At 69.3% G+C, this 56208-nt stretch carries 58 protein-coding genes and 3 pseudogenes (3 of these 61 only partly in view); 32 read left to right on the forward strand and 29 right to left on the reverse strand.

The genetic code is table 11. The features are described 5' to 3' along the window. Both I2501_RS13470 and I2501_RS13475 read left to right on the forward strand, forming a co-directional pair. Positions 1-284 carry the 3' portion of a LacI family DNA-binding transcriptional regulator gene (locus tag I2501_RS13470; RefSeq protein WP_196194213.1) on the forward strand. 790 nt of this gene lie to the left of the window's left edge, so 284 of the gene's 1074 nt are visible here — the last part of the coding sequence; its start codon lies beyond the left edge, outside the window; its stop codon occupies positions 282-284. Positions 285-430: 146 nt separating this feature from the next. After that, the gene (locus I2501_RS13475; protein WP_196194214.1) at positions 431-826 is read left to right on the forward strand and encodes a nuclear transport factor 2 family protein; all 396 of its coding nucleotides are present in this window, start codon (positions 431-433) and stop codon (positions 824-826) included. Positions 827-931: 105 nt separating this feature from the next. Here the strand turns inward: I2501_RS13475 and I2501_RS13480 are convergent, their stop codons facing one another. Beyond that, a complete protein-coding gene (locus I2501_RS13480; RefSeq protein ID WP_196194215.1) occupies positions 932-1162 on the reverse strand; it encodes a hypothetical protein in 231 nt (76 codons plus the stop codon). Here I2501_RS13480 and I2501_RS13485 point away from each other — a divergent pair. Further along, on the forward strand, positions 1155-1298 hold the full coding sequence (locus tag I2501_RS13485; RefSeq protein WP_196194216.1) for a nuclear transport factor 2 family protein: 144 nt from the start codon (positions 1155-1157) through the stop codon (positions 1296-1298). The two genes, I2501_RS13480 and I2501_RS13485, sit on opposite strands and share 8 nt — an antisense overlap. Before the next feature lie 168 nt (positions 1299-1466). On the opposite strand, the gene I2501_RS13490 is transcribed toward I2501_RS13485, so the two are convergent. The 5 genes from I2501_RS13490 to I2501_RS13510 form a co-directional block, all read right to left on the reverse strand. After that, positions 1467-2246: an SDR family NAD(P)-dependent oxidoreductase gene (locus tag I2501_RS13490; protein ID WP_196194217.1), complete on the reverse strand. Its 780-nt coding sequence runs from the start codon at positions 2244-2246 to the stop codon at positions 1467-1469. A gap of 316 nt (positions 2247-2562) precedes the next feature. Continuing rightward, positions 2563-4002 carry a sulfatase-like hydrolase/transferase gene (locus I2501_RS13495; protein WP_196194218.1) on the reverse strand — a complete coding sequence of 480 codons (1440 nt, stop codon included), beginning with the start codon at positions 4000-4002 and terminating at the stop codon, positions 2563-2565. A 61-nt stretch (positions 4003-4063) separates the two neighbouring features. Then, a complete protein-coding gene (locus I2501_RS13500; RefSeq protein WP_196194219.1) occupies positions 4064-4828 on the reverse strand; it encodes an alpha/beta hydrolase in 765 nt (254 codons plus the stop codon). After that, the gene (locus tag I2501_RS13505; protein ID WP_196194220.1) at positions 4825-6174 is read right to left on the reverse strand and encodes an MFS transporter; all 1350 of its coding nucleotides are present in this window, start codon (positions 6172-6174) and stop codon (positions 4825-4827) included. Before I2501_RS13505 ends, I2501_RS13500 begins: the two co-directional genes overlap by 4 nt. Before the next feature lie 50 nt (positions 6175-6224). Continuing rightward, a complete protein-coding gene (locus tag I2501_RS13510; RefSeq protein ID WP_196194221.1) occupies positions 6225-7793 on the reverse strand; it encodes a sulfatase family protein in 1569 nt (522 codons plus the stop codon). Between the two features lie 218 nt (positions 7794-8011). On the opposite strand from I2501_RS13510, the gene I2501_RS13515 reads away from it, so the two are divergent. From I2501_RS13515 to I2501_RS13525, 3 genes are read left to right on the forward strand one after another with little or no spacing between them, the layout of a single operon-like run. After that, complete coding sequence (locus I2501_RS13515) at positions 8012-9805, forward strand: sulfatase (RefSeq protein WP_196194222.1); 1794 nt, start codon at positions 8012-8014, stop codon at positions 9803-9805. Between the two features lie 10 nt (positions 9806-9815). Then, the gene (locus tag I2501_RS13520) at positions 9816-10853 is read left to right on the forward strand and encodes a formylglycine-generating enzyme family protein (RefSeq protein WP_408022731.1); all 1038 of its coding nucleotides are present in this window, start codon (positions 9816-9818) and stop codon (positions 10851-10853) included. Positions 10854-10875: 22 nt separating this feature from the next. After that, positions 10876-11493 (forward strand): PadR family transcriptional regulator, encoded by a 618-nt coding sequence (locus I2501_RS13525; protein WP_196194223.1) that lies wholly within the window; start codon positions 10876-10878, stop codon positions 11491-11493. Between the two features lie 29 nt (positions 11494-11522). Here I2501_RS13525 and I2501_RS13530 read toward each other — a convergent pair whose 3' ends face one another. Next, the gene (locus tag I2501_RS13530) at positions 11523-12146 is read right to left on the reverse strand and encodes a TetR/AcrR family transcriptional regulator (RefSeq protein WP_196194224.1); all 624 of its coding nucleotides are present in this window, start codon (positions 12144-12146) and stop codon (positions 11523-11525) included. A 36-nt stretch (positions 12147-12182) separates the two neighbouring features. After that, positions 12183-14438 (reverse strand): beta-glucosidase family protein, encoded by a 2256-nt coding sequence (locus I2501_RS13535; protein ID WP_196194225.1) that lies wholly within the window; start codon positions 14436-14438, stop codon positions 12183-12185. A 193-nt stretch (positions 14439-14631) separates the two neighbouring features. Here I2501_RS13535 and I2501_RS13540 point away from each other — a divergent pair, with 193 nt between their 5' ends. Next, positions 14632-15240, forward strand: coding sequence for a TetR/AcrR family transcriptional regulator (locus I2501_RS13540; protein WP_196194226.1), 609 nt, complete (start codon positions 14632-14634; stop codon positions 15238-15240). A 48-nt stretch (positions 15241-15288) separates the two neighbouring features. Next, positions 15289-15504, forward strand: coding sequence for a hypothetical protein (locus I2501_RS13545; protein WP_196194227.1), 216 nt, complete (start codon positions 15289-15291; stop codon positions 15502-15504). On the opposite strand, the gene I2501_RS39275 is transcribed toward I2501_RS13545, so the two are convergent. Next, entirely contained in the window at positions 15491-17431 is a 1941-nt protein-coding gene (locus I2501_RS39275) for a putative Ig domain-containing protein (protein WP_236046317.1), read from the reverse strand. The genes I2501_RS13545 and I2501_RS39275 overlap by 14 nt on opposite strands. Positions 17432-17931: 500 nt before the next feature. Here I2501_RS39275 and I2501_RS13555 point away from each other — a divergent pair, with 500 nt between their 5' ends. Continuing rightward, positions 17932-18882: a helix-turn-helix domain-containing protein gene (locus I2501_RS13555; protein WP_196194228.1), complete on the forward strand. Its 951-nt coding sequence runs from the start codon at positions 17932-17934 to the stop codon at positions 18880-18882. 453 nt (positions 18883-19335) lie between these two features. On the opposite strand, the gene I2501_RS13560 is transcribed toward I2501_RS13555, so the two are convergent. The 5 genes from I2501_RS13560 to I2501_RS13580 form a co-directional block, all read right to left on the reverse strand. Continuing rightward, positions 19336-21414 carry a UvrD-helicase domain-containing protein gene (locus I2501_RS13560; protein WP_196194229.1) on the reverse strand — a complete coding sequence of 693 codons (2079 nt, stop codon included), beginning with the start codon at positions 21412-21414 and terminating at the stop codon, positions 19336-19338. A gap of 374 nt (positions 21415-21788) precedes the next feature. Then, positions 21789-22805, reverse strand: coding sequence for a TIGR03842 family LLM class F420-dependent oxidoreductase (locus I2501_RS13565; RefSeq protein ID WP_196194230.1), 1017 nt, complete (start codon positions 22803-22805; stop codon positions 21789-21791). A 34-nt stretch (positions 22806-22839) separates the two neighbouring features. Then, positions 22840-24246, reverse strand: a complete 1407-nt coding sequence (hydA, locus tag I2501_RS13570; protein ID WP_196194231.1) for a dihydropyrimidinase — start codon at positions 24244-24246, stop codon at positions 22840-22842. Next, positions 24243-25646, reverse strand: a complete 1404-nt coding sequence (locus I2501_RS13575) for an aspartate aminotransferase family protein (protein ID WP_196194624.1) — start codon at positions 25644-25646, stop codon at positions 24243-24245. The genes hydA and I2501_RS13575 overlap by 4 nt, the downstream gene beginning before the upstream one ends. Positions 25647-25652: 6 nt before the next feature. Beyond that, positions 25653-26543, reverse strand: a complete 891-nt coding sequence (locus tag I2501_RS13580; protein ID WP_196194232.1) for a nitrilase-related carbon-nitrogen hydrolase — start codon at positions 26541-26543, stop codon at positions 25653-25655. A 347-nt stretch (positions 26544-26890) separates the two neighbouring features. On the opposite strand from I2501_RS13580, the gene I2501_RS13585 reads away from it, so the two are divergent. The 3 genes from I2501_RS13585 to I2501_RS13590 all read left to right on the forward strand — a co-directional run bounded on the left by I2501_RS13585 (position 26891) and on the right by I2501_RS13590 (position 28724). Next, positions 26891-27736, forward strand: a complete 846-nt coding sequence (locus I2501_RS13585; RefSeq protein WP_236046319.1) for a tyrosine-type recombinase/integrase — start codon at positions 26891-26893, stop codon at positions 27734-27736. Further along, positions 27691-27900: a tyrosine-type recombinase/integrase gene (locus tag I2501_RS39280; protein ID WP_236046321.1), complete on the forward strand. Its 210-nt coding sequence runs from the start codon at positions 27691-27693 to the stop codon at positions 27898-27900. Before I2501_RS13585 ends, I2501_RS39280 begins: the two co-directional genes overlap by 46 nt. Before the next feature lie 227 nt (positions 27901-28127). Then, positions 28128-28724, forward strand: a complete 597-nt coding sequence (locus I2501_RS13590; protein ID WP_196194233.1) for a hypothetical protein — start codon at positions 28128-28130, stop codon at positions 28722-28724. A 133-nt stretch (positions 28725-28857) separates the two neighbouring features. Here I2501_RS13590 and I2501_RS13595 read toward each other — a convergent pair. Continuing rightward, positions 28858-29508, reverse strand: a pseudogene (locus I2501_RS13595) (IS701 family transposase); the annotation flags it as partial. Between the two features lie 275 nt (positions 29509-29783). Between I2501_RS13595 and I2501_RS13600 the strand changes: the two are divergent. The 5 genes from I2501_RS13600 to I2501_RS13620 are packed head-to-tail and all read left to right on the forward strand — an operon-like array spanning position 29784 to position 35455. Continuing rightward, on the forward strand, positions 29784-31028 hold the full coding sequence (locus I2501_RS13600; RefSeq protein WP_196194234.1) for an MFS transporter: 1245 nt from the start codon (positions 29784-29786) through the stop codon (positions 31026-31028). Then, positions 31025-32212, forward strand: a complete 1188-nt coding sequence (locus tag I2501_RS13605) for a glycoside hydrolase family 1 protein (RefSeq protein WP_236046323.1) — start codon at positions 31025-31027, stop codon at positions 32210-32212. The genes I2501_RS13600 and I2501_RS13605 overlap by 4 nt, the downstream gene beginning before the upstream one ends. Continuing rightward, positions 32209-33441: a serine hydrolase domain-containing protein gene (locus tag I2501_RS13610; RefSeq protein ID WP_196194235.1), complete on the forward strand. Its 1233-nt coding sequence runs from the start codon at positions 32209-32211 to the stop codon at positions 33439-33441. Before I2501_RS13605 ends, I2501_RS13610 begins: the two co-directional genes overlap by 4 nt. A gap of 11 nt (positions 33442-33452) precedes the next feature. Then, positions 33453-34445 carry a glycoside hydrolase family 130 protein gene (locus I2501_RS13615; protein WP_196194236.1) on the forward strand — a complete coding sequence of 331 codons (993 nt, stop codon included), beginning with the start codon at positions 33453-33455 and terminating at the stop codon, positions 34443-34445. A gap of 53 nt (positions 34446-34498) precedes the next feature. Next, on the forward strand, positions 34499-35455 hold the full coding sequence (locus I2501_RS13620; protein WP_196194237.1) for an alpha/beta hydrolase: 957 nt from the start codon (positions 34499-34501) through the stop codon (positions 35453-35455). 65 nt (positions 35456-35520) lie between these two features. Here I2501_RS13620 and I2501_RS13625 read toward each other — a convergent pair whose 3' ends face one another. Beyond that, positions 35521-36072, reverse strand: a complete 552-nt coding sequence (locus I2501_RS13625; protein WP_196194238.1) for a TetR/AcrR family transcriptional regulator — start codon at positions 36070-36072, stop codon at positions 35521-35523. A 173-nt stretch (positions 36073-36245) separates the two neighbouring features. Between I2501_RS13625 and I2501_RS13630 the strand changes: the two genes are divergently transcribed. Next, positions 36246-36395, forward strand: coding sequence for a hypothetical protein (locus I2501_RS13630; RefSeq protein WP_196194239.1), 150 nt, complete (start codon positions 36246-36248; stop codon positions 36393-36395). Between the two features lie 157 nt (positions 36396-36552). On the opposite strand, the gene I2501_RS39285 is transcribed toward I2501_RS13630, so the two are convergent. Then, on the reverse strand, positions 36553-36843 hold the full coding sequence (locus tag I2501_RS39285) for a BRCT domain-containing protein (RefSeq protein WP_328806356.1): 291 nt from the start codon (positions 36841-36843) through the stop codon (positions 36553-36555). 99 nt (positions 36844-36942) lie between these two features. Here I2501_RS39285 and I2501_RS39290 point away from each other — a divergent pair, with 99 nt between their 5' ends. After that, a complete protein-coding gene (locus I2501_RS39290; RefSeq protein WP_236046325.1) occupies positions 36943-37125 on the forward strand; it encodes a TroA family protein in 183 nt (60 codons plus the stop codon). A gap of 563 nt (positions 37126-37688) precedes the next feature. Here the strand turns inward: I2501_RS39290 and I2501_RS13640 are convergent. Next, entirely contained in the window at positions 37689-37940 is a 252-nt protein-coding gene (locus tag I2501_RS13640) for a hypothetical protein (protein ID WP_196194240.1), read from the reverse strand. A gap of 666 nt (positions 37941-38606) precedes the next feature. Between I2501_RS13640 and I2501_RS13645 the strand changes: the two genes are divergently transcribed. From I2501_RS13645 to I2501_RS13665, 5 genes are all read left to right on the forward strand, one after another. Further along, positions 38607-39122 (forward strand): hypothetical protein, encoded by a 516-nt coding sequence (locus I2501_RS13645; RefSeq protein ID WP_196194241.1) that lies wholly within the window; start codon positions 38607-38609, stop codon positions 39120-39122. Positions 39123-39698: 576 nt separating this feature from the next. Further along, positions 39699-40091 carry a hypothetical protein gene (locus tag I2501_RS13650; protein WP_196194242.1) on the forward strand — a complete coding sequence of 131 codons (393 nt, stop codon included), beginning with the start codon at positions 39699-39701 and terminating at the stop codon, positions 40089-40091. Next, positions 40081-40884, forward strand: coding sequence for an ADP-ribosylglycohydrolase family protein (locus tag I2501_RS13655; protein WP_196194627.1), 804 nt, complete (start codon positions 40081-40083; stop codon positions 40882-40884). The genes I2501_RS13650 and I2501_RS13655 overlap by 11 nt, the downstream gene beginning before the upstream one ends. A 55-nt stretch (positions 40885-40939) precedes the next feature. Continuing rightward, positions 40940-41116 (forward strand): hypothetical protein, encoded by a 177-nt coding sequence (locus I2501_RS13660; protein ID WP_196194243.1) that lies wholly within the window; start codon positions 40940-40942, stop codon positions 41114-41116. 7 nt (positions 41117-41123) lie between these two features. Then, complete coding sequence (locus I2501_RS13665) at positions 41124-41279, forward strand: hypothetical protein (protein ID WP_196194244.1); 156 nt, start codon at positions 41124-41126, stop codon at positions 41277-41279. A gap of 193 nt (positions 41280-41472) precedes the next feature. On the opposite strand, the pseudogene I2501_RS13670 reads toward I2501_RS13665, so the two are convergent. The 7 genes and pseudogenes from I2501_RS13670 to I2501_RS13700 all read right to left on the reverse strand — a co-directional run. Then, a pseudogene (locus I2501_RS13670) lies at positions 41473-41679 on the reverse strand (IS256 family transposase); the annotation flags it as partial. A 23-nt stretch (positions 41680-41702) separates the two neighbouring features. Continuing rightward, a complete protein-coding gene (locus I2501_RS13675) occupies positions 41703-42146 on the reverse strand; it encodes a hypothetical protein (RefSeq protein ID WP_196194246.1) in 444 nt (147 codons plus the stop codon). A 230-nt stretch (positions 42147-42376) separates the two neighbouring features. Continuing rightward, the gene (locus I2501_RS13680; RefSeq protein WP_196194247.1) at positions 42377-42808 is read right to left on the reverse strand and encodes a hypothetical protein; all 432 of its coding nucleotides are present in this window, start codon (positions 42806-42808) and stop codon (positions 42377-42379) included. 246 nt (positions 42809-43054) lie between these two features. Then, the gene (locus tag I2501_RS13685) at positions 43055-43765 is read right to left on the reverse strand and encodes a hypothetical protein (protein WP_196194248.1); all 711 of its coding nucleotides are present in this window, start codon (positions 43763-43765) and stop codon (positions 43055-43057) included. Between the two features lie 361 nt (positions 43766-44126). Beyond that, positions 44127-44534 carry a peptidoglycan-binding domain-containing protein gene (locus I2501_RS13690; protein ID WP_196194249.1) on the reverse strand — a complete coding sequence of 136 codons (408 nt, stop codon included), beginning with the start codon at positions 44532-44534 and terminating at the stop codon, positions 44127-44129. A 125-nt stretch (positions 44535-44659) separates the two neighbouring features. Continuing rightward, a complete protein-coding gene (locus I2501_RS13695; RefSeq protein ID WP_196194250.1) occupies positions 44660-45076 on the reverse strand; it encodes a hypothetical protein in 417 nt (138 codons plus the stop codon). Positions 45077-45227: 151 nt separating this feature from the next. Continuing rightward, entirely contained in the window at positions 45228-46898 is a 1671-nt protein-coding gene (locus I2501_RS13700) for a C40 family peptidase (RefSeq protein ID WP_196194251.1), read from the reverse strand. A gap of 1218 nt (positions 46899-48116) precedes the next feature. Here I2501_RS13700 and I2501_RS39295 point away from each other — a divergent pair. The 3 genes and pseudogenes from I2501_RS39295 to I2501_RS13715 all read left to right on the forward strand — a co-directional run bounded on the left by I2501_RS39295 (position 48117) and on the right by I2501_RS13715 (position 50159). Then, a complete protein-coding gene (locus I2501_RS39295; protein ID WP_196194252.1) occupies positions 48117-48548 on the forward strand; it encodes a hypothetical protein in 432 nt (143 codons plus the stop codon). 143 nt (positions 48549-48691) lie between these two features. Then, the gene (locus tag I2501_RS39300) at positions 48692-49093 is read left to right on the forward strand and encodes a peptidoglycan-binding domain-containing protein (protein ID WP_328806357.1); all 402 of its coding nucleotides are present in this window, start codon (positions 48692-48694) and stop codon (positions 49091-49093) included. A gap of 185 nt (positions 49094-49278) precedes the next feature. After that, a pseudogene (locus I2501_RS13715) lies at positions 49279-50159 on the forward strand (IS5 family transposase). A gap of 13 nt (positions 50160-50172) precedes the next feature. Here the strand turns inward: I2501_RS13715 and I2501_RS13720 are convergent. The 4 genes from I2501_RS13720 to I2501_RS13735 form a co-directional block, all read right to left on the reverse strand. After that, complete coding sequence (locus tag I2501_RS13720) at positions 50173-50517, reverse strand: hypothetical protein (protein ID WP_196194253.1); 345 nt, start codon at positions 50515-50517, stop codon at positions 50173-50175. A 150-nt stretch (positions 50518-50667) separates the two neighbouring features. Beyond that, positions 50668-51261, reverse strand: a complete 594-nt coding sequence (locus tag I2501_RS13725) for a S8 family serine peptidase (protein WP_215909620.1) — start codon at positions 51259-51261, stop codon at positions 50668-50670. A 459-nt stretch (positions 51262-51720) separates the two neighbouring features. Next, a complete protein-coding gene (locus I2501_RS13730) occupies positions 51721-52278 on the reverse strand; it encodes a GNAT family N-acetyltransferase (protein WP_196194255.1) in 558 nt (185 codons plus the stop codon). Further along, a complete protein-coding gene (locus I2501_RS13735) occupies positions 52275-53183 on the reverse strand; it encodes a hypothetical protein (RefSeq protein WP_236046328.1) in 909 nt (302 codons plus the stop codon). The genes I2501_RS13730 and I2501_RS13735 overlap by 4 nt, the downstream gene beginning before the upstream one ends. Before the next feature lie 580 nt (positions 53184-53763). On the opposite strand from I2501_RS13735, the gene I2501_RS13740 reads away from it, so the two are divergent. After that, positions 53764-53979 carry a hypothetical protein gene (locus I2501_RS13740; RefSeq protein ID WP_196194256.1) on the forward strand — a complete coding sequence of 72 codons (216 nt, stop codon included), beginning with the start codon at positions 53764-53766 and terminating at the stop codon, positions 53977-53979. Next, entirely contained in the window at positions 53976-54143 is a 168-nt protein-coding gene (locus I2501_RS13745) for a hypothetical protein (RefSeq protein WP_196194257.1), read from the forward strand. Before I2501_RS13740 ends, I2501_RS13745 begins: the two co-directional genes overlap by 4 nt. A gap of 725 nt (positions 54144-54868) precedes the next feature. Then, a complete protein-coding gene (locus I2501_RS13750) occupies positions 54869-55342 on the forward strand; it encodes a hypothetical protein (protein ID WP_236046330.1) in 474 nt (157 codons plus the stop codon). Positions 55343-55362: 20 nt separating this feature from the next. Beyond that, positions 55363-56208, forward strand: partial view of a protein kinase domain-containing protein gene (locus I2501_RS13755; protein WP_196194259.1) — the 5' portion only. Its footprint extends 3 nt past the window's final position; 846 of the gene's 849 nt are visible here — the first part of the coding sequence; the start codon lies at positions 55363-55365; the stop codon falls past the right edge of the window. Then, a protein-coding gene (locus I2501_RS13760; RefSeq protein WP_328806358.1) for a GNAT family N-acetyltransferase crosses the window boundary here: on the forward strand, position 56208 shows a 1-nt sliver of it. Its footprint extends 506 nt past the window's final position; a 1-nt sliver of its 507-nt coding sequence is all that appears in the window; the start codon is cut by the window's right edge — 1 of its three bases falls inside, at position 56208; its stop codon lies off the right edge, out of view. Before I2501_RS13755 ends, I2501_RS13760 begins: the two co-directional genes overlap by 4 nt.

The raw sequence follows: 56208 nt of genomic DNA on the forward strand, positions 1-56208 counted from the left end.
TCGTCGCCAACGACCAGATGGCGCTGGGCGTGTTGCGTGCGCTGCGCGAGGCCGGCTTGTCGGTTCCCGACGACGTGGCCGTGGTCGGCTTCGACGACATCCCTGAGGCGGAGTTCTTCCTGCCGCCGCTGACCACGATCCGGCAGAACTTCACCGCCGTGGGCCAGGCCAGCATCGGCCTGCTGGTCAGCCTGCTCGACACCAACGCGACTCGACCCGGTGAGCGTGTGGTGATCCCTCCCAGCCTGATCATCCGCGCCAGCAGCGTCCCCGCCGCGCGCTGAGCCTCTTACACGCGCTCGCGGGTTCGGCCGTACGTCTACGGGGCGGACCGCAGGAGCCACGCGAACCCCGATGGCGGACACAGAACGCCAGTGGCAGGCTGAAAAACATCAGCCACCCCGGCAACGCACGAAAGGCGGCGAACGCCATGGCTGAACACCCGCACGCCGCACTGATCCGCCGCGGCTACGAAGCATTCTCGGCAGGCGACCTGGACGCGCTCGCCGATCTGATGACCTCCGACGTCACCCACCACGTCCCCGGCACCCACCCGCTCTCCGGCGACCACAAGGGCATCAAGGCGGTGCTCGACTACTACGTGCAACTGGCCGTCCAGACCAACGGCACACTCCGCGTGGAGCTCCAGAATCTGCTCGTCGACGGCCGTGGCCACGTGGTCTCCGTGACCCGGGTCTCCGCCGAACGCGGGGGCCGGAAGCTCGACCAGATGGACAGCATCGTCTTCCGGATCGTCGGGGACAAGGTCACCGACCTTGACGAATGCGTCGAAGACATCGACGCCACCAACGAGTTCTTCGCCTGATCCACCGGCCTAAGGGCCCGGCCGATCGTTCGGCCGGGCCCTCGTCGTATGGGATTGCCGCGTTGGCAGGTGCGCGGACTCGACCCGTCTCGCGGCGATGCCGGGTCAGCCTTTCAGGGCGGGGATGATGTGCTCGCCGTAGGCGTCGATGGTCGACTCGACGGCGTCGTGCATGGCGTAGATCGCGCGTGCAGGGGCGTCGCCCCGGCGCGCAAGCTGTTCGACGACACCTTCGCCAACTTCGAGTCCTGCAACGTCGAGATCCTCGAACTGGACGCGAAGGTCAACGGGGACGTGGGCATCGTCTGCACGGCAGAGCACGAGCATCGTGTTCAAGAACGGCTCCGCCAAGCACGTCATGGCCCGGCAGACCGACTGCTTCGAACGGCGTGAGAACGGCTGGGAACTGATCCACCAGCACGCCTCCGTCCCGGCCGGCGGCGAATGGGACGGCAAGATCACCACCGTGTAGGGGCCGATCTGCGACGCGACCGGACTCCCTGCCGAACGGATCCCCTCGGCGACGGCGGCGGCCACGACGACATGCGCGAGCACGACGACCGCGAACAGTTCCTCGTCGGCGTGGACATCTTCCTGACCGGCATCGCAGCCCTGCCATAGACACGGCGCAGCGCCGGGATCACCAGGTCGGCACGAGACCGCCGTCGATGCGGAAGTCGCTGCCGGCGATGTTGGCTGCTCGGTCGCTCGCCAGGAACACCACCAGCTCGGCGATCTCCGCGGGACGGGAGAAGCGGCCCGTCACCGTGGCGGAGGCAGTCTGGGCCATCACCTCTTCAGGGCGCAGCCCTGCGGCGGCGGAGACGGTGTCGGCGACACCGCCGCCTCCCAGCCACAGGTCGGTCTCCACCGGTCCGGGGCTGACGCTGTTCACACGGATGCCGCGAGGCCCGAACTCCTTCGACAGGGCCTTGGTGAAGTTCACCAGGGCGGCCTTGGCGGCGCTGTAGTCGATGACCGTCGGGTCGGGGAGTTCGGCGTTCACCGACCCGATGGTGACGATCGCGCCGCGAGCGGCCTCCAGCATGCGCGGCAGTACCGCTCGGGTCACCGAGACGGCGGCGAACAGGTTCAGGTCGACCGTACGCCGCCATTGCTCGTCCGTGACGCTGAGGAACCCGCCCGGCCTGGCCGGGGCCGAGCCCACGTTGTTGACCAGGATGTCGATCCGCCCGCCCGTCGCCGCCACCAACTGCTCGGCGCTGCCCGCCGCGGTGAGGTCCACCGGGACCCAGCGCGCCGCGCCGGACTTCACCAGCACCTCCAGCCCAGGAGAGCTGGTGCGTGCGGCGGCCACCACCTCGGCACCCGCCCCGACCAGCGCCTCGGCCACGGCCAGGCCGATGCCCTTGCTCGCGCCGGTGACCACGGCGGTCCTGCCCGAAAGCTCCCCAGCCATGCCTGCTCCGTAAAGTGTTGGGGCGGATGCCACGCCAGCCCGGTTCACCGGATGTCCGCGCACCTGATGCTCCCCGTCCCAGGAACAAGCCGCCACCATCCACACCGCAGTACCCCCTACAGCCCGGCCATACGGAGCAGCGCCGGCACCCCAGGTGAGGCGTGCCCGCGGCTGGCGACGAGTGTTCGCCCGGCCGGGTATCGATCCTGTTGGGCAAGACGGAGGGAAAGAATGGGCAGGTCGGCCGTTTCAACTGCCGATGTGACGCGAGCTCGCTTGCATCGAGCTGACCCCGGGCGCTACAGGCCAGGAGGGTTCAGCCACCGGCGGCGGGCACCGGGAGGTCCACGTGCGGGAGCCTCGGGTCGGCCTCCGTCGGGATGACGTCGGAGGTAGCGACGAGCCAGTGCAGCATCGCCTCGTGCATCCGCTGCTGGACGTCCGCGTGCTCGGGCCGTCCGGCGAGGTTGACGCGCTCGTGCGGATCGTCGTGGCGATGGTAGAGCTCCGCCGGCTCGTAGAGGCGCCAGACGTAGGTCCAGTCCCGGTCGCGGACGGCGACGGCGCGGCCGACCAGCGTCGGGTCCTCGTGCTGGAGCGCGCCCTTGCGGTCGTAGGGGAAGTCCGGGCGCTCCAGCTGCGACTCCTCCTCCACGGTGAAGCCACCCTCGGTGAACGCGTACCGCCGGTGCTCGGCGGACGGGTCCTTCAGCAGCGGGACCAGGCTGCGGCCGAAGTGACGATGCGGAGCCTCGACACCCGCCAGCTCCAGCACGGTCGGCAGGACGTCGACCAGTTCCACCATCGACGCGCAGGTGCCGCCCTCCCCCATGCCCGGTCCGCTGATGACGAGCGGGTCGCGGGTGATGCAGTCGTGCATCGCGGAGGGCCACTTCTCGATCAGGCCGTGGTCGCCGAGGTACTCGCCGTGGTCGGCGAAGAACAGGGTGACGGTGTTGTCAGCGGCTCCGGCGCGGTCCACCGCGGCCATCACGCGGCCGAGTTGGTCGTCCAGGCGCGAGACCATGCCGTAGTAGGTGGCGGCCACCTCGCGCCACTGCTCCTCGGTGACCTCGCCGATCTCGTACGCCTCCCGGATCGCGGCCATGAAGGCGGGCTGGTGCCCGTCCCCGCCCACCGACGCGGGGGCCGGGAGGGAGTCCCGGTCGTGCATCGAGTACCAGGGCTCCTCGACCTGGAACGGGCAGTGCGGTGCGACCAGCGGCAGGAAGAGCACCCACGGCTCCTCGGGCGGGCTCCCCAGCCACCGCTCGGCGGTGCGCACGGCCGCCTCGTCCGGGTCGACCCGGCCGTCGTCGGGGACCAGGCCCCGGTAGAACAGCCGGGACCACACCCCCTCCGGATAGTCGCCGCCGTAGGCGACGGTGGGCCAGGTCGAGAACCCGTACGCGTCGACGCTGGCCTCGGTCGCGCCGGGGGCGAAAGTGTCGCCCCGCATCCCCGCCCAGGTGACGTGGTACCCGGCGTCCTTGAGGATGCGCAGCAGGTTGGGCTCGTGCGGTTTGAGGAGGTTGGTGAGGGTGCGGTGCCCGGCGGTGTGCGGGTACCAGCCGGTGAGCAGCGACGCCCGGCTGGGCGAGCAGACCGGATGCTGCACGAAGGCGTTGGTGAAGGTCGTGCCGCGCGCGGCGAGCGCGTCGATGTGCGGGGTGCGCGCGTGCGGGTTACCGAAGGCGCCGACGGCGTCGGCGCACAGTTGGTCGGGCATGAAGACGACGAAGTTGGGACGGGTCACGGGTGTGCTTCCTTAGGGGCTTTGAGGTCTTTCGGGCCGACGGGCCGACGGCCCGACGGGGTCAGCGCGGGTCGGCCATGCGCTCCAGCACGAACCCGACGGCCTCCTCCGTGCTGTCGCTGGCCCAACTCGCGTTCTCCGTACCCGGGTTGAAGAAGCCATGCGGCGCGTCCGGGTACTCGACCAGACGACAGTCGTTCCCGGCCTCCTGCTCGGCGTCCCGGAACCGCCGGACGGCGGCGATGGGGACGAGCTGGTCCGCGGTGCCGTGCTGGACGAGCATGGGCGGCGTGCGGGGGCGGACCAGGTGCAGGGGCGAGTACGCGGCTGCCGTCTCCTCGGTGAGGCCGACCATGCCGAGCAGCGGCCGCAGCACCTCGTCCAGGAGGTCGACCACCGGGTTGAACAACACCAGTCCGGAGTACGACGGTTGACCGTCTGCGGGCGAGTCGTGCGCAACCGTCAGCGCGAGCTGGCCGCCCGACGAGCCGCCCCCCAGGAAGAACGGCGCGTCGGCGAGGCCCTGCTCCTTGGCGAGCCTGCGGACGTGCCGGACGGCGGCCCGCGCGTCCTCGACACAGTCGCCCAGCGTCTGTGCGCCGCCGCCGAGCAGCCGGTACGCGGCGCTGAACGTGAGCACCCCGGCGGCTGCGAGCACCCGGCCCTGGGGGGCAAACTGCTCCGGGCCTCCCGACCGCCAGCCGCCGCCGTGGAAGAGGACCGCGACGGCGCGGACAGGGGCGTCCGTCGGGGCGTAGCCGAGCAGCGGCAGCGCGGTTCCGCCGGGGGACGTGTGGTGGGTGTGGATCTCGGTGTGGTCGCTCATGGCTGTTCCGTTGCGGTCGAGTGGAGTGGGGCACAGGTCTCGTCCGTGGCGGCCCGCATGGCGCGGGCCTCACGGCGCAGGGGGCGGTAGATCGTGGTCATGAAGAGCCCGTTGGCGAAGGTGAGCACGACGATCAGCCAGAGCACGGCGGTGCGCAGCCCGAAGGCGGACCCGGCGTAGCCGATGGCGAGGGTGCTGAGCGCCCAGCCGGCCGACTCGGCCGACAGCATGAGCGCGAAGGCCGCACTGCGCGTCTCGGGGCGCGCCACGGCCATCAGGATCGGACGGTTGCAGCCGGGGTTGAAGCCCTGGAGCACGCCGACGCCGCAGAACAGCAGGACGTACCAGCCGATCGAGGGCCAGGCCACCTGGGTCGCCAGCAGTGCGACCAACCCCCAACCGACCGTGGCCAGTTGCCAGGTCAGCAGCCGTCCGGTGTCGGGCAGCCGACGCTGGGCCCGGTCCACGACGACGCCGCCGATCGCCGTCCCGGCGAGGTAGCACAGCGAGGCCGGGGCGCTGACCAGCGACGACTCGGCGTTGCTGAAGTGGAAGACGTCGACGAGGTAGACCACGCCGAAGCTGAGCAGGGCGAGCTGGGTGTTGAACAGCCGCTGCACCAGGATCAGCCGGATCGTGCTGCTGCCCAGCAGCTCCCGCACGACGGGCCAGGTCAGCGTGGTCCCGCCGAAGCGCCGACGGTCCTCGCCGACCTGCTCCGCCGCCCCGACGCCGGGGTCGCGGAAGAACGCGGCCACCAGCACGCCGAACAGGACGGTCACCCCGCCGGAGGTGAAGAAGCCGTAGCGCCAGCCGTCGTGGACGCGGGAGAGCAGGCCGAGGACCGGGCTGACGACCGCGAGCAGGACGGCCACCCCCGCGTACAGGTAGCCGGCCGCGCGGCCCCGGCGGGTGTCGTCGAACATGTCGGCGAGGATGCCGTTGACCAGCACGCTGCCGCCCGCGAACCCGGCGGAGGCCACCGTCGCGAGGACCAGTAGCTGGACGTAGTTCTGCGCGAGTCCGGCGGCGACGCTCCACAGGCCCCACAGGCCGGAGCTGACGACGAGCACGGTCTTGCGGCTCATCCGCTGCGCGAGCATCACCCACAGCGGTCCGGTCACCATCCCCGCCACCTTGCCCGCCGCGACCAGCGCGCCGAGTGCGGACAGCGGCAGTCCGAGCGCGCTGCGCAGGGCCGGGAAGAGCACCGAGACGACGCTGGACTCGCTGCTGTCCATGCTGATCAGCCCGCTGAGCAGCGCGAGCTGACGCCAACTGCCGGGTCTCGCCGCCGCCTTGGCCGTGGCCGGGGCGGCGGCGAGGGCGGTTCTCTCGTCCGCCATGGGCGTACCTCCTGTGGTGGTTCGGGTCAGCGGACGGGTCAGCGAACGGGTCAGGCGGACGGGTTCCCGGCAGAGCGCGCCATCAGTTCCTGCCAGCGGCCGACGAGTCGGGGCAGCATGGGCTGCTCGGGGGCGTGCCAGGAGACCGGCACGGTGAGGTGCGCGAGGCGGGCTTCGAGGTCCTCGGCGAGGTGGGCGCGGCCGGTGTCGCGCAGGTGCTGCGCGTACCGGACGGGGTCGTTGTACTGCGGTCCGGTCTGCAGGGTGGCCTGCATCGGGTCCGGCAGCGCCCCGGGGCGTCCGGCGTAGGTGTGCCACCACTCGGACAGGTGCGCGCGCATCCGGGTGGCCAGCTCCGGTTCCGCGTCGAGCAGGTCGCGGGTGAGGTGGGGGTCGGCGGTGACGTCGAAGAGCTGCTCCCACTCGGCGCGGAAGCAACCCGGGTGGTACGTGCGGATGTAGAGGTGGTCGCGGGTGCGGACGGCGCGCTGGTAGGTGTGCGCGCCGTGCCCGAGGACCAGGTACTCGCGCGAGGCTATCTCCTCGCCGCGGACGGCCGGGGCGAAGGACGTGCCCTGCCAGCCGTGCGGGATCGGCAGGCCGAGCAGCTCGCACAGCGTCGGGGCGAGGTCGATGTTGTAGAGCAGCGCGTCGTTGCGCCGCGCGTCCTCCGGCAGGGTGTCGGTGACGCCGGGCCAGTGGAAGACCAGCGGGAGGCGGTGGGTGGGCTCGTTGGCCAGGCCGTGCTCGGCGTAGGAGCCGTTCTCGCCGAAGGACTCGCCGTGGTCGGCGCTGACGATGACGGCGGTCTCCTGCTCGATGCCGAGCTCCGCCAGGGTGGCCATCAGCTGCCCGAAGTGGTGGTCCCAGTAGGCGATCGCGCCGTCGAAGCCGTTGATCAGGTGCTCGAAGTCGGCACGGTCACGGACGGCGTCGGGCATGTTGTGCGGCACCGGGGACCGGCTGACGCCGCCCTGCGCCGTGTGGTGGAGGTCGAGCGCGCTGCGCGGGCCGTAGACCTCGGCGTGGGCGGCGATGGTCTCCTCGTCGGGCCAGGCCTGGACGGGGCCTGATGCGGCCATCCGCTCCGTCCACTCGACGGGCTGGGTGTAGTCGGTGTGGGGGTCCCAGTAGGTCAGGTGCAGGTACCAGTCGTCCTGGTCCGCGTGGCGGCGGATCCAGTCGATGGCGGCACGGTTGACGTCCGCGGCCTCCTCGTCACCGAAGTTGGCCGTGGCCCGGACGGACTCGCGGAAGTTGCCGTGGAAGAAGTAGGCGCGGTGGCGCTCGGCGAACACCGAGACGGCGGCGGTGTAGTAGCCGCCCCAGCCGAGCGTCTGGCCGAGCAGCGGCCGGTCGGGTTCGGGGCCGTGGCCGGCGTCCATCCGGAACTGCGCGGCGGCGCCGAAGTGTCCGACGACGCCGTTGGTGATGCCGAACTGGCCGCTGGTCAGCGCGGTGCGCGACGGCAGGCAGGGTGAGTCGGAGCAGTAGTAGCGGTCGAAGACGACGGACCTGTCCGCCAGCTTCTGCAGGTTCGGGGTGGTGGGGCGGTGGTAGCCGTACGGGGTCGTGTGGTCGGCCCGCAGGGTGTCCACGTCCACATAGATGATGCGCAACGGGGTCTCCCGGGAACGTGCGTTCCTGCAGTGTGTTCCTGCGTTGTTCCTGCATTATGTTCCTGCGTAGTTAGCTAGAGGATTCCCAGCCGCTCATCCAGGTGTCAATACCTGAAGCCATGCTCATAACTTTCCAGGCTTCCGGATCCTCGATCTATGTTCTAGCGTCTATAGCGATCACCCCAGTTGTGCCGGCATCGCGACGGAGGCGGAATCCCGTGAAAGCCCTGATGGTCATGTTCGACACGCTCAACCGGCGCTATCTGCCGCCGTACGGCGCGGAGGGCGTGCACGCGCCCCACTTCACCCGGCTCGCCGAGCGCACCGCCGTCTTCGACACCTGCTACGCGGGCAGCATGCCGTGCATGCCGGCCCGCCGTGAGCTGCACTCCGGGCGTTACAACTTCCTGCACCGCGGCTGGGGCCCGCTGGAGCCCTTCGACGACTCGACGCCGCAGTTGCTCGGCGAGAACGGCGTCTACACGCACCTCGTCACCGACCACCAGCACTACTGGGAGGACGGCGGCGCGACCTACCACAACCGCTTCCGCAGCTACGAGTTCTTCCGGGGGCAGGAGGGCGACCCCTGGAAGGGGCAGGTCGCCGACCCCGAGATCCCCGAGTCCCCGCACGCGATGCACGCGCCCGCCTGGCGTCAGGACTGGGTCAACCGTCAGTACCTCACCGACGAGGCCGACCATCCGCAGACCCGCACCTTCGACGCGGGCTTGGACTTCCTGCGCACCAACCACGCCGAGGACGACTGGTTCCTGCAGATCGAGACCTTCGACCCGCACGAGCCGTTCTTCAGCTACGAGCGCCACAAGGCCCACTACCCGCACCCCTACGACGGTCCGCACTTCGACTGGCCCGACTACCGACGCGTCCTGGAGACCCCCGACCAGGTCGAGCACGCGCGGCTGGAGTACTCGGCGCTGCTGAGCATGTGCGACGCGTCCCTCGGCCGGGTCCTCGACACCATGGACGAGCTGGAGCTGTGGGACGACACGATGCTGATCGTCTGCACCGACCACGGCCTGCTGCTCGGCGAGCGCGGCTGGTGGGGCAAGAACATCCAGCCCTGGTACGACGAGACGATCCACACCCCGCTCTTCGTCTGGGACCCGCGCAGCCGCGTCCAGGGCGAGCGGCGCTCGTCCCTGGTGCAGACGATCGACCTCGCGCCGACGCTGCTGGACTGGTTCGGCCTCACGCCGACTCCCGACATGCAGGGCAGGCCGCTGCGGGAGACCGTCGCCACGGACGCGCCGGTGCGCGAGGCGGGCCTGTTCGGGTCCTTCGGCGGGCACGTCAGCGTCACCGACGGCCGCTACGTCTACATGCGGGCCGCGGCGTCACCGACGAACGGCCCGCTGTTCGAGCACACCCTGATGCCGACCCATATGCGGGGCCGGTTCTCCCCCGCGGAGCTGCGCAACGCCGAGCTGGTGGAGCCGTTCGCGTTCACCAAGCAGGTGCCCGTGCTGCGCACGCCCGGGGCCTCGATCAGCAACCCGTACTCGTTCGGCACGCTGCTGTTCGACCTGGAGACCGACCCCGGCCAGGAGCGTCCGCTGGTCGACGACGCGGTGGAACTGCGGATGGCCGAACTGCTGGTCGACCTGCTGCGGGCCTCTGACGCGCCCGCGTCGCAGTACGAGCGCCTCGGCCTGCCCGCGACCGGACCGGTGACGGAGGATCACCTGCTCGCCCGCGTCCAGCAGCCGCAGGTGGAGCTCGGCCTGCGGCCCGCGCCACGCCCGGAGGAATTCCCGACCGGACCGCGCAGCGTGCACACGAAGATCGCCGACCTGCTGGCGGACCCGGGCGCGGAGCAGGTGCTGCGTGCCGAGTTCGGCGGCCTGCTGGACGGGCCCTTCGCGTCCGTCCTCGGCGGGCTCACCCTGCTGCACCTGGCCGCCACCGTCGTCGGGATGCTGCCCACCGAGCGGCTGCGCGCGCTCTCAGACCGGCTCACCGCGCTCGAACCCGTCCACGCCGGGCAGAACTGAGGAGCGCCCCGTGCCGAGCTGCTGCACTCCAGGCCGCGCGCCACACGCCCACCCGCACGCCGGCGGCGCGGACGGGACAAGCGGCGCGGGCGGCGTCGAGCTGCTGCCCATGCCCACGGTTCCGCCGCGCCGCACTCCCGGCCCGGGGCTCGACTTCGTGGAGCTGCCCGGCGGCGAGTTCCTGATGGGCGACCCGTTCGACGAGGGCTACCCCGACGACGGCGAGCGCCCGGTCCACCGGGTCGTGCTCGCGCCCTTCGCCCTCGCGGCGACGACGGTGACCAACGCCGACTTCGCCGCGTTCGTCGCGGCGACCGGCCACCGCACCGACGCCGAGCGCTACGGCTCCTCGGCCGTCTTCCACTTGGCCCTGCGCGCCCCGCGACGGGACGTGCGGGGCCAGGCCCCGCGCACGCCGTGGTGGCTGGAGGTCGCGGGGGCCGACTGGGCGCACCCGGGCGGGCGGGACTCCTCCTGGCAGGAGCGGCCCGACCACCCCGTGGTGCACGTCTCCTGGGACGACGCGCTGGCCTTCTGCCGCTGGTCGGGCACCCGGCTGCCGACGGAGGCGGAGTGGGAGTACGCCGCCCGCGCGGGACACCGGGGCCGCCGCTACCCGTGGGGGGACGAACTCACGCCGGACGGCCGGGACTTGTGCAACATCTGGCACGGCGCCTTCCCCCACCGCAACACCCTGAGCGACGGCTACCTCACCACCGCGCCGGTCGGCGCCTTCCCACCCAACGACGTCGGCCTGTACGAGATGTCGGGCAACGTGTGGGAGTGGTGCGCCGACTGGTTCTCGCCCGCCTACTACCGCCGCTCCCCGCGCCACAACCCGCTCGGCCCGCGCAGCGGCCAGGCTCGGGTGATCCGGGGCGGCTCCTACCTGTGCCACGACAGCTACTGCAACCGCTACCGCCTCGCCGCACGCTCGGCCAACACCCCCGATTCCTCCACCGGCAACTGCGGCTTCCGTGTGGTCCGCGACCGGGCACCCGCTATCGTGACCCCGACCAGCTCGACCACGACGACGCCCGCCTGCTGACCGCCCCTGAGGACCTCCACCGATGCGCCTGGAACACGTCATCCTCGGCCTGCTGGCCGTGCGCCCGTTCTCGGGCTACGACATGCGCAAGTGGATGGAAGGCAAGGGCAAGTACCTCGGCTACGAGGTCCAGCTCCCGCAGATCTACCGCACGCTCCCCAAGCTGGTCGCCAACGGCTGGGCGGAGTTCGACGTGGACCCGCGCGAGGGAAGGCCGGACGCCAAGGTCTACCGGATCACCGAGGCCGGCCGGGAGGAACTGCTCGCCTGGGCGCGCTCCCCCTACGAACCCTCGCCCTCCATGGCCGACAGCGACTTCCGACTGCGGTTCCTCTTCACGGGCCAGCTCGGGCCGGAGTTCGCGCTGGACCTGCTGCGCACCGAGATCGACTACCGGATCGCCCACGTCGGCGGTCCGGGCTGGCTGGACTTCCACGTCACGGAGACCTCTCCCGACTCACTGGTCGACGCCGCGTGGGCCAACTCGCTGCACCTGGCCGCCCACGAGTTCGGGTACAGCACCATGGCCTCCTACATCGCCTGGCTGCAACTGACCCTGGCCCGGCTCGAAGTCCAGGCGGGCCTGCCGCCGAGCCGCACCCCCTACCGGGGTCGGCCGGAAGAGGCCCCGGGCTCCTGAGCCCGGCCGCCCTCCCTCCTGAGGAACCGTCACTTCCCTTGCCGCGCCACCAGACCCGCGACCAGGACATCACGCAGGGCAGCGATGTCGGCGGCCATGTCGATCCCGGGTTCCAGCAGCCACTGGAGCTGGAGTCCGTCGGTCGCGGCCAGCAGAATCCGGGCCACCCAGTCCGCGTCCACCCGCGAGGGGGCCGGCCTGTCCGCCGTCGGCTTCCGGCCCTCGGGGCGGGCGGCGTCGACGGTGACCCACTCGGCGAGGCTGGAGCGGATGGTGGCGTACCGCTCGGTAAACCAGTCGTGGGCGGGGTGCTCCGGTTCGGCAGCAGCCGCGGCGACGTCCACGAAGAGCTTGACCAGGCCCGGGGTCGACGCGTTGGCCGCCACGATCCGCAGGCCCGCCTCGGGGTCGAGGCGGGCGTCGCCGAACGCGTCGCGCGCGGCGGCCTCCCGGGCTTCGAGCACGGCGGCAAGCAGCGCCTCGCGGTTGCCGAAGTGGTGCAGCACCCCCGCGTCGGTCATCCCGACGCGTGAGGCGATGTCCCGCACCGAGACCTTGCGGCTGCCGGCCTCCGCGTAGGCGGCCAGCGCGGCGTCGAGGATCTGCTTCCGCTTCGCCGAGGTCTTGGCATAGGGCCCACGTGCTGCGCTCATGGCCGCGAGTCTAATCTCGGGCCGGTCCTGCCTTGATCATGCTGGCTCCGCCGGGAGGCTGCCCGCCCGCGCGGCCTCGACCATGGCCTCGATGCCCTCGCGGGTCACGCCCATGCCCAACGCCGCCAGCTTGACCAGCGGCACGCCCAGGCCCAGAGCGAGCTGCACCGGGTCCGCCTGCGCCAGGAACGCCCCCGCCGGGGACTCGGCCAAGGCCTTCTGCAGCAGCACCGATCCGACCGGGTGGTTCAGCCACTCCCCTGCCGTGGACATCGCGTCGAGCGCGTCGACCACCCCGTCGCCCGGCGTGGACAGTTCGGCGGTGAGCCGAATGTCGCGCGAGGAGGCGCCGACCTCGACGGTGAACGCCCCGGCGTCGACCCGCCAACCGCCGCGCGCGGTGGACCAGTGGGCGAGGTCGCGCTCGGTGAGCGCGAACCGGACCTGGCCGGACTCCCCCGGCTCCAGGCCGATCCGAGCGAAGCCGCGCAGTTCGTGCCGGGGCCGGGTGGGGTGCGGCTCGTCGAAGGCGACGTAGAGCTGGGCCGTCTCGTGGGCGGACCGGTCGCCGGTGTTGGTGATGGTCGCCTCGACCGTCCAGGCGTTGCGGCCGGTCTCCGTCACCGTCAACTCGCCGTAGGCGAAGGTGGTGTAGCTCAGACCGTGGCCGAACGGGTAGGCGACCGGCCGGTCGAGGGTGTCGTAGTGGCGGTAGCCGACGTAGCGGCCCTCGCCGTGCACGACGCGGCCGTCGCCGCCGGGGAAGTACAGGTGGGAGGGGACGTCGGCCAGGCGCAGCGGGATGGACTCGGTCAGCTTGCCCGAGGGGCTGTGCACGCCGAGCAGCAGGTCGGCCAGGGCCGCGCCCCCAGCCTGGCCGCCGAGCCAGCCCTCCAGGACGGCCTGCGCGCGGTCCTGCCACTCGGCCACGGAGACGACGCCGCCGTTCGCGAGCACGACCGCGACCTGCGGGTTCGCGTCGGCGACGGCGTGCAGCAGCGCGACCTGCTCGGCGGGCAGGTCGATGTCCTTGCGGTCGGCGCCCTCGGTCTCGGCGGACTCCGGCAGCCCGAGGAAGAGCAGCACGACATCGGCCTCGGCGGCAGCGGCGACCGCCTGCGCCGCCAGCTCGGGCGCGGGGCAGCCGTCCGGAGTGAAGCCCGGAGCGAAGCGCAGCCTCGCGTCCGACCCGAACGCCGCCTGCAGCGCGTCCCAGGCGCTGTCCAGGCGCGTGGGCTCGACGTGCGAGCTGCCGTGTCCCTGGTAGCGCGGCGTGCGGGCGAACTCGCCGATGACGGCGATGTGCTGACGGGCCGTCGGGTCGAGCGGGAGCAGGCCACCGTCGTTCTTCAGCAGCACCGCGCCGCAGCGGGCGGCCTCGCGGGCCAGCTCGTGGTGCGCGTCCGCGTCCCAGTCCTCGAAGCGCTCCGCCCGGTCGACGCGGTCGCGCAGGCGCAGCAGCCGGTCGGCGGCGGTGGCCACGGTCTCCGCGTCGAGGCGGCCGTCCGCGACGGCGGTGAGGATCTCGTCGTCGGTGCCGGTGGGCGGCATCTCCAGGTCGAGCCCGGCGGCGAGCGCCGCGACGCGGTCGTTGACGGCGGTCCAGTCGGACATCACCAGGCCGTCGAACTGCCACTCCTCGCGCAGCACCTGGGTGAGCAGCCAGTGGTGCTGGCTGGCGTAGACGCCGTTGACCTTGTTGTACGCGCACATCACGGTGTACGGCTTCGCCTCGCGCACGATGTGTTCGAAGGCGGGCAGGTAGAGCTCGCGCAGGGTCTGCTCGTCGACCTCCGCGCTGACCCGCATCCGGTCCGTCTCCTGGTTGTTGACGGCGAAGTGCTTGACGCACGCGCCGACGCCGAGGGACTGGATCCCGTCCACGAGCGCGGCGCCCATCACGCCGCTGACGCGCGGATCCTCGGAGAAGTACTCGAAGTTGCGCCCGCACAGCGGGCTGCGCTTGAGGTTGACCCCGGGCCCGAGCACCACGTCCACGCCGAGCACGGACGCCTCCCGGGCCAGCGCCGCGCCGACGCGCCGCACCAGCTCCGGGTCCCAGGAGGAGCCGAGCGTGACGGCGGGCGGGAAGCAGGTCGCCGGCACGCTTCCGGTGAGGCCCAGCGGGTCGCCCGCGTCGCCCCGCTGGCGCCGGATGCCGTGCGGTCCGTCGGAGAGCGTCAGCGCACGCAGCACGCCGCGGACGGGCGTGGTGGTCCACATGGTCGCGCCGGAGGTGAGGGAGGCCTGTTCGGCCAGCGTCAGGTCGGCTGCGGAAGTGGCGTCGGGCATCGGGGAGGTCCTTACGCGCGGGAGCGGGACAAGCGGTCCGGGGCCGGCCGGGCCCGAGGCACCAGGCCGGGCCGGCCCCGCGGTCCCAGTCTCGGCGACGAAAACTTTGGAGGTCAAGGGTTTTGCTGGTTGACATCATTTAATGCACCTGTTTTAAATGAGGCCACGGCGGAAGCGACCAGCTGGAGCTGACATGTCGACCGAAACCCTCATCCTGCTCACCGCTGAACGCCTGTTCGCGACGCAGGGCATCGACGCGACCTCGATGCGTCAGATCGGCCAGGCGGCCGGCCAGCGGAACGCCGCGGCGACCCAGTACCACTTCCGGAACAAGCAACTGCTGCTCAAGGCGATCTTCGAGCACCGGCTCGGCGCCATCGACCTCCGCCGACGCGACCTGCTCGCGGCGCTGCAGCAGAGCGGTGAGGCAGCTGATCCGTGGCGGCTGGTGGAGGCACTGGTCCGCCCGCTCGCCGAGCAGGCGGTCCTGCCGGGCAGTCACTACGTCCGGTTCCTGGAGCGGGTCTTCGAGCACGCCGGACGCGACGTGGCGCTGCTGGCCGAGATCGGCGGCCTCGACCAGGCCGTCGCGGCCGGTCGCCTGGTGCACGCCAGGCTGCCGCTGCTGGACACCCCCCAGGGACGCCTGCGCCTGCGCTGGGCCGGCCAGTTGATCATCTCCGGCCTGGCGGACCTGGAACAACGCTGCGCCGACGCCGCCGGGTCGACGGATCCGGAGGAGTTCACCACCGGACTCGTCGACGCCGTCACCGGGCTGGTGACGGCCCCGCACTCGCACTGACCTCCCCAACCAACTTCCTGGCCGGAACGGCCGGAGAGGACACGGACCATGGACAACCCGACGTCCCAGTGGACCGAGGCGGGTGACCGCACCCCCGAGTCGGCCAAGTTCTTCTGGACCGGCGGCCCCGTTCAGCTCGCCGAGGACACCTGGTTCAGTTCCATGGGAGCGGGCGTGACCGCCTTCTCCACCGCGAGGGCCTTGGCGCCCCGGGCGATCCCCCGGGGCGCCGCCAGGCTGGGTGTGGCGGTCAGGAGACGGTGAGTGCGACGTCGTCCAGTGCAAAGGCGGTTGAGCCGCCGTACGTATCGGTCTCGCTGCCGGTGAACTTCAGCGTGACCTTCTGGCCGGCGAACTGGCTCAGTGAGTAGGACGCCTGGTCCCACTTGTTGTCGGCGTCCAGGTTGCTGAAGGTGTGCAGGGTGGCCAGGACGGTCCCGGAGGAGTTGAGAACCTGTACCTGCAGTGTGTCGGCGGCGCCCAGGGCGGACTCAGAGGTGGTGATGTACCGCCAGAAGGAGAACGTGGCGTTCGTGCAGGTCGCCGGGATGCTCACGGTCTGGGCAAGGGTGTCGGTGGCCGCGTAGCCGTAGTCGTCCAGAATCGACGCGTAGGTCCCGGAGTGTGCTGGGATGCCGTACAGGGACGAGTCGACGATCGAGCCGGTGGTACCGGTCCAGGGCGCGGTGCCGCTTTCGAAACCGCCGTTGCCGATGAGCTGGGCAGCGGTGCAGCCGCCACTGGCGGCGACGGTCCAGTTGAAGGTGGTCGAGCCGGAGGCGCCCGTACTGTCCTTGACCGTGACGGTTACGGACGAGGTGGCGGCGGTGGTCGGGCTGCCGGTGATCAGGCCGGTCGAGGAGTTGACGGTCACACCGGCAGGCAGGCCCGTCGCGCTGTACGACAGGGTCTGCCCGGACGCTGAGTCACTCGCTTGGACCTGCAGCGAGACCGAGCCGCCGACCGTGGAGCTCTGGGTGCCCGGGTTCGTCACGGTCACGGTGTTGGAGGTGGAGCCGCCGTGGGTGAGGATCGCGTGCGAGATGGCGCAGTTGTTGGTGTCGTTGGACCAGCTCGCCTGCTCGGCGAAGGTGCCGTAGGAGCCGAAGCTGACATTGGCGACACCGCCGGCCTGGCCGGGGCTGATCCACGCGCACTCGTCGGAGTTCTCGTAGCCCTGCTTGCCGCCGTTCGTACCGGGGTTGGCCCACCCGGTGGTCGTGTAGGCATCCGACATCATCTCGTGCCACTCGTGGCCGAGGGTGATGGTGTATCCGTCGAGTTCGCCTGCGCTGCCGGAGTTCAGGAAGTTGACACCGCAGGTGGAGCCCATGTCCATGTTGTAGGGCTGGTTGCTGAAGGCGATGTTGCCGTAGGGGGAGGAGAACGGGCCGCCGGCGAGGCTGGTGTCGCCGTTCCAGCTGTGCCAGGCGCAGTAGCCCTGGGTGGGGCTCTGGTAGTTGTCCGGGTCCGTGCCGTGGGGGGACAGGATGACGTAGTACGCGTTGCGGTTCGAGGCAGCGGTGGTGTTGCCGAAGTGTCCGGCGGCGCTGATCGCCTCCTGCGTCAGCTGGGCCTCGGTCGCCGATGCCGGGGAGGCCGCCGCGTTGTCGTACCACACGCCGGCCAGCACGCCGCCGCTCTGGTAGGGGACGAACTGCGAGGCCGGCAGGTTGGCGGGGCAGGAGTACGAGCCGGCTGTGACACCGGGGCCGTCGCACCACTGTGTCAGGTCGGCCGACCAGGTCTCGCCGTTGGTGCCGATGCCCTTGAACATCTGCTGTGCCACTGGCGCGCCGCCGTCGGGGTCCCCGGAGAACGTCGCGTTGCCGTTGGCGTCGGTTCCCTCGGTGCCCCACTGGTTTCCGTAGAAGACCAGGTACACCTTGGTCTTGGCGCCGCTCATCACGCCCATGCCGTTGGTGCCGCCGTTGTAGGCGAGGGTGTTGGCGCCCACGGTCGTCGCCGCTGGGGAGGCCGCCGCGTGGGTCTTCTGCCAGGCCTGCGTCGCCCGGGTCGTCGCCAACGACAGCATTGCTCCGGGGTGGACCTTCTGTACGAGGGCGGCAGGGCTCTGCCCGCCAGGCGCAGCGGCGGCCGTAGCGGGGGTGGACGACAGTGCGACGGCCGACAGGCCTATCGCCACCACGGCGGCGGCGCCGATACGGCGACGCCAGGATCTTCCAGGCATGGGGGGTGCCTTCCTTGTAGACGGGGATCCGAGGAGAGCGTTGACACGCCGGGCGCCCGACAGTTGGACCCGTCGTGGGGGGAGGCGGCGTGCGGGTTCTCGACGGACGTGCGATCCGCTGCACTGTCGCGGCGTCAGGCCGCTTGGATGCGCGGATGGCAGGGAAGCTACTGACGTCCGATCAAGGCCACAACAAAGTGCTAACTGTTAAGAATGGGTGGAGTCTGCGGAGGTACCTCGACGCACGACTCTTGACTTTCCCCCACAACGTCACCCATTGTCTGGATTTACCCACGCCGGGCAGGCGGTGGGGAATGTGCGGAACGCCGGTCGCCCGTCAATCGTCCTCCGTCCCGAGAAGTCACCGTGCGCGCGCTTCAGGCATGCACCCATGTCTCCGCTCCGGGTTCCTGGGGCACACCGACGTCGATCCGGGGTCAGCGCCGGCCGTCGCCGCCCATGACAGCGCGGATGCCGATCGACTCGGCCGGGAGGGCACCATGGCCACGGAACGGACGACCCTGGGGGGAACCTCGACAGAAGGGCCGCATACGAATGCCCTTGCCTCATCGCCGTTCCAGGCCGCACTGCGCGAAGCGATCCAGGCCCGCGGGCTGAGTCTGGAGCGGATCCAGGCCAGGCTCCTTGCAGCAGGAACGCCGGTCAGCATGGCGACACTCAGCCACTGGCGGTCTGGCCGTAGCCAGCCGGAGCGCACCGGTTCGCTGGAGGCCCTGGCCAGGCTTGAGGATGTCCTTCAGGTCGAGGCCGGTGCCCTTGTCAGTCTTCTCCCGCCTCCGCGCCGCCGTGGCCGCAGATACGATCCCCTGAGTTTCGCCGAGGCCTACCAGGACGAGGTGAGCTTCGCCCGGGCCTTCGAGGAGGGCGCGTTCGACCAGGCCGGGGGCGAGCACCTGGCCGACTTGTCCCGCCACGACCGGATAGAGGTGGGGCCGGACGCCCGAATTCGGGGGATATGGAGCCGCCGCGTGATGCGAGCTCTGGAAGACGGCGCCGACCGCATCATGACGCTCTACCGCACAGATGAGGGAGCGCCGGCCCCACGGATCCGAGCGGTTCGCGGCTGCCGCCTGGGAAGGGTCGTCACATCGCCGAAGGCCAACGCGGTCGTCGCCGAGCTGCTGTTCGGGCAGGGTTTGCGGCGCGGTGAGTTCGCCGTCATGGAGCACGAAGTCGAGTTCGCTGCGCCGTTCCTGGCGGACACCTCATGGGAGAAGTACTTCGACAGGCCGATGCGCGAGTACGTGGTCGAGATCCAGTTCTCGGGGCCGCGACTTCCGTCCCGGTGCGTGCAGTTCAGCAGGCCGACCGTAGGAGACGGTCGCCCCTCGGAAAGGTCCATTCACCTTGACCCCCACAACCGGCTCACTGCGGCCGCTCTGGATGTGACGGCGTCGTGCTTCGGGCTGCGCTGGGACTGGGACGACTGACTCCAGCGGGTGCCAAAGTCTCAGGTCAGGCCGCTAACGCCTTGGCGACGTCTTCCGCAGGCTCTCCGACGGCACCCACGGGGCTCCGTTGTCCGGGTGCCACTCGTCCAGGCACAGGGACAAGAACATCGGACGTCCGAGCGTCAGGTCCTGCAGGCGGGAGGGAAGGTCCGCCGGGGCCTGCGGGTGCCGCCGGCGCACCAGCTCCTCAACCGCCTCGGAGGGCAGGCCCGAGAGCGGGCGCCGCACCGCAACCCGGTCGACGAATCCCGTCTGCATGCGCTCCCCGCTCTATCGCAGCCAACGATAGCCAAAGGATTCGCTCTTCTGACCGGAATGCCACGGGCCGCATTCACGGCCGTGAGGCGCCTCAGCTGCTGGGGAGCTACCGATGCTTGGCACTGCCCTGCTGACGCCCCCGCTCTCCGTGGCGAACCGCAGGACGACGCAGAGTCATGTCATGCGGTCACCGAGCAATGCGACCGGATCGCCCGACGCTGTGGCGGACCGGTCGACGGCGCCGAGCCAGAGCGTGTCCCTGGCTCGGGTCATGGCGACGAAGAGTTGACGCCGGGCCAGGTCGGAGCGTTCCCGGAGTGCTGCGTCCAGTGCGTCGGCGCGCGAGCCGTTCATGGACGTGACTAGTGAGTCGTCGTAGCAGGGCAGGAGGACGTGCTTGAAGTCCAGCCCCTTCGCACGGGTGTAGCTACCGATCTTCACCGCATCGACAGCAGCACCGTTGTACTCCTCCAGGAGGCAGACCGGGATGTTCCGGCTGCGAAGGAGCTGCGCATACCGCTCGATGGCCCTGCGGGTCGGGGCGAGAACAGCGGTTCCCGGCTGGTCGGGCGTTGTCCTGACTGCGTGGAGCAAGGCGTCGTCGTGCTCCGAGAGTGACGAAAAGCGTCGGACGGTGACAGTCCCGTCGTGGCCGACGAGTTCGACTTCGCGTTGGCCGCGGCCGACCGTGTCATCCAGGTCTTCGTAAGCGACGTCCGCGACGACATCGAGTGCTGCCGCGAGGATCTCGGGTGCGTTGCGGTAGTTCACCCTGAGCACTTGCCCTCGGTCACCGCGGATGTCCACACCGGCGTCACTGAGTCGGAATCCCCCGGGGTACACGGACTGCTGGCCGTCGCCGATCAGGAGGAGCCCGTTAGGTGCGTCCCCGACGAGGGCGTGGAGGAACTGCACGGCGACCTGCGGGAGGTCCTGCGTTTCATCAACGATCACCGAACTGTACTGGGAGAGCGACGGATCCCGAAGAATCGCGTCACGCGCGGCGACCAGGACGTCGGGGAAGTCGTGAACGGACTCGGTTCGCTCCGCCTTGAGGCGCTCGTAGGCCTCGTAAAGTTCCCAGACAGCTTCGCGGTCGGTGCGCTGCGGCACGGTTCCGCGGCCCCTGCCACGCCGAGGGACGGCCGCGTAGGCAGAGAAGTCCGTGATGCCGCGCCCCTTGATCACGTACTCGATCTCGTCCTGCCAGTAGCGCGGGTCGGGCACCAGCTCGGCGAGCCGTCCGGAGCGGCCGACCTTCGCCCAGGCGAGATTGAACATGAGCCGCGCCCGGTCGCCATTCAGGTGGGTCGTCTGTCCAGCGTGCCGGAGAAACTCCTGGGCGAAGCCGAACAGGCTGCGGAAGTCGATACGGTCCGCTACGTACGGGGCCATGGCATGCAGAAACGTGCTCTGGACGCGCGGCAGGTTCCGCGCGTAGGTGATGAAGAGCACGCGACTGGTGGTGCGCTGGGCCAAGTAGGCCGCCCGGTGCAGGCCGACGACGGTCTTCCCCGTCCCCGCCGGGCCGCTGATACGGGCGGGCCCCTGCCAGTTGCGACGGACCAGGGCGAGCTGGTCCTGAGCCAGGAAGGTCATCCAGTTCTCGATGGGCGCGGACAGGACGCCGTCCATCCAACGGTCCCGAAGTTCGCCCAGGTCGAAGAGCCCGCCCGGATCGTCGTCCGGGGTCTCGGGGGTATTACCGGCATCCTCGGCATCGTCAACGGAGAGGGGCACCGACGTGTGAGCGGGGAAGGCGCGACTCAGTTGTTCCACGATCAGTCGTGCTTGTGTGGACGTCAGACGACGGCGTTCGGCATGCAGTGCGGTCGCGAACCGGCGCACGTCGAGTCGCCAAACCATCTCTCCGGCGTCATTCATCTCTGCCGCCTCGCAGATCTGCAGTGCGCGCACGGCGACGGGTGCCAGCCCCAGCTCACCTGTCGCCTTGGCGACGGAACGCGTGACCGAGTGAAGTTGACTCCCGTCCGCATCGGGCTTCCCTCCGATGGCGACGACGAAGACACCACCCGCCCCGACGAGCAGAGCGTCAGCGCGCAGGGCGGCGCCGCCCCGGGCGGGCCAGCTCCGCTCCAGCAAGAGATGCCACTGCGCGCCGGCCAGCGTCAGAAGCTGCGTGACGGCGGATTGCTCAAGGGCGGCAACTGACAGCCAACGGCTCTGGACAGCCCTCCGTGCTGCCGCATAGGCCCGGTCCAGCTTCTGCTCCTGCGCCCGCCTGTCGTACATCCCACCCCGTCCAGTTTCGCTCAACCAGCCGCACTTCCATGCACATTGATACATGCCAGACGTGTCAGTCGGTGTGCGAATCCTGGAGATCCTCGACCTCGGCCTGCCTCAGCGGGACGCTCCACGGCACAACCCGCTCCAGCGCCGATGCACGCGCCAGGTTCAGATCTTGTGGGCGGACGCCTCACGAGATCCACCCGCCCGATTCTGGGGCCTCGGGGTCCAAGGTGAAGGCCGCAACCGATCTTGCTCCGACCAGCACACTCCTCGGGCGCCCCCGCCATCAGGCCCGATGCCGGCTCGCCGACGCGGGCGCCCGGCGAGCGCGGCCTGGTATGAGAACGCCGGGCACCGCCACCACCCCTGCTGCGTGGTCAGCCTTTCAGGGTGGGGATGATGTGCTCGCCGTAGGCGTCGATGGTGGATTCGACGGCGTCGTGCATGGCGTAGATCGCGAACTGGTCCACGCCCAGGGAGCGCAGCTGCTCCAGCTTCTCCAACTGCGCGGACACCGGGCCGATCAGGCAGAAGCGGTCCACGATCTCGTCCGGCACGAAGGCCGTGTCCGGGTTCCCGGCGCGGCCGTGGTGGGAGTAGTCGTAGCCCTGGCGCTCCTTGATGTAGTCCGTCAACGCCTCCGGCACCAACCCGCTGTGCTCGCCGTACCGGGAGACCAGGTCGGCGACGTGGTTGCCGACCATGCCGCCGAACCACCGGCACTGCTCACGCGCATGCGCCAACTGCTCCTCACTCCCGTCCGTCACATACGCCGGAGCAGCGACGCAGACCGTGACCGCGTCGGGGTCGCGACCCGCGTCGACCGCCGCCTGGCGGACGGCCTTGACCATCCACTCCGTCAGGAACGGGTCCGCCAACTGCAGGATGAAACCGTCCGCCTGACGCCCCGTCAACTCCAGCGCCTTCGGCCCGTACGCGCCCATCCAGATCGGCAGCTTCGGATCGCCGGTGATCCACGGGATCTGCATGACCATCCCGTCGACCTCGGCCTCCCGCCCCTCCGCCAGCTCCTTGATCACGTGCATGGCATGCGAGAGCCGCTCCAGCGTCGCCGGCTTACGCCCCGCGACCCGCTGCGCGGAGTCACCACGCCCGATGCCGCACACCGTGCGGTTTCCGAACATGTCGTTCAGCGTCGCGAAGAGCGACGCGGTGACCTCCCAGGTGCGGGTGACCGGGTTGGTGACCATCGGCCCGACCGTCAACCGCTCGGTCTGCGCGAGGATCTGACTGTAGATCACGAACGGCTCCTGCCACAGCACGCAGGAGTCGAACGTCCACCCGTGGGTGAACCCGGCCGCCTCGGCCCGCTGCATCCGCTCGACGAGCAGACGGGCCGGAGGGTCGGTCTGGAGCACGAGGCCGATGTCCATGGTGGCGCCTTTCCGCATCAGATCAGGGCTGCGTTCAGATCAGGTACTGGGAGGTGCTGCGCGGCAGGAACGTGCCGTGCCCGGCGTGGCCGACGTACCGGCCCGCGTCGACGACCGGCGTGCCACGCGAGAGGACCGTGCGCGCCCGCCCGGTCATCTGCCGTCCCTCGTACGCCGAGTAGTCGACGTTCATGTGGTGCGTCGCGGCCGACATCACATACCGCTCGTGCGGGTCGAAGATGACGATGTCCGCGTCCGAACCCGGCGCGATGGTCCCCTTGCGCGGATACAGGCCGAACATCCGCGCCGGGGTGGCGCAGGCCAACTCGATCCAGCGGCGACGCGAGATGTGGCCGTCAAGGACGGCCTGGTGCAGCAGGTCCATCCGGTTCTCCACCCCCGGCAGACCGTTGGGGATCTTCGAGAAGTCCCCGCGCCCCAGCTCCTTCTGCCCCACGAAGCAGAACGGACAGTGGTCCGTGGAGACCACCGACAGGTCGTTGGTCCGCAACGCCCGCCACAGCACCGCCTGGTGCTCCTTCGGCCGCAACGGCGTCGAGCACACGTACTTGGCGCCCTCGAAGTCCGGCTCGGCCAGGTTGTCCGTCGACAGGAACAGGTACTGCGGGCACGTCTCCCCGAAGACGTTCAGCCCCAGGTCACGCGCCTGCGCCAACTCGTTGACGGCCTGCTCGCACGACACGTGCACCACGTACAGCGGCGCACCCGCGACCCGGGCCAGCTGGATCGCCCGGTGGGTGGCCTCGGCCTCCAACAGCTCCCGCCGGACCTCACCGTGGTAGCGCGGGTCGGTGTGCCCGGCCGCCAGCGCCTGCTCGACCAGCACGTCGATGGCGATCCCGTTCTCGGCGTGCATCATGATCAGCCCGCCGTTGGCCGCGGAACGCTGCATGGCGCGCAGGATGCGGCCGTCGTCGCTGTAGAAGACGCCCGGATAGGCCATGAACAGCTTGAACGAGGTGACGCCCTCCTCGACCAGGACGTCCATCTCCTTGAGCACGTGCTCGGTGACGTCCGACATGATCATGTGGAAGCCGTAGTCGATCGCGCACCTGCCCTGGGCCTTGGCGTGCCAGGCGTCAAGACCCTCGCGCAGGCTGTGCCCGACGCTCTGGACCGCGAAGTCGACGATCGTCGTGGTGCCGCCGACGGCGGCGGCACGGGTACCGGTCTCGAAGGTGTCGGAGGCGGCGGTGCCGCCGAAGGGCAGCTCCATGTGCGTGTGCGCGTCGACGCCGCCGGGGATCACGTAGCAGTCGGTGGCGTCGATGACGCGCTCGGCCTCCCACGCCTGCGCGGCCGGGCTGCCGGTGGCGGCGAGGGCGACCACGCGCTCGCCCTCGACCAGCACGTCGGCGTGGACCTCGTCGGCGGCGGTGATCACCAACCCGCCGCGGATGACGGTGCGTTCGTGGCTCATCGGGACGCCTCCTTCGAGTCCTTCCAGAGGTCGCGCTGCGCCCGGTCCAGGGCCTGGACCAGGAGTTCCGCGCCGTGCTCGGCCTCGTCGCGGGTGAGCGTGAGCGGCGGGGCGATGCGCAGGGTGTTGCCCAGCGGGCCGCCCTTGCCGATCAGCAGGCCCAGGTCGCGGGCGTGTTCCAGCGTCAGCGACGCGGCCTGCGAGGACGGTTCGCCGTCGCGGTCGACGAGCTCGACGCCGAGCATCAGCCCGCGCCCGCGCACCTCGCGGACGATCGGCAACTGCTTCGCGCCCGCCTCGATGCGCTCGCGCAGCACCGCGCCGACGCGGCGGGCGTTGCCCTGCAGGTCGTGGTCGAGGGCGTAGCGCAGGTTGGCCAGCGCACCGGCGGTGGTGACCGGGCTGCCGCCGAACGTCGAGATGGAGTTGGCGTCCAGACAGTCCATCAGCTCGGCGCGCCCGACCACGCCGCCGATGGAGAGGCCGTTGCCCAGCCCCTTGGCGAAGGTCAGCGCGTCGGGCGGTCCGGCCTCGGCGTGGGCCTGCCAGCCCCAGAAGTAGTCGCCGGTGCGACCCCAGCCGGTCTGCACCTCGTCGCTGATCCACAGGATGCCGTGCCGGTCCAGCACGCGCTTGAACGCGGCGAAGAGCCCGTCGGGGCCGTGGGTGAACCCGCCTACGCCCTGGATCGGCTCGGCGATCAGCGCCGCCACCGGGCCGCCGACCTGGCTCAGCATGTCCTCCAGGTCCGCGACGCAGGCCTCGATGAACGCCTTGTCGTCCAGGTGCGCGAAGGGCCCGGTGGTGCGGACCGAGCCGTGGACGTAGAGCGTCTGCAGCGGCGAGAGGCTGGTCGGCGACCAGGCGCGGTTGCCGGTGATGCCGACCGTGCTGAACGAGCGTCCGTGGTAGCTGTTCCGCATCGCCAGCACCTGGTTGGAGCGGCGCGCGCTGGTCGCCAGCAGCAGGGCCGCGTCGTTGGCCTCGGTGCCGGAGGTGGTGAAGAAGACCTTGGCGTTCGGGATGCCGGACAGTTCGGCGATCTCCTCGGCCAACTCCACCATGGGCGTGGAGAGGTAGAGCGTCGACGTGTGCAGGATCCGCCCGGCCTGCTCCGCGACGGCCCGGGTGACCTCGGGCAGCGCGTGGGCGGTCATGGTGGTCAGGATGCCGCCGAAGAAGTCCAGGTAGCGGCGGCCGTCGGAGCCGTGGACGTGGCGGCCCTCGCCATGGGTGAGCTCCAGCGGCTCGCGGTAGTAGAGCGCGAGCCAGGACGGGGTCACCGCGCGGTGCCTGGCCAGCAGCGACGCGCTGTCCGCGCCGGCGTCCTGGCCGGTCGGGTTCTCCGTGCCGGGCGGGTGCTCCGTGCCGGGTGTGTTCTCCGTGGCGTTCGAGGTCATGGTCACTCAGGCCTCCGCGAGCGGGCCGTAGGCGTCAGGGCGACGGTCGCGGTAGAAGGCCCACTGGTTGCGGACCTCGTCGATCAGCCCCAGATCGAGATCGCGGACGACCAGCTCCTCCTCCTTGTCGGAGGCGACCTCGCCGACGAACTGCCCGCGCGGGTCCACGAAGTAGCTGGTGCCGTAGAAGTCGTTGTCGCCGTACTCCTCGACGCCGACCCGGTTGATCGCCGCCACGAAGTACTCGTTCGCCACCGCCGCGGCCGGCTGCTCCAGCTGCCACAGGTAGGCGGAGAGGCCACGGCTGGTCGCGGAGGGGTTGTAGACGATCTCCGCCCCGGCCAGCCCGAGCGCCCGCCAGCCCTCGGGAAAGTGGCGGTCGTAGCAGATGTAGACGCCGACCCTGCCGACCGCCGTGTCGAAGACGGGCCAGCCGAGGTTGCCGGGCTTGAAGTAGTACTTCTCCCAGAAGCCCTTGACCTGCGGAATGTGGTGCTTGCGGTACTTGCCGAGGTAGCTGCCGTCGGCGTCGATCACGGCGGCGGTGTTGTAGTAGACGCCGGGCTGCTCGACCTCGTAGACGGGGACGACCATCACCATGTTCAGCTCGCGCGCCAGCTCCCGCATCCGGCTCACCGTCGGCCCGTCCGGCACTGCCTCGGCCCACCGGTAGTGCTCGGGTTCCTGCACCTGGCAGAAGTACGGTGCGTTGAACACCTCCTGAAACCCGATCACCTGCGCGCCCTGCGCGGCGGCCTCGCGCGCGTAGCGCTCGTGCAGTTCGACCATGGACGCGGTGTCGCCGGTCCACCGCGTCTGCACCAACGCCGCCCGCACCACCCGGGACGGCCCGGCGGGGCCGTTCTCGCTCGCTGACCTGCTGACGGAATCCGACATCCTGTGGCCTCGCCTTCAGCGTCGTTCTACGTGCGTAGAAGCATGGTCGCCCTGGACCGTCTTGGCAATATGTCGGGCATATCACAACCCAGGCGCTTCTTCCCTGCTCAGGGGCGTGTCGCACCCTCTGTGGTCAGCAAAAAGTCAGCATTGGTCGCGGAGGAGTCCCCCAGCATGGCAGCAAAGACCCTGGCCCACGGCATGGGCACGTTCTTCAAGGACTGTGCCCACGCCGAGTCGCGTGGGCGAAGTGCCCGCACGACTACAAGATCAGGTACCGCAACCCTCAGGGGCAGCAGGCCGAGGAGGCGGGGTTCACCACCCAGGAGAACGCCATCGGCCGGCTGATGGAGATCTATCGGGAGAAGCGGGAGCTCGCAGCGAAGAACCCGGGCAAGGCCGAGCGCATCCGCAGGTACGGCTCGATGCGCTTCAAGGACTACGTCACGGAGTGGAAGGCCGGCCAGCGTGACCTGTCTCCCGGCTCTCTGCGGAGCCTGGACTCGATGCTGAACAACCACCTCTACCCGGCGCTCGCCAGTCGGCGGATGAACGCCTTCGACTTCAAGGTCGTCGAGGGGTTTCTGCAGACGACGGGGAGGGGCGGGGTCGGCCTCGCGGCACAAGCGAGTGCCTTCAACTGGCTCAAGTCGATCCTGCTCGACGCCCACCGCCTCGGCCTCTACGACGAGCACCCGATCCAGGGGGTGAAGCCGCCTCGGTATCGGCCAGGTCGAGCCGTCATCCCGTCACCTCTCCAGCTGCGAGGCATACGTGATGCCGGAGATGAGACGTTCCGTCTACTGGTCGACCTGATGACCGGGTGCGGGATGCGCAACGGCGAAGCCGCAGCAGTGAACATCAACAACATCGTGGCCGACGACGTCTACCGCATCACAGAGCAGGTACACCACACGACCAAGCGGTACGCCGCGTTGAAGGCGCGCAAAGTCGGCGACTACCGCGACGTACCGCTTCCGGTCATGGTTCGGGAGGGCATCGAGCGGTTCGCGGAGCAACACGGCACGACCGACTCCGGGTACCTCCTGCTACACCCGAAGTACCCGAGCAGGCCGCTCCCTCCGCACTGGTTGCCGTATCACTGGCAAAAGATCAAGAAGGCCGGACTGGCGCCAATCCCGGGGGCATGGTGGTCTACGGCTTCCGGCACTTCTTCGCGTCGAACTGCCTGACGCACGGCATCCCGATCACAGATGTGGCCGAATGGATGGGTCACCGGAGCGTCGACATCACGTTCAACGTCTACCGACACCTCATGCCCGGCTCCGTCGGACGGGCGCCCGCTTGCAACCACTGTCCGGAAGTGCCGCGTTTTCGTCGCGCCGTGAATGCGTGATAACCAGCCGTCAGGTCCATGTGAGCCCTCACCGGGAGAGGCAGCCGTAGCGGGGTGTGCGGATGTCGACTTCGGCCCGGGCCGTCTTGCCGAGGTCGTTCTCGGCGCTGCCCCTGGCGGACAGCCGGGACAGGATGTGCAGGCCGTGCCCCGTCCGTAGCGAGAGGCGGGCGTAGGGGAGGCGCGTGACAATGGTGCGAGGCGTTCCCCGAACTCGGGAGGACCTGATGAGTTCACATGCGCGTTTCCTCGTCGCCTCGGCCGCGCTGGCCGCCGGGCTGCTGGCCGCGACCACCGCCACGGCAGGCGCAGCCTCCGGCTCGCCCGGCCCCTCTGGCCCGCCGCCGATGACGATGCCCTCGGCAAGCTCGACCCCGGGCGGCTCCTCCAGCGCCTCGGGTGCCATGGCGACCACCACGTGGAAGTTCTACAGCGTCAGCACCGAGTCCAACCTCTACACGGCGGGCGGCCAGCTCATCACGAACCCGAGCACCGCGCCGGCCGTCGGCGACTCACTCGTCGGCACGGACAACTTCTACACAGGCGACCACACCAACCATTCCTCGGACATCTCCGCTACCGACCACCTCTTCTGCCTGGTCACCAAGGCGCCGGCCACGGCCACCTGCTCCGCAGAGATCGCCACAAGCCAGGGCATGCTCGTCGCGGACAACGCCCAGCTGAACTTCGCCTCGCAGGCCCCGACCCAAACGGTCAAGATCACCGGCGGAACAGGCGCCTACCAGGGAGCCAAGGGGACCGTGATGGTCACCTCGATCGGGAACACGAACAACTCCGACGTGGTGGTCACCTGGTCCAAGTAGAAACGAGCCGGTCGCGACGAGCCGCCGAAACGGGCGCGTTCCGAGGAGCACGACACATCGCCTGCCGCCACAGCAGCGGCCCGGTGTGCGGGGCGGCGCCGGTGGGGCAGGTCCCGCGCCCGGGTGTGCGGGATGCGGGGTGTGCGCAGGAGAGCCGCTGCCAGGCCTCTTCGGGGGCATCGTGGATGAGTTCGTCGATGCGCCACATCCCGGCCAGGGACTTGATCTGATGGGACTTGGGCACGGCGACCACATAGCCGACGCCGGATTCCTCGAGCATCCGGCGGAAGGACCAGTCCTGCCCGTAGGCCTCATCCGCGGTGACCCACTCGGCCGGGAGGCCTGCGGCCAGGCAGCGGAGCACGATCGCCCGCGCGAGTTCGCCCTTGGTCGCGAACTCGCGGTCGTCGGGGATCTTCGCGGCTCGGCAGCGGTCCCGGTCCTTCGTCCAGGATTTGGGCAGGTAGAGCTCGCGGTCCACCAAAGCGCGGCCCAGTGGTGTCGCGTAGGCGGCGAACACCCCGATCTGACAGTTGTCGATCTTCCCGGAGGTGCCGGTGTACTGCCGTCCCACCCCGGCCGAGGTGAGCCCCTTCTTGATGAACCCGGTGTCGTCCAGGATCAACACACCGCCCGGGCCAAGTTGTTGAGCCACATAGGTGCGGACGTCGTCCCGTAGCGCGTCCGCGTCCCAGCGAGTGCTGTTCAACAGTCGCTGGAACCCGTCCGGCGTCCGGTGACCGACTCGCTCGGCCAACTGCCAGCCGTTCTTCCGATCCACAGGAAGAGTGGGCGGTCCCGGAGTCACTCCAGCGCCAGCTGTTGAGCCTCTCCTAGGAACTGACACCTACCCGGTTCGCCCTGTAGCCCCAGCCCGGCACGCCCCGCCTGCCCATCCAGTACCGGCTCCCCCCGCACGGCCTTCCCAGTCCACCCGCGCGGGGGGTGTCGCAGCGGCGCAGGGGCCACTTCAGGTGGGGGCAAGTCTTCCCAATCTGAAATTCTAGTGATACTTAGTTTTAGCACTGGGATGGCTCCGCTTCTGCCGAGGGATCGATCATGATCGACGCAAGTACCGCACCGGCCGCTGTCGCCGAGGGCCCCAAGGCGCCTATGCGGCTGGGCCGGATCGGTCCGCTTCTGCTGATCGGGCAGCTGGCCTGGGCGGTTCCCGGCACGGCCGGTGGGACGCTCCTGCAGTCGCTGGCCGACGACATCGATCCCGCAAACAAGATCCGGGTGATCACTGTGATCGCCGCCTCGGGCGCGGTCACCAGTGCCGTGGGGACCGTGGTGGGGGGCCGGCTCTCGGACCGGACGCGCAGCCGGATCGGACGCAGGTCGCCCTGGCTGCTGGCTTCCTCGCTGGTTGCCGCTGTGGCGTTGGCGGCCTGCGGTCTGACGACCTCGCTGGTTGCCATCGGTGTGCTGTACGCCGCTTTCCAGCTGGCGATCGGCGCTTGGGTGGCCGCGCTCTCCGCTCTGGTCCCAGATCACGTCGCAGCCGAGCAGGTGGGCCGCGCTTCCTCGTTCGCGGGGCTGGGCTACCTGCTCGGTCAGACCGTCGGTGGCGTCCTGGCCGGGGTGTTCGTGACGCACCCCAGCCCGGGGCTGACGCTGGTCCCCTGGCTCTTGGTGCTCGGCGCGGTGCTCATCGCCGTGCTCGTTCCCGCCCAGGACAACCGGGGTGTGCCCCGTGCGGCCCGCCGGGCGGAACCACGGGGGTTGGTGCCGCCCGTGTCCCGGGACTTCTGGCTGGCGTTCACCGGGCGGTTCCTGTTCATCCTCGCCATCGTGATGATCACGCAGTTCATGCTGTACCTGTTCACCGACTATCTCGCCATGAGCAAGAAGGACGCGGGCGGTGTCCTCGCGGTGGCCACCGGGCTCGTCGGGGTGCTCGCGGCAGTGACGACGGTGGCGGCCGGAGTCCTCAGCGACCGCCTGGGCCGCAAGCGAATCTTCGTGGGCGGGGCTCCGCTGCTGCTCGCCGCGGGCCTGGTCCCCCTGCTCGTCGCGCCCAGCCTGAGCACCGTGTTCCTCTTCTTCACCACCGTGGGCCTGACCCTTGGGACCTACCTCGCCGTCGACCAGGCCCTCATGGTGGCCGTGCTGCCCGACCCCGAGAACGCCGCACGCGACCTGGGAGTGCTGAGCATCGGATCGACCCTGCCCGGCGTCGTCGCACCCGTACTGGGCGGCATCTTGGTCGACGCCGCCGGCTACACGACCGTCTTCCTCACGTCGCTCGTCCTGGCCGTCGCCGCGGCGGCCGTCATCACCCGTATCAGGAGCGTCCGTTGAACCGCGATCTGTCCCCCTCCACCTTCCCGCCCGGCTTCCTGTGGGGCACCGCCATCGGTGCACACCAGTCCGAGGGCAACAACACCGCCAGTGACTGGTGGTACCGGGAGAACCTGCCCGGCTCCCTGGTGGCCGAGCGGTGCGGTGACGCCGTCGACAGCTATCACCGCTGGCCCGAGGACCTCGACCTGGCGGCGCAGGCCGGGTTCACCGACTACCGCTTCGGCATCGAGTGGTCCCGCGTCGAGCCGGCCGACGGTGCGCTCTCGCATGCAGCCGTGGCCCACTACCGGCGCATCGTCGAGGGGGCCGTGGCCCGGGGCCTGCGCCCCATGGTGACGCTCCACCACTTCACGCTGCCGCTGTGGTTCGCGGCCGCCGGCGGCTGGCTGAACCCCGATGCCGTGGAGCGCTTCCTCGGTTACGTCGATGCCCTGGCACCCGTGCTGGAGGCGGCCGGAGTGGTGCGGGTGGAGACCATCAACGAGCCGAACATCGTCGCCGTGCTCCCGCAGCTCGCGTCGGGGGAGGCCGACCTCGCCCAGGGGCTGCCTGTACCCGACCCGACCCTGACCCAGATCATGATCGCCGTACACCGCGCGACCGTTGACCGACTGCGCGCACGCCACCCGCACCTGGAGGTCGGATGGGGCGTGTCCGTACAGGACTACCAGGCCGGGCCCGGAGCCGAGGCCCAGACCGAGGCGTACTGCGAACCCCGTGACCAGGTGTTCCTGAGGGCCTCCAAGGGCGATGACTTCGTCGGGGTGCAGACCTACACCCGCGGCGTCATGGGTGCGAACGGCGCCCTGGTCCTTGACCCGGACGCGGAACGGACGCAGACCGGCTGGGAGTTCTACCCGGCCGCCCTGGGCGGCGCCGTGCGCCGCGCAGCCCGCATCGCCGACGGCGTCCCCCTGATCGTCACCGAGAACGGCGTCGCCACCAGCGACGACACCCGGCGGATCCGCTACACGACGCAGGCTCTGCACTCACTGCGCGCCGCGATGGACGACGGCGCGGACGTACGCGGCTACTTCCACTGGAGCCTGCTCGACAACTGGGAGTGGGGCCACTGGGGCCCCACCTTCGGGCTCGTCGCGGTCGACCCTACGACCTTCGTCCGCACCCCCAAGCCGTCGCTCGCCTGGCTGGGCGCCCTCGCCCCGGCGGCCCGGTCATGAGCGGGGCCGCGGTCCCCGGGCTCGGCCGGGCCACTCCCGAGGACGTCGGGCTCTCCACGGTCGCACTGGAGCGCGTCGACGCTGCGGTACAGAAGAGAATCGACGGCAAAGTCATCGCGGGCGCCCTCACTCTGGTGGCCCGCCACGGCAAAATCGTGCGCACCAGCAGCATGGGCGTAGACGACCGGCGCACCGGAAAGCGGCTGGCCACCGACACCATCGTCCGCATCTTCTCCATGACCAAGCCCGTCACCGGCATCGCAATGGGCATACTTGCCGACCGCGGCCTGTGGTCCCCCAATGATCCGATCGCCCAGCATCTCCCCGAACTGGCCGACCTGAAGGTGTGCACCGGATTCGACCGGCAGGGACGACCGACGCTGGAGACGGCGGCGCACCCGCCCACCGTGGCCGAACTCCTCACGCACACCGCGGGGTTCGTCTACGGCAGCAAGCGCACCGACCGCATCGGCCGCCTCTACGCCCGCCACCGGCTGCTGCGCTCCCGCAGCACGGATGAGTTCCTGGACCGGCTGCGGCGGCTGCCGCTCGCCTACCAGCCCGGCACCCAGTGGCGCTACAGCCTGGCGATGGACATCCAAGGTGCGCTCATCGAGCGGCTCACCGGCCAGAGCCTGCCGGACTTCTTCCAGCAGCACATCTTCCAACCTCTGGGGATGGTCGACACCGCCTTTCACACACCGCCGCACAAGCTGTCCCGGCGCGCCCGGCTCTATTACACCGGCGGCCCCTTCCACCTGCTGAAGGGTCCCAACGTGTTCTCCAAGGACTTCACCCGCCAGCCGGACTTCGCCCTGGGCGGCATGGGCCTGGTCTCCACCCTTGACGACTACACCCGCTTCGCCCAACTCCTGCTCAATCGCGGCCAGTACGCGGGACAGCGCATCGTCAGCGCCGACAGCGTCACCGCACAGATGACCAACCACCTGCCCCAGTCCCTGCTCACGCAGGGTTTCCGCGCCGGGCACATGCACATCCGGCCCGGCTTCGGATTCGGCTGGAACGGCGCCGTGGTGCACGACCCGCAGCAAGCCGGCCTCCCCGTCGGCCGCGGAACCTACCTGTGGGACGGCGCCGCGGGCACCTGGTTCTGGGCCGATCCCGAGCACGACCTGCTCTACATCGGCCTGATCCAACTGCTCTCGTACACCGCGCCCCCACTGCAGGCCCTCACCCAGCGCCTGATGGCCGACGCCATCCTCGACTGAAAGACACCTCCATGCACCAGGCCACGTTCCCCCTCGGCCCGTTCGAGCCCAGCCCGCACAACCCGATCCTGCGCCCGCACGGCACCGGCTGGGAATCGACCAACCTCTACAACCCCGCCGCCCTGGTCGTCGACGACGAAGTCATCCTGCTCTACCGGGCCCACGCCGCCGACAAGATCTCCCGCATCGGGCTCGCCCGCAGCAGCGACGGCATCCACTTCCGACGGGCCGGCACACCCGTCCTCGAACCCCAGGAGCCCTACGAACAGGCCGGCTGCGAAGACCCTCGGATCACCCACATCGCCGACACCTACTACTTGACCTACACGGGTTTCGACGGAAGTACCGCCCAACTGTGCCTGGCCACCTCCACCGATCTGCACGAGTGGACACGCCACGGCCCGCTCTTCCCCGGCTTCAACACCTGGAAGACCCTTCCCTACGGCCCCGACCGACCCTGGAGCAAGGCCGGGGTCATCCATCCGCGCCCCCTCGCCGGCCGCTACTGGATGTGGTTCGGCGAAGGCACGATCCACGCCGCGACCTCGACCGACCTCGTGCACTGGACGCCCGTCGCCGACGACTCACACCCCATGTACTCGCCCACGCCGGGCGGTTGGGACGGCACGCTGGTGGAGATCGGCGCCCCGCCCGTCGAGTCCGGTGACGGGCTGCTCGTCTTCCTGATGAACAACGCGACCGCCACCTCCCCCGAACACGTCGACTACCGGTGCGGGCAGATCGCCGTCGCCACACGCGATCCCTCCACCGTGCTGGCCAAGATGACACAGCCCTGGCTGCGGCCGACCAGCCACGAGGACACGCACGGACTGGTGCCCAACGTCACCTTCGTCGAAGGGCTCGTGCACTTCCGTGGCCGCTGGCTGGCGTACTACGGGCAGAGCGACACCACCCTCGCCGTCGCCGAATTCGACCCCACCCGGCACAACTGGCATCCACCCGCGCAGGACGCCGGCAACCAACCCTCCACCCGCTCCAACTGACCCCGCCCGCCCCACGGCTCCCGGGCCCCGGGCCCCGCGCAAGGAATCCCACCATGACCTTGAACCCGAAGCTTCAACCCCTACTCGACCTGTACAACACCCTCCCGACGCCCGCATGGACGACGGCGGCACAGCGCCGCAAGGCCGTCCAGGACTCCGCCTTCACAGAGCACTATGCCGCGCTGATCACCCCGCCGCCCGCCCTGGCCGAGGTGTGGGAGGAGCGCATCGCGATCAATGAGCCCGACGACGAGATGACCGTGCGCATCTACCGGCCCGAGCTGACGGAGCCCACTGCCGGCGCCCTCCTGCACCTGCACGGCGGCGGGTGGTGGTCCGGCTCCCCGGACGACGTGGACACCCGCTGCCGGCACCTGGCCACCGGGGCGGGCATCGTCGTCGTGTCGGTGGGCTACCGGCTGGCTCCCGAACACCGCTTCCCGATCCCGCTCCACGATGCCTTCACCGCCCTGCACTGGATGGTGCAGCACGCCCGACGCCTGCGCATCGATCCCCAACGGATCGGCGTGGGCGGCGAGAGTGCGGGCGGCAACCTCGCCGCCGCCCTGGCCATCCTCACGCGCGACCAGTCAGGGCCACCCCTGCGACTGCAGCTCCTGGAGGTCCCTGCGCTGGACCTCACCCTCTCCTCGGACTCGGTACGGGCCTTCGGCGACGGCTACTTCCTGACCGCCACCGATCTCGCCTGGTGCGTCGAGCAGTACCTGGGCGACCAGGATGCGATCAACCCCCTGGCCTCTCCACTACACGTCGCCTCTCTCGACGGGCTGCCGCCCGCCGTCATCACTACAGCCCAATACGACCCCCTCGCCGACGACGGAAGCCGGTACGCCGACCGGCTCCGCGAGGCAGGTATTCCCTGCTCCTTCGTCTGCTACCCCGGGATGGTGCACTCCTCCCACCACCTGACGGCGCTCCTGCCAACGGCCGTGCAGTGGCGGAACGATGTCGTCGCCGCCGTGCGACACCACCTTTCCGGGAGGCAGTGAGAACCGGCCACATCCCCCGGCCTGTCCCGTGTTCAGCACGTCGCCGTGCCCCCGCCGACCCGGCGTCACACGGCAGCGGGCGTGGCTGCGAGCGTTGTATACAGGCGCTTGAGGTCGCCGAGAATGTCGATGGAGGGGTCACGCAACCACTGAATCTGCAGCCCTTCCATGGCGGCAATCATGGCGCGGGCCTGCCACTCGCGGCCCCGTCCCAGGATCTGCGCGGCCAGACGGGTCATCTGCTCAGCCCGGCGCTGCATGAACCGGTGTGCGGGATGTTGCGGATCGGCGGCGGCCGCGCTCATGTCGACGAACAGCTTGACCAGACCAGGCGTCTGGATCGTGTGCTCCATCAAGGCCCACACGCCATCCGGGATCGTCAGGTCGTAGATCTCGGCGTAGGTGCGGTCGCGCTCTTCAAGGATCGCGACAAGAAGGTCGTCCTTGCTGTCGAAGTAGTACAGGACTGCTGCCTCGGACACGCCCACTGCGTCCGCGATCGACCGCAGCGTCGGGCCTTGCCGCCCCGAGGCTTGATACGCCTCGAGTGCAATCGTGAGGATCTCGGCTCGCCTCGCGATGCCCTTGGCGTAGGGGCCGCGCCGGGTCTTCGTCATGTCGGCGAATCTACCTGTCCCCTGCGCCGATCAGTGCAGAGGTAGCGCGCATGCCTGTCGAACTCCGTCCAGCAGGCACGCGTCGACGACAAAGCAACCCACGAGGTACTGCATCGCACCGGAATAGCCGATGACGAGGCTCGCCCTGCCCGACACGGGCCAGGCTAGCGATCTTGACAGTCTTCGACGAGGTGGATGCGGAGCCGGCCAACCGGCTGCCCGCCACCGCGACGATCACGTCGGTAAGTCTGCTCGTGAGCGGCAGTCAAGGCTGGCGGCGCCATGCAGAGTTTCCGCTGCTCGGCGCATCGAGCAACACCTGACTTCACCAGCCGGCAACGAGTCAAACCGCAACTCCTTGTCCCACTCAGGTGCTCGAGCGATCCGCGCCAGCGTGAGCGCCGAAGCCGGTGTGGCCTCGCGGCGTGCGTAGCTCCTTGTGGGGGGGCGGCCTAGCGACGTCACGGCCCCGCTGATCGCTCAGTTCAGATGCCCGGCGAGGCGCTGGGCGAATTCTTCGGGAGTGACGATTTCGATGCCCAGGGCTTGGGCCTTGTCGAGCTTGCTGCCAGCGCTGTCTCCCGCGACGACGAGGTGGGTGCGCGCGGAGACACTGGAAGACGCGCGGCCCCCTGCCCTGGTGATGAGTTCGGTCATCTCGGTGCGGGAGCGGTCCGCGAAGGGCCCGGCCCTCGCCGCCCAACTCCGCGCCGCCGCAGACGAGCGCGTCCGCACCCAGGTCGCCGCAGCCAAGCAGCGCAGGTCCGCCATGGCAGACACCCGGCTGAGTTCGCCGCCAACCGCAACGCCGGATTGGTCCAACGCCACCAGGCGTGCACCCGCATGATCCGCCGACACCAGGAGAAGAACATGGCCAGCATCACCACCGACAACGGCGACACCTTCGAGGTCGCCGAGGTCGGCATGCACGACAGCAGCGAACGCGGCGTCCACTTCGAGATCGACGGAACCCCCTACTGGCTCACCCCTGCCGACGCCCGCCGCATCGCCACCGCCCTCGCTACCGCAGCCAAAAGGGTCGACCCCATCTGACCACCCACGCCCGGCCGGGACGCCCCGACCGGGCCCAAGGAAGACACCGTGGCCCAGCCCAACAACCGCGACGCAGACTCCTACTTCCCACGCCATCCGCGGCTGGCAGACACCCGCTCCGCCGCCCTGCGCCCAACGAGCAACAGCCACGGAGACATGCTCAACGACGCAACCCAACCCCCACGCCAGCCAAACAACAAGTCCACAAGCCAGACGGCCAACCCAATGACCACACACGCGGCCACCATGAACGCGACCGCGATCGCCCACTTCTTCCCGCGCACCGACACCAGACCACCCCTTCGAGCACTACCGGCCGACCCGAGCGGCCCTCCTCGCATCGGACCTCGCCCGCAACGCCACAGCCGGCCGGGAGTTCCCGTTGTGCCACCACTCGTACGTGACGCCCCCGACCGCGATCCACTCGAAGTTCGCGAGATCAAAGCCGATGTGGGACCACGACATGCCGACCAGTCGCATCAGCGGACTGAGGGCAGCGGTCGCGACAGCTGTCCGTAAGACGACGACGGCAAGGCTCCTGGGGCGGTCGGGCATGGACTGCCTCAGTTCCGGGACTGCAATGCCCGCTCGGCCTTCTTCGCCTCAGCCTTGGCCCGCAACGCAACGGCCTTCGGGGAATCGCCGTACCACCACCACGTGTAGCCAGCGATCAGCACAAAGAACACCACGAAGCCCAAGAACACCGGATTGAACCCAAGCCGGCCACCCCGCGACAAGCCGTAGAGAGTCCAAAACGTGAGGACGAGCGCACCCCTGACCAGGGCACCCAGCGTCTTCTTAGCGCGGAGATTCATGCGGCGCACTCTAGGGCCTCACCCCGACCCCACAACAGCGTGATCAACCACTCTGAACAGGCAAAACACCAGCGAACACCCACAAACCCACAACCCTGGAAAGAGCGTGACCACCGTGACCAGGCGCATCCTCCGCACCCAGAAGAGCTAGTGCCGCATCAAGCAACCTTCGCCCCGGTCTTGTCGGTCGAGTGCGGATCGTGGGGCACGTAGTCTCGCGGGATGCACTCCCATCTGAGTTTCGAGAACCCTCCCGCGCTGCCCCATGGGGCCGTGATCGAGACGTTGGAGCGGGCCTTCTGCCGGGAGGCCTCGGTGAGGTTCTGGCCTGCTGGTCCACGGCTGAGCCCCTGGCCTACGTCGAGGCGGAGTACTTCGGAGGAGTCGGCGGGCAACGCGCCGTCGTCTGGTCATGCGGCGTGCTCTCGCTGGGACCGCTGGCGCAGAACGAACACGAGGAAACCCCCGCGCAAGGCACTCCGATCTCTGTCGCCCTGCAATCGCTCGGGGTTCGGTGTGCGGCTGGAGCTGATGAGTTCACAACCGTCGGCCTCCGACGTCATCGGCATGTGGAGGACTGGGCCTCGTCCTGAGCTTTCAGAGAACGGCTGCTGTTGCTTCGACTTCGCCGTCGGCCGGACCTGGCGAAGCTGCAATGATCTGGGCATGTTCGACTTCGGGCTGGTCGGCTACCGACCGTGTTGGCTGAGCGGTATCGGTGCCATCACATCGGCGCATGCCGGCGCATTGGGATCGGTGATCGGCCGCACACTGTCTTCGTCGTGGCTGGTCTGGGACCTGGACGACAATGAGTGGTTCGCCGACTGCCCTGTCCTGCTCGACTTCGACGGGACGCAGGTCGAGGTCAACCACAAGAAGTTCGACGACCTCTCGATCACCTGGAACGAGATCAACCCGCTCGCCCCGGTCACCTGGCCTGGAGAGGATCCCGAGTTCCACCTGGTCTGGCGCCGCGACGCCGTAGCGGACCTCGCCGCACTGCACGGTCGACAGGTGACAGGAGTGGAGCTCCTCGAATGGGCCGGTGCTGACATGGCCAGCGGGATGGTTGCGGTCAGCTTCGTCCTCGGCGATGGCAGAGTCACCATTCACAATGCGCTGGATGAGAACGGTCTGGCGTTCGACCCGCCAGAGCGGGAGTACCGCGTCCACAAGTTGTGAGAGCGCAGTGAAGCGAGGCGACATGCAGTTGTCACGGGGCGCGACTGGCTTCTGGGCTTCGACCGAGGAGCCCCTTCCGCTGGCCGATGTCCCGCGCTTGCGGGGCCTGTGCTTCGAAGCGGCCCGGCTGGCGCACGCCGCGGTGGGCTCCTGGCATGAGGCGGGGCAGTGCAGCTTCCACACGGTGGACGTCCTCGGTGCCGGGACGTCGCATTGGCTGTTGTTCCATGCCCACCTGCCACTTGTCGCCTTCTGCGCCGTAGCGCCCCCGTCAGGTCAACCCGTCGATGGCTTCACGGAGCCGCCCTCGTGGGCTGGGGTCTTCGAGGCTGGCGGCGTTGGAGTGCTCGGCCCACGCACGCTGGACCTTCCGATCTCGGCTGTGGACCTCGGTGGTCTGTCGACTGCGGAGAGGGGTCAAGTCGGTCACTGGCAGCCGCAGACTTTGGGTGACCTTCTCTTCAACTGGTGGGACTGAGGACCGTAGGAGTCGAGCCCGGCAGCCGCCTGCGCACGTCGTGGGACTTGCCATGGAAACGGGTTGAGTACGGCGGGTTGGCTCGCGATACTCCGAGGATGACCAGTGCCGTGCCGTCAGTCGCTGATGATCAGGGTTGGGATGGACCTTGGTACCGCGTTCGCACGGACCGCTTCGAGGCGTCCTTCCTGCCGAATGCGGGAGAGGAGTTGGACTCGGTCTGCAATGTGGACGTCGAAGTCCGGTTGGCGGCGGACGGCTCACGCTGGAGCGCGACGGTGTTCACCATCGCGGAGCTCGAGCGGGTGATGCAGTGTTGGTCCCGAACCGGGGAAGCGCTGGGTGGACGGTACTTCTGGTGTTCGGACGGCCTGATCGTCCGTGAACCGGGCATCGCCAACATGGTCCGGGTGCTTGACGGCCTGATCGATGAGGGCGAATTCGAGCAGGTTCTCCAGCGGCTCGAAGGCGATGGCTGCCATGTTTCGTGAGGACCGGATCTCCGGCGCCGTCGTCGGTTCAGCGGTAGGCGACGCCTTGGGCGCACCCTTCGAGTCGACGCGCGAGGGAACCTTCTCTTCGCGCTTCCCGGACCCGGCCGCCGGCGGGGGGATGTGCGGAGGCGGCGGCTGGGATCCCGGCGAGGCCACCGACGACACGCAGATGGCCGTGCACCTGGCGGAGTCGCTGCTGGAACGTGGCGGTCTCGACCTCCCGGACATCTTCGCCCGATTCCAGCGGTGGGCGGCCGACGAGCCCAAGGACATCGGTCTGCAGACCGAGGACGTGCTGACCAACGGACTGGGATGGGACCTGGCTGCCGCCATTCACTTCCAGACCACCCACCGGGCGGCCGGAAACGGCTCGCTCATGCGCGCCACGACGTCGGCGGTCTACTTTGCCCGCCAGGGCCGGCAGGCCACGATGGAAGCGGCACGGCGAATCGCCGCCCTGACCCACGGCGACTCCGCCGCCTGGGAAGGTACTGCGATCTACCACGACATGCTGCGCGTCGCCCTGGATGGCGAAGACCCGCTCGATGCCATCCCCACGGCCCTCGCCACGGCCCTCGCCACGGTGGATCCGGATCACCGTGAGCGGTACGTCCTCGTCCTCGACCCGGACTGGCACCCCAGCCAGGCCACCGAGTTCAATGGCGCAGTGTGGCCCTGCCTGGGCTCCGTGGTCTGGGCGCTGCTAGGCCTCCGCGCTGAGTGGGACGGCGATCCTGGTCGGGCGATCACCGTCAGCCCGTTGGACTGGCGCCGACGGTTGGTCGGCTAGCGAACGTGGAAAGAGATCGTGACTGGCTTGAGGCGCAAGGAACTACACGGGAATCGTGGCTTACCAACTCAGCTTCCTCTGCCGCTCCGGGGAAGAGCGCGGGGACGCCGCGCTCGACCGCCTGCTCGATCACCTGCTGGAGACCGGCGAACCACTGGTCGGCGAGTGGCTCGGCCCGTTCGTCGACCGGGTGGCCGCGTTCAGGCTCGGGACGAAGATGCAGTGCCGGTGACAAGCCGGTGGCGGACCTGCTCACGCTCGAAGTGCACTTGGGCGTCGCCGAGATCGCCGAGTCGGTGATCGCCGTCTCGCCGAACGACGAGCAGGGCATCTGGGGATGCGACCTGCTGGCCACCGTCACACTCAGCGGGAGCACCCCCGACTGGCCCTGGTGAACCGAATCTGGTCCGCCGTAACAGAGCTGTGGGGAGCGGTCCCATGGGATGGGCAGTCAGGGTTTGAGTTCGCGACCGCTGCGCCCGACGGGTGAGGCCTCGTTCAAGATCCTGATGCCACCGACGGGTTCCTCCGGCGCGCGGCCCACGTTCGACGGACACCACTCAAGATTGGAGAGGCAGCAGCGACTCAGGCCTGCGCAGGCTGGCTCAGCGTGAACACCACCGCAAGCGCGGCCGGACGGCTGCTGACGCAGCGGGCGACCTTGGCGCGAGGCCGGACGGTCGAGAAGGTCGACTCGATGAGGCTGGTGGTCCGTAGGTGGATACACCACTCCGCCGGTAAGTCGCAGGCGGCTAGGACTTCGTCCCGGTCATGTGCCGTGATGGTGGTCACCGCGGTGACCACCATCACGGGGTCGGTCAGATGGCGGGACTGCAGTGCACCGCGGCGCCGGACCAGGAGGTGAACTGGAAGCAGGCGCGGGCGAGGTATCCAGGGCCGTCGTAGTACGGGTCCGTGGTGGACTCGGTCGTGCCCGTGCTGCTCAGCGCGTGGATGCCCGACTCCTGGTACCAGGTCCTGCCGCCGTCGGTGGATCGCTCCAACCAGCCATTCAGCGTGTAGCCGGTTTCGGTGTCGAAGAAGGTGGCCTGCGCGAAGGCGGGAGTGGTCTTGGAGTTGATCGGGTTGCCGGCCCCGTCGACGAACTGCAAGTCAGCGGTTGCCCAGCCCGAGGCGGTGGTTTGCGTGACTTCGGCCCATCGGCCGTTGGTGTCCGTGGTGTCCGCCTGGGCAGTTCCGGCGGAGACGAGCACGATGCCCAGTGCAGCGGCGCCGATGGCTGCCCTGAATCGCTTGCGCACGGTACGTGACCCTTTCTATCGATTTCGTTGTGCATGGATCGCGGAAGGAGCTGAACGTTCAGTCCGCAGGGTTGCTCCGGCTGCCGTGGCGGAAGCCCTTGAGCACGTCAAAACGCGTCGCCGCGGCTTCAGTCCACGCGGTCGGGACCTGTGCTGCTGTCCAACTCACTGGCGATGCAAGCGCATGCGCGGGTGGCGGCACTCGGCTTGTCGGCCGCGTGTTGATCGAGCTAGATGGCTGCGGTGCAGTGCACCGCAGCGCCGGACCAGGAGGTGAACTGGAAGCAGGCGCGGGCGAGGTAACCGGGGCCGTCGTAGTAGTTGTAGGTCTGGATGGTGACGTCGGCGTTGGGATAGTTCACGGAGTCGACGCCGGAAACCGTGTACCAGGTCCTGCCGCCGTCAGTGGACCGTTCCAACCAGCCGTTCAAGTTGTAGCCGCTGTGAGCGTTGTCGATAACAGCGAATGCGGAGGCAGGTGCGGTCTTGGTGCTGGTGGTCCAGTACACCGCAGCGAAACCGTCGCCGGCGGCGGTGGGCTGGTCAACGTTCGCCCAGCCGGTTCCCTGGTTGGTTGTGTCGGCCAGCGCGTCGGTGCTGACGCCGGCCACGGCGCCCAGAGCGAGCGTGGCGACGAGGGCTGCCTTCGCAAGGTTGCGCATCGTGTGAGTCTCCTTCATGGCAAGGGGTATCCAGCGCCTTGGGTTGATGGCCAGCCCAACGCGCTGCGCATTTTGGATTTGCCGAGTTCGTTCATGGAAGCGGCGCGTCGGCTTCGGTGGACCGGCTCGACCTGTCAGGTCGTGTCAGCGTCCTCGGCCTGCTACGCGTCAGGCCGCCTTTGTGCCTATGTACTGCGTTGTTCCAGCGGCAGGGAACGTCACATAGGAGGCTCGTTGGGGCGTGGGTCAGTGCTGGCAAGCGTCCAGGTACCAGATCGGGCCCCAGTTCTGGTCGAAGTCCTCGGACTTGGGTGGGGCCGACAGGGTGACGAGGCTGTGGTTCTTGTCTTTGAGAAGTGCTTGGGTGCCCGGGGTCTGGTTGTTGAACCAGGAGCCGGTGCCGTCCCATCCGCTTCCGGGAAGCTCCTGGTCCACATTGCACTGGCTGACGTTGAACTGCGCGCCCGAGGCTCCTTCGCCGGTCCAGGCGCAGAAGTAGCCGTAGTAGCACCAGTTCCCGTTCCAGTTGGCGGCCTGGCCGTCCTGGGGCCACTGACTGATGCTGTCCTGCGGCTGGACCGCCCCTTCGGGGTGGGTGCGACCCTCTCGAGTACTGCCCGCTGGGGCGAAGCCGAGGTTGACGGCTCCGGGCAGGACCCGCGCGTGCATCTGCCCGGGAAGCGGAAGCAGTACCGAGGCGCCGTGCGGGAGCGCGATCTCGTTCGCCGCCACCTGATGCCCGCCGTCTTTGGCGAGGATTCGGCCGACCTGGGCCTGCAGGCTGGCCGCCTGGGCAGCGGTCAGGCCGGCGGCCTTTGCCTGAGCGGCAAATGGCGCAACTGATCCCGTAGTTGTCGGCAAGGCGGACGCTGAGGCGGTGGTGCCGAACGGCGCGAGCCCCAGCGCCGCGACCAAGGCCAGACGGGCCGCCCAGGCCCGCCCGTGAAGAATTCGCATGACGTATACCCCTTCTGTCGCGCTCGAGTCGATTCAGGTCCCGCCCGGCCGGATCGACCAGTGGGAGTCGTCCGGGATGCCCGGCCTCCTTGGCCGGTGATAAGGCTCGGGCCTGCCGCAGTCGGAGTTTGGTGTAGCCGCAGACCTCGTCCCAGGCCGCGTTGATCAGGCGGCCCTCCGCGTACGAGGTCACGTTGGCGTCGTCGAGCATGGGGGTCCAGGCGGTCTACGTGCCGTCACCGCTCGACCACGGCATGGGGGTCGGGCTGAGTACCGGGGGCATGCAGGTGTTCGTCGATGCCTGAGAACAGAGCGGCCCGCGTCCGTGCGGATGCCGGCCGTTCCGCCAACTGCTCCTGGTTCAGCTGGTAGTGGGAAGCACCATGTAGCAGTGGGAGACCGGGACGCCCCAGGGGGTCATGAAGTTGCCGCCGGATGCGGGGTTCTGGATGTCCCAGGAGATCATCTGCCACATTTGGCTGCCGGTCAGCGGGCCGACCACGCCGTCCTGCTGGAGGTGGTTCTTGTACTGGAACGCCTTGACGTCGCCGAGTGTCACCGGCCCGAAGTCGCCGTCCGGCTGCGGGGTGGTGCCCTGGAAGTCCTCGTAGATCGCCAACTGCGCGCAGTAGACGTTGAACCCGGATGCACCCTGGGTGAACTGGGGAGCTCCGACCTGCGCGGAGGCGGTGCCGCCGGAGGCGGTGACGATCGCGACTGCAGCAGCGCCGACCACCGCGGTGGTGAGGGCGCGGGTGAGCCTGTTCATGTTCAGCTCCTTGTGTGAGTGACAACAGTGGGGCGAGGGAGACGCGATAGTGGGGGGCGATGGCCGGAGACTTGGCCGGGGGCCGCGAACCGTGGCCGGCTCTCGCCGGGCACGCCACGGCCGGATCACATGGCTTCCGTGCAGTGCGCCGCCCCGACGGAGGAGCCCCAGTCGAACTGGAAGCAGAGCTCGGCCTGGTAGCCGGCGCCGTCCCAGTAGTTGCCCGTGGTGTACTGCGGCGCGTTGTTGGCGATGTTGAGCTGGCCGGACTCGTCGTACCAGCCCGTGTTGTTCACGTTGCGCTCGATCCAGAAGATGCAGCCGTACCCGGTGTTGACGTTGCCGTACACGCCGTAGACGAAGTTGCCGTTCCGTACGAGTTCGGAGGCGCAGGCGCCGCTGCCCATGGTTTCGGCGACGCCGCAGGCGTTCTTGGTGCTGGTGCACCAACTGTTGACTGCGGCGTGGGCGCTCGCGCCGGTGGTCAGGACCGTGCCTGCGGCGAGAACGATCGGGGCGATGTAGCGGACAAGCTTGGACATGACTGATCCTTCGTTAAGATGCGCATCGCTGACTGCGGCGGGCGGGCCGAAGAGTGGCCGACCCGAGGTCCGGTAGGCGGGTCGGACGCGCGGCACCAGGCCGCCTGGGAGCATCCGACCTGTCGTCACGTGGTGCGGTGAGGTCCCGGGGTCAGACCGAGATGCTCACGTACGCGTCGTAGTGCGTGTAGTAGGCGTTCGGGTGGTCCGAGCTCTGGGCGTCCGAGACCGGCTCCTCGCGTACGTTGGTGCCGGTGTCGAAGGCGTTGTACATCATCGGCACGCCGTTGACGACGCCCGCGTAGATGCCGACGTGGTCCGTGGACGAGGTGCTGGTCCCGAAGAAGATCAGGTCACCGGGGACCGCCTGGGACGAACTGATCTGGTTTCCCAGCTTGATCTGGTCGTTGGTGGCGCCGGAGCCGAGAACGTCGTAGCCGGCGGCCTCGTAGTACATCAGCCGTGCGAAGCCGGAGCAGTCCAGGCCCACGTGGTGGGAGGCGAAGCAGTACCAGGTCCCGTTGGAGTCCTGGAGGTATCCGGCCGCCGAGGACGTCCCGGGCGTGCCGCTGCAGTAGCCCACGGACGGGCCCGGGGATGCGCCGTGACCGCCGGCGTAGACGTAGGGCATGGTCCCTTGCTTCGCCATCGCTGCGGCGTACTGGACGACGTAGGGCTGGATGGCCTGGTTCTGGCCCGGGCACCCGGTGGACGGGCAGTGGTAGACGCCGTCCTCGTAGAGGATCTTCGCTTTGGTCGCCGGCCCGACCTGGCCGTCGACGCTCAGGCTGTTCGCGGCCTGGAAGGCCTCGACCGCGGCGAAGGTGTGTGCGCCGAAGTCGCCGTCAACGGCCAGGTGCTGGCCCTGGGTGTTCAGGAAGGACTGCAGCGAGGTGACGCAGCCGTCGATCTCACCCTCGGTCATGTTCGCCGGGCAGGACGAGGAGTTGAGCGCGATCGGTGCGGGAGCGCCGACGGAGGTGCTGACGTTGTCGTAGAGGGCGGCCTTGGTCTGCGGGCCGACCTGGCCGTCGACGCTGAGCCCGTTGGCGCTCTGGAAAGACTCGACGGCCGAGAACGTGAGCGGGCCGAACCCGCCGTCCACACTCAGCGAGGCGCCGTGGGCGTCCAGCAGGCTCTGCAGGGCCGTGACGCACCCGTCGACCTCACCCTGGGTCATGTTCGCCGGGCAGGAAGCGGACCGCAGGTCCACCGCCCCACCAGTCACATTCGAGGTCCCGTACAGGGCGTCCTTGGTCAGGGTGCCGACCTGGCCGTCGACGCTCAGCTTGTGTGCGGACTGGAAGGCTTCCACCGCAGCCAGGGTCCCGTTGCCGAAGTCCCCGTCGATGGACAGGTGCGCGCCTTGCGCGTTCAGGAGGTCCTGCAGCTCGGTGACGCAACCGCTTACCTCGCCGCCGGTGATGTTCGCCGGGCAGGACGAGGACTCCAGGTCGATCGGATCGGGGACGCTGGTGGAACTGACATACAGCTCGGCCTTGGTCTGCGGGCCGACCTGGCCATCGACGGCGATCCCGGTCTCGGACTGGAAGGTACGCACGGCGGCCAGAGTGCCGTTGCCGAAGTCGCCGTCCACCGTCAGACGGAAGCCGTGGGTGTTCAGGAGCGTCTGCAGTTCGGTGACGCAGCCGTCGTTCTCGCCACCCGTCATGTTCGCCGGACAGGAGGAGGAGTTCAGGTCGATCGGGCCGGGCGCGGCGAACGCCGGCACGGCCAGCCCACCGGCCAGTACCGCTCCCAAAGAGACCGGGAGCAAGACGCGACGCAGCAGCCGGTGCGGCCGCCGCTTCAGGACATTCATAGAGGACCCTTCGGTGACGGTTTCTCAGAGGTCGGTGGTGCCTGGAGCTCATGGAAGTGAACCGCCGGCGTGGACTGCGGAGCTGTGGGGCGCAGGTGCGGTTCTGCGCCGTGGAGCCGTACGGGCAGGACCGTGAGCCGAGGCGGGGCGCGCCAGCCGTGCGAGTAGGCCCGACGTGGGACCGAGCACCCGGATGGCACGCTCGCTTGGTATGGCCGCACGATGCGGACCGCGTGAACGGTCGCTTCGTAGACGCTGCCGTCAGGAGTGGGATCAGTTCTCTCCGGGGCCCACCACGGCAGACGGCTGTCGGATCGCGGCATCACCCATGCCGCGTGCACGCCTCAGAAGTGAACTTCCCTGCTGCAGCTGGCAGTTGTTTCGCTCTGGCCCGAATCGGGATCCGGCGGCTCCGGCTGACAACGCCGGATCCGCCACCCCCACGCACCGCCGACGCGTTTCCCCCGTCAAGACGTCCCCCTACCTATGCGCCCCTGGGAGCACGCCGCTCCCGCGCCTCGTTCCCTGGTCCGGCGCCGCGTCTCAACCTGTCGTCTGATGTGCGACGACACGACTCGGCCACCTGGATCGCACGAAACGATCACTTGGCGATTGCGAAACCTACAGCCTGGATGGAGCGCTGCAGCAGGTTCGGCGGCCAGATGACGGAAACGTGGGACGGGACGGCCTCGACCAGCCGTAACTCCTGACAGACTGACGATGCGACGGGACGCACGCCGTGCAACCCGCCGGCGGGGGAACATCGGCCCCCGCCCCTCTCCACGCGCCCATGGAAGGCGTCGCCGCGGCGAGGGTCTGTCCGCGAGCGGAGCGGACAGCGCCAGTCGTCCCGTCGCAGCGTCACATCGACGAGGGAACGCCCTGGTCGCGAGACACCTCGTCCCGGGATCCCGTCATCTCGAGGTCCGCGGCAGGCAGCACAGGTCGCCCTGTAGCTAGGCTCCTTGAACACCGACGGGCCGACCGACCAACGTCTTCGTGCGGTGGCGGCGGACTGCACACGTTCCGGCCCGGTCCACCTTCCGGCCTGCGCTCTGCATTGCGGCCGCCCGCTCCAGCCCTTCATGACGAGAGCCGGCACGCCGCGGCCGTTGGCCGAGGAGCGGATCCGTAGTCAGGGACGACACCGCGCGGAAGAGCGCTTCGGGGAAGGGCCACCTTCGGCCGCCCCGCAAACAACGATGGAAGGAACAACACGTGCGCACCCTGAGCAAGGCTGCCCTGGTCGCAGCGGTGAGCCTGACAACTGTGCTCGGCGTCACCACCGCAGCGCAGGCCGACACGACCTTCACCGGCGTCAACTACGCAGGGGTCTACCAGACCACCGCCGACGGCTCCGGCCTCGCCCAGGTGGACTGGACCACAGGCACCAAGACCGCGCCCGCGTTCGCCCACGCCTACATCGAGAACAGCCACACCGGCTACTCACTCAACGGCTGGCTGGAGCGCTCCACGGACGGCGGGAAGACCTGGTACACCGTCTCCGGCGTCAACGCCCTCAACAACGGCAGCGTCGACAGCACGGTCCAGACATACGACTACTACGACGGACCGGGCTACCTCGCCCGCGCCTGCTTCCAGTTCACATCCTGGTCCGGCGCGGCCGTCCACTGCTCGCCCGCCATCTAGGCGGTGCCCGACTCCTGGACAGCGGCCGTCCGCACCGCGTCCATCGGTGCGGGGGCTCAGCCATCGCGCGCATCTTCAGGGGTCGTTCTGTCCACACAGCTCCAGACATATGGTCAATTTTCATTCCCAGAAAGAGGAATCCCGTGAAGAATGCGATGCGCCGACTTCGGGTCAGTGCCGGGCTCCTGGTCGCGACGGCGGCCATGGCGGTCGCCGGCGCTCCGATGGCACACGCGTCAGGGAACGAGAGCCCGCAGTACTGGAACCCGATCTGCTTGGCTCACGGCAGCCAGAACTGGACGGTGGACGGCGGGACCATTCCGGTGCCGACCGAGCAGCTGCAGTACGGCAACCCCTACGGGACCGCGGACTGCGTGGAGTTCCTCCAGGCGCTGCTGGGCATCCCCGAGGACGGCAGCTTCGGCCCCCAGACCAACGCCGCAGTCCGCAGCTTCCAGCAGGCCAACCTCGTCCGGGGCTACTGCGGCCCGGTGGACGGCATCGTGGGTCCGCGCACCTGGTTCTGCCTGATGGCCCAGAACTGACCACCGCTCCTGCGGCCACCCCCTGCCAGATCGGTGACCGGTCTGGCGGGGCGGCTCAGCAGCGACGCCTAGACCGTGTCGGCAATGTCGTTGAGCCACAGTCGTAGGCAGGCGAAGGTGACCATGGCTTAGGTTCTGTCCGGCGGATCTTGTGACTGTCGGGCTGTCGGGTCGTTGTTCTGGTCGTGCGGCGGGGCGATCTGACGAATGACGAGTGGATACGGCTGGCGCCGCATCTGACGAAGTCGGGTGCCCGGGGTGGGCGCTGATGCGATCACCGCCTGGTGATCAACGGGATCTTGTTCCGGGTCCGCACCGGAGTGCCCTGGCGTGACCTGCCCGAGCGCTTCGGAAGCTGGAAGACCGTCTACGAGCGGCATCGGCGCTGGTCGGCGGACGGGACCTGGGACAGGATCCTTCAGGCGGTTCTGGCAGACACCGATGCCGACGGTCGGGCGGACTGGAGCATGGTCAGCGTCGACTCGACCTCCTGCCGGGCCCACCAGCATGCGGCTGGCGCCCCGCGGAGAACGCCGCGGGTCCCGAAAAAAGATCAACGCCTCGGCAGCACCGTCCCGACGAAGGACTCGGACGCTCCCGGGGCGGCCTGACCTGCAAAATCCACCTCGCCGGCGAAGGCGGACGCCGACCGCTGGCCCTGCTGATCACGCCCGGCCAGTGGGGCGACAGCCCACAGCTGATTCCGGTGCTCGAACGGATCCGGGTGAGGCCTCCCGGCGGCGGACACCCGCGCACCCGCCCCGACCACCTTGGCGGCGACAAGGCCTACAGCTCCCGCAGAAACCGGCGCTACCTGCGCAGGCGCCAGATCAAGCACACCATCCCCGAACCGAAGGACCAGCGAGCCAACCGCCGACGCCGAGGCAGCCGAGGCGGCAGGCCAGCCGGTTTCGACAAGGAGATGTACAAGCGGCGCAACGAGGTCGAACGCACCATTAACCAGCTCAAGCACTTCAGGGCTGTGGCCACGCGGTACGACAAACGCGCCTACGTCTTCACCGGAACCGTCACAGTCGCCTCGATCCGCCTGTGGCTCAAGCCCTGACGCGGTGGTTCCGTCAGCGAGCTTCCAGCTCTTCGGCCCGCCGCTCAAGTTCCGCCGCGATGTCGTCCCAGTCCGGGCCGTGCAGCCACAGGTTCTGCGCGGCCTCCCGAAGAAGAGCCGGTTCATCCGGCTTCTGCAAGAGCACAAGCCGATAAGCGAGATTGCGAATCCACACCGGGAGCTGGCCGTCGACCAGGTGCGGGCAAAGCTCCCGCAGCATCGAGAGGATGACGTCCGCATCAGCGAACGTCAGCTCCTCGACGAAGTAGTGCTCTCGGTGTTCCTGACCGCACGGCGGTGTCGGGCGGTACTCATCTCCGTAAAGACACCGGGCGTGCTCGGTCAGGGTGTTGTGCATGCGCTGCAGCCTACGACCTCGTGATCCGCCGGACAGAACCTAGTAGTGGACGTCGCGTAGGGCCCGGCGCGACGAATGGCCCACCCTTGCTGGGACTCCCCCCGAGGCCCGGCGGGAGTTGCCCGGCAGAGCCGAGGGAACGCACGCCGGTTACAAGCCGGCGGCGTAGGCCAGCAGGTTGGGCGAGGTGGAGTTGACGCTGAGCACGTCCGAGGTGGCCTGGTCTGTCAGCCAGCGCTTCATGTCAGCGGAGGACGCCTTCGGGTATGCCTGCTTGAGGAGGGCGGCGATGCCGCACACGTACGGGCTGGCCATCGAGGTGCCGTCCAGGGCGACGCTGCCGCCCCCGAGCTTGGCGGAGACGACGCCGACACCGGGGGCGAACATGGTCAGGCACGGGCCGAAGTTGCTGAAATTCGCCTGCCTGTCGTTGCGGTCGGTGGCCCCGACCGTGAGCGCCAGCTTGGCGCCGGCCGGGGAGATGCCGCAGGCGTCCAGATGGCTGTTCCCGGCCGCGATCACCGGCAGCACGCCCCAGGCGGCGAGCGAGTTCACGGCGGCGTCCAAGGTGGCCGTGTGCGGGCCGCCGAGCGAGCCGTTCAGCACCGCCGGCTGCACCGCGTCCTGGCTCACCCAGTCGAGGCCAGCGAGGATCCCGGCCCAGGTGCCGTTCCCGTTGCAACCCAGCACACGGACGGAGACCAGGGTGCTCTGGCGTGCGACGCCGTAGTGGGAGCCTCCCACGATGCCGACCAGACCCCGCGCACCGCACTGGCCGACCCGCACGCCGCCGACACAAACTGGCCACCGGCCGCCTCACCACGCCCTCACACCCAGCGGCGCGCCGCCCGACATCCCGTCAACACCCGCGCCGAGGCCGATGCCAGCCAGCTCGACGCAAGGAGCCCCCACGGGTTCGACCAGGGCGAAATCGAAGGATGAACCTGCTGAGATCGCCGAGGTGATCATCGTACTCACGACATCCACTCAGCACGTCCGTGGCGCTTCGCCCCTATGACTGAAGCGTTCCCTGAAAGTTCGTCAGCTAGGAGCGATCGAGCGCGCCGTCCATGATCTCTAGAACAGTCCGGAAGCCCGGCGGGCCTTGTCGGCGACTGCGGCGTCGTGCTGTGTGGTGTTGCTCGTCGCGTGCTTAGCTCCGGGGCGCTCGTGGGGCTGGTTGGATTTGTTGTGTCCTCCCGCTCAGAACGCTTCGGACCGAATGGCACGGACCATGGCCACAAGGGCCGGTGAACCAGGGCTCGGCGTCTGGTGGTTGAAGGGCGCGTACCCCCAGTTCGCGTAGAGGGCCTGGACCTTGCCGTCCCCGGCCTTCGGGTTGACCAGGAGCGTGACGCGTGGCTCGGTACGTCCGGCGAGAAGGGCGTCGTGGAGGCGGAGAGATGCGCCGGTCTTCCGCCAGGCGGGGCGGACACCGAGTTCCTTGAGGGCGACGGCGGGCACTTGGTCGAAGCCCTCGGGCAATGGCTCGTCCATGCGAGTCCACCAGCGGTTCCCGGCCAGGACGGTGTTGCCGTAAGCGTAGCCGACGGGTTCGACGCCGTCGTAGCCGATCACGACTTCCCAGCCGTCCTCGGCGGCGTGGCGGTCCAGGCGTTCGGCGAAGGAGTCCACGCTGTAGTGGGGCAGGTGGATGAGGTCGTGGCGGACGTCCGCGTACACGTCGAGCATGACTTGCCGGATGCCGGCGAGGTCGGCGTAGCGCTCGATCGAGATGCGGGATGCGGCGGCGGTGCTCATGCGGTCCCCTTCCTGGCTGCGTGGCGGTGATCGTCCCATGTGCGGGCGGCGGTAGAGCCTGGCGCGGTGCTGTTGAGGGTGACCGTGAAGCGGTCCAGGGCGCGGGCGACGCGCGGGTGCCGGCCGCCTTCCCCGTCCAGCAGTGCGACAGCGGTGCCGACGGCTGCGTCGACCTCGCCTTGGCCGAGCTGCGCGCGGGCGAGGCGGGCGTTGGTGATGGCGTTGGAGCGGCGCAGATGGGTGCGTCGCCGGGCGAGGGACTGGTGGGCGTGTGCCTCGGCCTGGTCGTATCGGCCGCAGGCGAGGAACGCGGCCACGGAGAGGGAGTCCAGCTCGGCCTGGTCGTAGAAGGCAGTGAGCCACAGCGGGCGTTGCGTCTCGCGGTCAGTGCGGCCGAGCGCGTCCTGGGCGAGGCCGAGCGCGCGCTCGACGGCCTGGTTGTCGCCGGTCATGCCGAGGATGGCGGCGTGGCGGGCGTGGCCGAGGGACGCGAACAGCGGGTCGCGCCGGGTGATCGGGAGGCCGCGGGCGACGTCGTTGGCGGCGATGGCGTCGGCGGGGCGTCCCATGAGACGGAACAAACTTCCGGCGTGGGACCAGATGCGGAACTGGATACCCATGTCTCCGGACATTGAGGCCAGGCAGGCGGCTCGGTCGCGGTAGCTCTCGGCGGCGTCGAAGCGGCGGGAGTCGATGGCGGCCCACATGGCGGAGGAGACGAAGGCGGCCGCGGTGCCGTAGAGGGCGGAGCGCACAGTGGGGGTCGCCGTGGCGACCTGCTGCAGCTCGATGGCTTCCTCGGCCAGGGCGAGGGAGTGGTACTCCGTGGAGGTCCTGCCGCCGCGTCGGTGGTCGTCGGCGACGATTTCGGCGAACTGGCGCTGCAGGCGACGTACGTCGCTCATGCCGATCCGGCTGGATGCTATGGCAGTTGAGCGTGGTGCCACGGTGCCGGCAGCGGTGCCGGTCACGGCGAACAGGAAGGAGCGGCGGAGCACGGAATCATCCTCGGTGGCGACGGCTGGAACGGGAGCGCGCCTCGGTGGGTGAAAGCCGAGGTCGGTCACGGAACAGCCGAATACTGCCTCCAGGCCAGCCCGTTGAGGGGGCTGCGGCCAGTGCGTCTTGCCGCTCAGCCAGTGCCTGACCGTCCGGTCTCCGACGGTGTCCCGCTGCCCGCAGGCGCGCAGCTCGGCGTTGACCAAGTCGGCTAATCCCTGCTGCGTGAGGCCGACATCGGCCATGTGCTCTGCCAGCGCTGTGTTCGGCTCCTGAATCCCCGTCACGACTTCGACCGTAGCGCGTGCCGATCGCAGCGACAGTCACCCGGAAAAACCGGGCGCGGGAAATTTCCGGGTGGCCACAGTCGTCCGCCTGCGATCTGTCCTCCTCACCATCGGTTACTGGGGCTCTACTGAATGTCAGCCGCCTGGCCCCACTCTCCTGGGAGCGTCGGGCAGGCCTACACGATCGAAGGAGCTGACCGTGCCCACCGCCCTGCCCGTCCGTACCCCGCAGGTCACCGGCCATGCTCCCGCGCCGTGCTCGATCCAGTCGGCGGGCATCCGTCTGACGATCTTCGATCCTGCGACACAGCGGCGGGTGGTGCACGAGCCCGACTTCGGACAGGCGGCCAGACGGGCCCATTTCCTGATCCAGGTCGCCCGGCTGGTCCAGATCCGCAAGGAGGCCGGGCTGTGACCACGGACCCCGGCGAGTTCACGGCGGCAGACCTCAACCAGCTCGCCCAGGCGCTCCCCGCCCCGGTCTACACCGACGTGCAGGCCGGAACCGTCGACGACGGCTGGCCTCCCTGCACCTGCCCCCAGTGCGCCCAGACCCCCTCCCCACAGGCAAGGCGATAGACCGGCTGCGGGAGCCTACTCCCCCGTGGCAACTCCGTCGCCCCCAATGCCCCCTCCCTGCCGAGCCCATTCAGCGTGGACAGCCCTCGGCGGGGAGGCCCGCACCATACGCACTACCCGCAGCAACGGAAGGAGCACCACCATGGCGAACGTGTTGGAGACGAGCACCGAACTGGTCGAGCTCGGCCGGTTCCTGACCATCACCGCCCGCAGGTTCGACGCGGGCGAGACCGGCCCGGAGATGTTCAGCGCGGCTGTCGACGCCGCCTGGCACAACCTCCTCCAGGACCCGGACGCCTACAAGGAGTTCACCGCCGCGCACGCCCGCCGCCCGATCGGCCACCGTCCCGCGAACGGCGAGGGCTTCATCAGCTGGGTGACTGCCTACGAGGAGGCGTACGGCCCGCTGCCTGACGTGTGGTTCACCGACGCCGACGGCACTATCGACACGACGGCCTCGCCCGCTACCGCGAGACCGGCAAGGTCTGGGCGCGCTGGGACTGCTCCCCGGTCCCGGGCGACGGCGGAGACGACGACGTTGCCCCGGAATCCGAGACCGCAACCCGGTGACCGTCATCAACTCAGGCGCAGCGCCCCGGCACACGGCCGGGGCGCTCCGCCGCCTGGAAGCCGCCGGCAGCACGCCCACGACGGTGGAGGTTGCGGCTTATGTCAGCGCCATGACCGTGCACTGCCCCTTCCTGGGGCCGTCGGTGGACCGGGGCATGACCAGGTGGACCGTCTACGAGACCGCGACCGCAGACCTCCACGCGGTGGAGTCCGAGGTGTTCCACGTCGGTGTCGAGGCGGCCGAGACGATCCGGAGGCGGATGCGCGAGCCCGGCGGCGCGCTTGCATGCGAGTGCGTGGTCCTCCTGGGCTCTGACGTGGACCACCGCGCGGCGACTGCATGGCCGTACTGGGCGCTGCGGAACCTGTACGCGCCACTCGGAGTGCTCCTGGGCAAGTTCTACGCCGGACACACCGAGACCGACAGCTTCGGCACCGTGATCCCACCAGCACCGTTCTCGTTCATCCCGGTGCGGGCAGCCGTCAAGCAACGGGACCCATGCTTCCTCAACAGCACCCCCGAGGTGGCCCGTGCACTGTCCGCCGCCGATGACGACGGCCGCAACGTGTTCGAGACCCTGCCCTGCGACTGGACGGAGATCAAGAAGTGGGCCCGGACCCAGACCTGAGCGCACCCCCGACAGAGGCCATGCGGACCCTCCAGGACCGGTTCGGCCAGCCGCTGACCGCCGAACTCCTCAGCGACCGGCGCGGCTCACGAGCGTGGAAGATCACCGGCCACAGCGTCCGGCTCGCCCTCAAGGCCAACACCCCCGGAGCGGACAGCGGACGGGACAAGGTCACTGAACTCGCCCAGGAGAATGCGACTCTGACTGCGCTGACCGAGGCGGGCGCGATCAACCCCCGCTACCTGGTCGCTGCCGAACCCTGGCAGAGCGGTCGATGGCTGGCTGTGCGTTGGATCGACGGCACCCCGGTCTACCGTGCGTTCGCCACAGTGCGTGGCGTTGAGGGTGACCTCCGCACGTCACGGCCCTGGCTCCTAGGCGTCGCGCACACATGGGCGCGGCAACTCGCAGCCCTGCACGCGGCCGGATGGACGCACGCAGATGTGCAGCCCACCAACACGCTCATCACCCATGCCGGGGACGCCGAGGTCATCGACTATGCCCTCGCCTGCGGCCCGACTGCCACGCCCTGGCTCCCGTACCGAGGTGCCCTCACTCACACCACCGCACCCGAGATCGCCGAAGCCCTGCTCTCCACCCACGACGACGTCCACGTCCAGGCCGAATCGCCCGCGGATGTCTGGGGCCTGGGAGCCTCGTTGTACTGGTGCTGGACCGCACAGCGACCCATCGCCTACGCGGACGACGTTGCCCGCGTCGACAAGCTCCGCGCCATCGCCAAAGGCGAGACGCTACCCCTGGAAGCCGGCAGGCCGTACCCGTTCCCCCAGTTCGAGGAACTGATCCGGGCCTGCCTCCGCCCCGACCCCGCCGACCGGCCCACCGCTGCTGAGGCGGCCAGGTGG

It is taken from the genome of Streptacidiphilus fuscans (assembly GCF_015690355.1).
In the GTDB taxonomy this organism is placed as follows: Bacteria; Actinomycetota; Actinomycetes; order Streptomycetales; family Streptomycetaceae; genus Streptacidiphilus; species Streptacidiphilus fuscans.

Coding starts and splice junctions, on each gene's coding strand:
- I2501_RS13475 (WP_196194214.1), top strand. CDS start 431: ATGGCTGAACACCCGCACGCCGCACTGATCCGCCGCGGCTACGAAGCA.
- I2501_RS13490 (WP_196194217.1), bottom strand. CDS start 2,246: ATGGCTGGGGAGCTTTCGGGCAGGACCGCCGTGGTCACCGGCGCGAGC.
- I2501_RS13500 (WP_196194219.1), bottom strand. CDS start 4,828: ATGAGCGACCACACCGAGATCCACACCCACCACACGTCCCCCGGCGGA.
- I2501_RS13505 (WP_196194220.1), bottom strand. CDS start 6,174: ATGGCGGACGAGAGAACCGCCCTCGCCGCCGCCCCGGCCACGGCCAAG.
- I2501_RS13525 (WP_196194223.1), top strand. CDS start 10,876: ATGCGCCTGGAACACGTCATCCTCGGCCTGCTGGCCGTGCGCCCGTTC.
- I2501_RS13530 (WP_196194224.1), bottom strand. CDS start 12,146: ATGAGCGCAGCACGTGGGCCCTATGCCAAGACCTCGGCGAAGCGGAAG.
- I2501_RS13535 (WP_196194225.1), bottom strand. CDS start 14,438: ATGCCCGACGCCACTTCCGCAGCCGACCTGACGCTGGCCGAACAGGCC.
- I2501_RS13540 (WP_196194226.1), top strand. CDS start 14,632: ATGTCGACCGAAACCCTCATCCTGCTCACCGCTGAACGCCTGTTCGCG.
- I2501_RS13545 (WP_196194227.1), top strand. CDS start 15,289: ATGGACAACCCGACGTCCCAGTGGACCGAGGCGGGTGACCGCACCCCC.
- I2501_RS39275 (WP_236046317.1), bottom strand. CDS start 17,431: ATGCCTGGAAGATCCTGGCGTCGCCGTATCGGCGCCGCCGCCGTGGTG.
- I2501_RS13555 (WP_196194228.1), top strand. CDS start 17,932: ATGGCCACGGAACGGACGACCCTGGGGGGAACCTCGACAGAAGGGCCG.
- I2501_RS13560 (WP_196194229.1), bottom strand. CDS start 21,414: ATGTACGACAGGCGGGCGCAGGAGCAGAAGCTGGACCGGGCCTATGCG.
- I2501_RS13565 (WP_196194230.1), bottom strand. CDS start 22,805: ATGGACATCGGCCTCGTGCTCCAGACCGACCCTCCGGCCCGTCTGCTC.
- hydA (WP_196194231.1), bottom strand. CDS start 24,246: ATGAGCCACGAACGCACCGTCATCCGCGGCGGGTTGGTGATCACCGCC.
- I2501_RS13575 (WP_196194624.1), bottom strand. CDS start 25,646: ATGACCTCGAACGCCACGGAGAACACACCCGGCACGGAGCACCCGCCC.
- I2501_RS13580 (WP_196194232.1), bottom strand. CDS start 26,543: ATGTCGGATTCCGTCAGCAGGTCAGCGAGCGAGAACGGCCCCGCCGGG.
- I2501_RS13585 (WP_236046319.1), top strand. CDS start 26,891: ATGGAGATCTATCGGGAGAAGCGGGAGCTCGCAGCGAAGAACCCGGGC.
- I2501_RS39280 (WP_236046321.1), top strand. CDS start 27,691: ATGGTGGTCTACGGCTTCCGGCACTTCTTCGCGTCGAACTGCCTGACG.
- I2501_RS13590 (WP_196194233.1), top strand. CDS start 28,128: ATGAGTTCACATGCGCGTTTCCTCGTCGCCTCGGCCGCGCTGGCCGCC.
- I2501_RS13600 (WP_196194234.1), top strand. CDS start 29,784: ATGATCGACGCAAGTACCGCACCGGCCGCTGTCGCCGAGGGCCCCAAG.
- I2501_RS13610 (WP_196194235.1), top strand. CDS start 32,209: ATGAGCGGGGCCGCGGTCCCCGGGCTCGGCCGGGCCACTCCCGAGGAC.
- I2501_RS13615 (WP_196194236.1), top strand. CDS start 33,453: ATGCACCAGGCCACGTTCCCCCTCGGCCCGTTCGAGCCCAGCCCGCAC.
- I2501_RS13620 (WP_196194237.1), top strand. CDS start 34,499: ATGACCTTGAACCCGAAGCTTCAACCCCTACTCGACCTGTACAACACC.
- I2501_RS13625 (WP_196194238.1), bottom strand. CDS start 36,072: ATGACGAAGACCCGGCGCGGCCCCTACGCCAAGGGCATCGCGAGGCGA.
- I2501_RS39285 (WP_328806356.1), bottom strand. CDS start 36,843: ATGGCGGACCTGCGCTGCTTGGCTGCGGCGACCTGGGTGCGGACGCGC.
- I2501_RS39290 (WP_236046325.1), top strand. CDS start 36,943: ATGGCCAGCATCACCACCGACAACGGCGACACCTTCGAGGTCGCCGAG.
- I2501_RS13640 (WP_196194240.1), bottom strand. CDS start 37,940: ATGAATCTCCGCGCTAAGAAGACGCTGGGTGCCCTGGTCAGGGGTGCG.
- I2501_RS13645 (WP_196194241.1), top strand. CDS start 38,607: ATGTTCGACTTCGGGCTGGTCGGCTACCGACCGTGTTGGCTGAGCGGT.
- I2501_RS13650 (WP_196194242.1), top strand. CDS start 39,699: ATGACCAGTGCCGTGCCGTCAGTCGCTGATGATCAGGGTTGGGATGGA.
- I2501_RS13655 (WP_196194627.1), top strand. CDS start 40,081: ATGTTTCGTGAGGACCGGATCTCCGGCGCCGTCGTCGGTTCAGCGGTA.
- I2501_RS13680 (WP_196194247.1), bottom strand. CDS start 42,808: ATGCGCAACCTTGCGAAGGCAGCCCTCGTCGCCACGCTCGCTCTGGGC.
- I2501_RS13685 (WP_196194248.1), bottom strand. CDS start 43,765: ATGCGAATTCTTCACGGGCGGGCCTGGGCGGCCCGTCTGGCCTTGGTC.
- I2501_RS13690 (WP_196194249.1), bottom strand. CDS start 44,534: ATGAACAGGCTCACCCGCGCCCTCACCACCGCGGTGGTCGGCGCTGCT.
- I2501_RS13695 (WP_196194250.1), bottom strand. CDS start 45,076: ATGTCCAAGCTTGTCCGCTACATCGCCCCGATCGTTCTCGCCGCAGGC.
- I2501_RS13700 (WP_196194251.1), bottom strand. CDS start 46,898: ATGAATGTCCTGAAGCGGCGGCCGCACCGGCTGCTGCGTCGCGTCTTG.
- I2501_RS13720 (WP_196194253.1), bottom strand. CDS start 50,517: ATGCACAACACCCTGACCGAGCACGCCCGGTGTCTTTACGGAGATGAG.
- I2501_RS13730 (WP_196194255.1), bottom strand. CDS start 52,278: ATGAGCACCGCCGCCGCATCCCGCATCTCGATCGAGCGCTACGCCGAC.
- I2501_RS13735 (WP_236046328.1), bottom strand. CDS start 53,183: ATGAGCGACGTACGTCGCCTGCAGCGCCAGTTCGCCGAAATCGTCGCC.
- I2501_RS13750 (WP_236046330.1), top strand. CDS start 54,869: ATGACCAGGTGGACCGTCTACGAGACCGCGACCGCAGACCTCCACGCG.